Genomic DNA, 57,671 nt, shown 5'->3' on the forward strand with positions numbered 1-57,671 from the left:
CGATCTCGATCCCGCCACCCGGGCGAGGCCAGCGCGTGCGCGCTGTTGTGCGTTCAAACGGAACCGGAGAGCGTGTAACCCGCGAGCCCTCCGATCATCGCCCAGGTGAGTACGTGCCCGTACGCGGCGGCGGCGAGCGCACCGACGGCGAGCAGCAGCAGGGGTACGAGAGGGTCGCCGGCCCGGCGTAGTGCCGCCCGGGCGTGCCCGGGCAGCGTTCGGGTCATACGGCGGCGCCGGTCAGCGTCCGCCAGGAGTTGACCCCGACGACCCCGTCGACCGTGAGCCCGTTCTGCCGCTGGAAGTCGCGCGCCGCGCTGTCCGTCGCCGGGCCGAAGGACCCGTCGACCACCAGCGCGTAGCCGCGCCTGTTCAGCTGGCGCTGCACCGCGCTGACGGCGTGGCCGCTGTTCCCGGAGCGGACCGAGCTCACGAGCTTCGGCCAGGTGGTCGCGTCGACGACACCGGTGGCCCCGAGGCCGGCCGCCGCCTGGAAGCTCTTCACCTTCGCCTCCGTGTCGCCACCGAAGATCCCGTCGATCTCGGTCGCGTACCCACGGGCGGTCAGCAGGTGCTGCACGGTGTAGACGTTCACCCCGGTGTTGCTCCGCTGGGTGGTGGGCCAGCTGGGCGTGCCCAGGCATCCGCACCTGGTGTTCCAGCGGCAGATCGACTTCACCCAGCCCGAGCTGGTCTTCTTGTAGCCGTCGTGGCACCGGCGTTCGACCGAGCAGGCGCAGGCGCCGCACGCCCCGTTGTAGGCCCACAGCCAGCCGTCGTAGGTGCCGCCGTAGCACTGGTTCGGCCGCAGGATCCAGGTGACGCCGTCGTTCTTGTGGAATCCGACGTACGTCCCGCTGGTGTTGCAGGAGTCGGCGAAGATCGTGCTCGGGCCGCACCCCGGTGAGCAGTTGTGGTCGCTGGCGTACGTCGGGCACCCGGCATAGATCGTGTAGCCGTCGGCGTACGCACGGCGGGCCGCCGGGAACACGCTGAGCGCGGCCATACCCACCGCGGTGCCCGCCCGGAGCAGGGTGCGTCGCGACAGCGCCCATCCCGCGCGCCCGCGGCCGCCCGGCTGCACCGGCACCCGCCGGACGGCGGCCCCGGTCCCGGGGTCGTCCCCGCGCAACCAGGGCACCGTGTCGATACCGGTCATGCCCGATCTCCCTGATTCGTGGCGACCGCCGGTGCGGGGCCGCCGGCTGGGCTGTCGACTTCGTCGAGCAGGCGGTGCAGTGCCGCCCGGGAGCCGATCGGCTCGGCGCGGAGCACCCGCCCGGCCGCGTCGACGACGGTGGCGAACGGCGTGGCGAGGGCGTCGTACCGCTCGAACAGTTCCGCCTGCCCGCCGAGCACGGTGATCGGCAGCTCCGCCGCCCGCGCCGGGGGGTCCTCCCGGTAGAGGACCCGGAACTCCAGGCCGGGGCGGGCGTGCTCGCCCGCCTCGGCCAGCACCTCGGTGCACGTCCCGCAGTCGGGCTCCAGGAAGAGCAGCACCAGCGGAACCGTCGGGGCCGCCGGCGCCAGCCGGGCGAATCCGGGGGCCGGTGCGCCGGGCCGCAGCCCGACCGACTCGGGACGGCGCTGGACCGCCCCGCTCGACAGCGCGTGCACCTGGCGTACGAGGCCCGAGACCGTGAAGGCCAGCAGGAGTATCGCGATCCAGCTCAGGATCAGTGCGCTGGTCTGGAAGCTCATCCGGCAAGGCCTCCCTCTGTCGTGCCGATGGACCGGCGGGTCGTGGGCCGCCCGGCTGTCGCCGTCGCCGGCTCGTACATCGCGGCGGGCAGGTGCCACAGCAGCGTGGTGAACGTGGCGGAGGCCAGCAGCACGACGGCGAGTGCGGCGTCGGCCCGGTCCGGCGCGACGATCGAGTCGGACAGGAACAGCGCGAGCAGTGCCAGCCCGGCGAGGATCGCCGCCCGTGCCACCACCCAACCGGTCATCGGCAGTTCCACCCGGGAGCATCCGCACGACCCGGCGCGCCCGGTCGACCGCACGTACAGGCCGTAGCCGGCGTAGAGGGCGAGTAGCGCGCCGCTGCCGACGAGGACGGCGACGAGCAGGCGCTCGCCGGCGGGGTGGAGCAGCGCCGCGATCCCGGCGCCGGCGAGCAGTCCTTCGCCGGCGATGGCGACGACGGCGACCACGACCGGAGCCGGAAGCACCCGGTGCGCGGCCAGGGCCCGGGCGAGCGCCGCTGGCCGTGACAGGTGCTCGGCGGTGCTGACGAGCAGGGTGAACAGAACGGTGTACGTGGCCACGCCGGCCAGCAGCCCGGACATCCCGACCTACCGGACCGTCTGGACGCGGAGCCGGTCGACCAGGGTGGGCACCTGCTCCACGGCCGTGTCGCCGAACGGCACCAGGCTGAGCCAGGCGTCCGCCGCGGCCAGTACGAAGTAGGGCTGCCCGTCGGGCAGGACGTCCCGGAAGAGCTCGCCCGCCCGCGTCTGCAGGCCGCGCCAGGAGGGCAGCTGTCCGGCGCGCTGCTTGGTGAGCGGTGCGATCTCCAGCAGGCCGAGCCCGGGAATCTCCTTGAGGACGGTGGCGGGTTCGGCGAACTCGGCCCCGGTCTTGGAGGTCGGGCGCAGGGCCAGCCCGTCGTCGTGCTCCTCGACGCGCAGGGTCCGCAACGCCCCGAGCAGATCGGTGGTCGACGCGCCGTACATCTCGGTGAAGAAGCAGTGTCGTCTTCCCCGCCAGACCGCCACGAGCCGCTCCTCGGCCAGCTGGATCTGCGGGTCGTAGGACCGGATGCGCGCGGTCGCCAGCGTGCCGCCCTGGTAGGTGAGTTCCTCGTCGAACGTCTCGACGCCGAGCGTGCGGGCCACGTCGTCCGCGAGCCCGACCGCGCCGGCCGTGAACTCGTGCAGTCGGCCGCCGATCGTCACGTCGGCCACGGAGGTGAACGGTGCGCTCAGGTCGAGTGAGCCATCGAGCATGAACCGACCCTGGTCGATCGCCCGATGCGTCACCGGCGCCCCACTGGCTGCCATGCGCCCGCCCTTCGTCCGGGTCCGGAACTTACCAACGGCACGGTATACGGGTCTGTAAATATATGACAAGGTCGATTGCCGTCACGGGATGGTGACAGTCCCGGCCCGGCGCGCCGACGCTGCGGACGCGCGCCGCCCGGCCCGAGCGGTACGGGCCAGGGAAGACGCCGACCGGCCGGTAGGGTTTCCGCGTGGATCTGGACGACACCGCCGCCCGGCTCGGCGTACCCGTCGAGGACATCGACCGCCTGCACCGGCTCGCCGGCGACCGGCCGTCGGCCCCGCTGCCCGCCAGGGCCGACGCGCCCGCGCTCCTCGACCGGCTCGCGGTGCGGCCGGACGATGCCGCCGAGATCATGGCGGGCTGGCCCGATCCCGACTCGCCGCTGTGGACTCCGGAGCTGCGCTGGCTGCTCGACCGGTCGATCGCCCTGGTCCGCGCCGACCTCGGGGGCCACGGCTGGCTGCCGCCCGGTCCGGCGCTGCCGCGCGAGCGGGGCCCCGCCTGGCGGCATCTCTACGTGTACGCGTACCTGGCCCTGGTCGACGTCGTCAGGGGGTACCACCGCGAGCACGGCATCGCCGGCGTCGTCTCGTGGGCGACCCTCGCGGACCTGGGCCGCAACCTCGCGATCGACCGGCGGATGCGCCGCGAGGGCTGGCCGGTCATGCAGAGCTGGCTGACGCTGCACGCCCGCGGCGGCCTCTACGAGCTGGGCCGGCTGCAACACCAGCGCGGCGACACCACCATCGCCCTGCACATCCCCGAGTCGGGGCCGCTGACCCCGGAGTCGGTCACGGCGTCGCTCGACGAGGCCCGGGCGTTCTTCCCGCGCCACTTCCCCGACGAGCGCTACACGGCGTTCTCCTGCGGCTCGTGGCTGCTGGATCCGCAGCTGCTGGAGTACCTGCCCGAGGGCTCCCACATCGCCCGGTTCCAGCGGAGGTTCGCGCTGGAGCCCCACGAGGATCCGGATCCCGAGGGGCTGGACGCCGACGTCGAGGTGCTGCGGCTCGTGTTCCGCACCCTGACCACGCCGCTCGACGAGCTGCCGCGCCGCACCGTGCTCCAGCGCGCGGTCGTCGACCACCTGAAGGCCGGCCGCCACTGGCGGTGGCGCCGCGGCCGCTTCCCGTTCTAGCCACACCTGTCGGCCGGATCGGCGGCCTGAGAACAGCAGCGGGGCCGCCGGTGTCCGGCGGCCCCGCTGCTGTGGCGCCTGTCAGACGATCTCCACTCCGTAGACGCTCAGCGCCTCGGTGACCGGCTGGAAGTAGGTGGTTCCGCCGGAGGAGCAGTTGCCGCTGCCGCCCGAGGTCAGGCCCAGGGCGGTACTTCCGCTGAAGAGCGCGCCGCCGCTGTCGCCCGGCTCGGCGCAGACCGTGGTGCGGATCAGCCCGCTGACGCTGCCCTCGGCGTAGTTCACCGTGGCGTCGGTCGCCTCGACCGCGCCGCCGTGCAGGCCGGTGGTGCTGCCGGAGCGCTGCACCGACTGCCCGACGAAGGCGTCGGCCGCGCCGGTGATGTCGCGGGTGGTGCCGTCGTAGAGGTAGACGCTGCCGTCGGCGGCGGCCGGGTTGGTGTGCTGCACGATGCCGTAGTCGTTACCGGGGAAGCTGCCGGTGCCGCCGGTGCCGAGCAGGTTGCCCTGCCCGGAGTCGGCGTACCAGTTGGCGGTGATGTCGGTGCAGTGCCCGGCGGTGAGGAAGTAGTGGGTGTCGCCACTGCGGACGTTGAAGCCGAGCGAGCAGCGGCCGCCGCCCTCGGCGTAGATGGCCTCGCCACCGGCGGCCCGGGTGCTGAGGGTGCCGGCCTCCCGCTGGATGCGGACGGTGCCGTCGAGCCGCTCCGCGACGGCCTCGACGCGGTCCAGCTTCGCGCCGGTCACCGTGCTGTCGACGGAGACCACGACCTGGTTGGTCGCCGGGTCGGTCCACCAGGCGGTGCCGGGCACCCGCGCGGCGCTGTCCAGCGCGGCGGTGGCCCGGGCGAGGTCCTTCGCACCTCGGGCGACGAGCTTCGGGGTCGCGCCGGCCGCGCGGACCTTGCGGGCAGCGGCGTCGTCGGTCACGGTGACGACCATGGCGCCGTCGGCCCCGGCGTACGCCCCGCCGGAGCGGTCGCCGAGTGCGGCGGCGAGCGCGGTGGCCTGGTCGGGGGAAGCGGGCGTCGCGGGTGCTGCCTGAGCGGGACTGCTGGTCAACGTGCCGACGACCAGCGCGCCGGCCACCGAGAGTGCGGTGACGCGGCGCAGCGAAGACCCGGAGTGTCGCATGTGGTACCTCCATGGAGCTGAGCACGGGCTGCCTGTCAGGTAGCCCCGGGCACCCGATCGGTTGGTGAGGCTCACCCGACCGGAGGCGTTCGATCTATTCATAGGTCTCGTATTGATTGCAAGAGTGATGGTTGGCCTGACTCGGCCGCTTCTCATACCTTGGGTCCGGAGAGCCCGACGAGTGGCGCCTGCGGCGATTAGTCGCTATTCGCCGCGACGTGGCAGGTCAGCAAGCCCGGCCCGCGACCCACCGGTCGGCTCCCGCCACCCACCACGACCGGATGGCGGGACACGGCCGCAACATCGAAAAAACCGGTGCCGGCCCGACGGCCGTCGGGCCGGCACCGCGCGCCGAGCCCACCCCTCAGTTCCACCCGATCGCCACATCGAGTCGATCTGCACCTATCCCTAGACATCGATGTAGTGCTATTAATCGTTCACCAACCGGTGGACCTTGGAGGGGTACATGACCAGATCCCGAACGCTGAGCCTGCTCGCAGGCGTCCTCTCCGCGACACTCGCGGTAGTGGGGCTGGCCAGCCCGGCGCAGGCCGCCGGCCACCACTACGTGGCGCTCGGCGACTCGTACGCCTCAGGTGTCGGCGCCGGCAGCTACACCACGGAGAGCGGCGCCTGCAAGCGCAGCACCAAGGCGTTCTCCGCTCTCTGGGCGACGGCCAACGCGCCGGCCTCCTACAAGTCGGTGGCCTGCGGGGGCGCGAAGACGACCGACGTGATCAACTCCCAGGTCGCCGCGCTCAGCGCACAGACCACCCTGGTCAGCATCACCATCGGCGGCAACGACGCCGGGTTCGGCACCATCATGAGCACCTGCGCCCTCCAGGGCTCCAGCGCCTGCATCGCCGCGGTGGACGCGGCCCAGGTGCAGGCCCGGGCGAACCTCCCCGGCCTGCTCGACCGGGCCTACGCCGCGATCCGCAGCAAGGCCCCGAACGCGAAGGTCGTGGTGCTGAGCTACCCGGTCTTCTACCAGCTCGGCACGGTCTGCCTCGGCATCGGCGAGGCGGCCCGCGCGAAGGTCAACGAAGGCATCAACCTGGCCGACAGCCTGATCGCCGCCGCCGCGGCCCGCGCCGGATTCACCTTCGCGGACGTACGCGGCATCTTCGTCGGACACCAGATCTGCAGCGGCAACAAGTGGATCCACTCCGTCGACATCCTGAACCTGTCGAACTCGTACCACCCGATGGCGACCGGGCAGTCCCTCGGCTACCTCCCGGTGTTCACCCAGGCGGTCGGCCAGTCCGCCACCGCCAAGAAGGCCGCCGCCAAGGCGTAGCCGCGAGGTCTCCGGTTCGGGCCTGTTCCCGCCGAACAGCCCCTACCGGAGACCTCGCCCCATCCCGACGTCCGGATGCCCCCACCTGGCTGGCCTCGTCCTTCGACGTCGGAAGGCAATCCGCTCAGCCGACCCTCGTCAGCCAGCGGTCGAGCCGCAGCAGCACGACGAGGACGGCGGCGCCGAGCACGGCGAGTCCCAGCCCGGCGAGGGTGTCGCGCGGTTCGGGAAAGGTGAGGTCGGCGACCTGCCGCAAGCCGGGCAGCACGGCCACGGCCGCGAAGCAGCCGGCCATCACCGCCAACAGGCCAAGTCGCCACCGGGTGTACGGCCGGGCGATGACGACGAGTGCCGCGAACGCGACGAGGAACAGGGTGAGCGTGGCGGTGGAGCGGTCCGCCCGCAGGCTCGACGCCGTGTTCGACCGCGCGACGGCGTACGCGGCGAACGTCGTGGAAGCGGCTACGGCACCGGCGGGAACGGCGAACCGCAGGACGCGGGGAACGAAACCCGGTCGCGCCCGTCCGCTGTTCGGGGCGAGCGCGAGGAAGAAGCCGGGCACGCCGATCGTCAGGGTCCCGACGAGGGTGATGTGCCGGGGCAGGAACGGAAACGGCACCTGGACGATGCCTACGAGCAGTGCGAGCAGCGCCGCGTACACGGTCTTGGTGAGGAACAGGTTCGCGACATGCTCGATGTTGGCCAGCACCCGGCGTCCCTCGGCGAGCACGTGCGGCAGCGCGGTGAAGTTGTCGCCGAGGAGGACCACCTGGGCGACCGCCCGGGTGGCAGGACTACCGGAGCCCATGGCGACGCCCAGGTCGGAGTCCTTGAGCGCGAGCGCGTCGTTGACCCCGTCGCCCGTCATCGCCACGGTGCGACCCCGCGCGTGCAGGGCGGCCACGAACTCCCGCTTCCGTTGCGGGGTCGCCCGGCCGAAGACGGTGTGGCCGGCGACGGCGTCGGCGAGCGCGTCCGGCTCCTGCGGCAGCGAGCGCGCGTCGGCTGAAGCATCAGCTGACCGGATGCCGACCTGCCGCGCGATCGCGCCCACCGCGGCCGGATCGTCGCCGGAGATCACCTTCACGTCGACGCCCTGCGCGGCGAAGTACCGGATCATGTCCGGGGCGTCGGCCCGTATCCGCTGTTCGAGAATGACGAGGGCGGCGGTCCTGCGGTCGCGGCTGGTCAGCGTGGCCGACCGCACGAGGGCCAGTACCCGTCGACCCGTCGCAGCGAGTTCCTGGGCCTCGCGTCGGGCCGGGTCGTCGTCGGGCAGCAGCACGTCGGGCGCACCGACGAGCCAGGTGCCGTGCTCCGGAAAGGACGCGCCCGAGAACTTGCGTGCCGAGGAGAACGGCACGGTCTCGTCCGCGTGCCAGCCGTCGGCGGAGAGGCTGTCTGCGATGGCCCGCATGGTCTGGTTCGGCTTCGCCTCCGCGCGGGCGAGCGCCGCGAGCGCCGCCCGCGCGACACCGGGGGAAACGCCGTCGTACGGCCGCACCTCGCGCAAGGCCATGCCGGGCTCGGTGAGCGTGCCGGTCTTGTCGATGCAGAGCGTGTCGACGCGGGCCAGCACCTCCACCGCCGGCAGTTCCTGCACGAGGCACCGGCGCCGGCCGAGCCGGATCACTCCCACCGCGAAGGCGACACTCGTCATCAGCACGAGCCCTTCGGGGATCATCGGCACGACCCCCGCGACGCTGCCCACCACGGCGTCGGAGACGCTGGCCCCGCTGGTGAACAGCCGCACGACCAGCAGCCCGCCGATCGGCACGATGATCCAGGTGACCAGCCGGAGCAACCGGTTGATGGCCGTCATGAGTTCGGAGTCCGTCAACTCGAAGCGGCTGGCCTCGGCGGCGAGCCGAGCCGCGTACGCCTTCTCGCCGACCCCGGTCGCCGCGAGCAGGCAGCTGCCCGCGGCCACGAAGGTGCCCGACCGGACCTTGTCGCCGCGCCGCTTCCCGACCGGATCCGCCTCGCCGGTCAACAACGACTCGTCGATCTCGACCCCGTCGGCCTCCCGGACCACCCCGTCCACCGGCACCTTCTCTCCGGGCCCCAGCAGCACGAGGTCGTCGACGACCACCTCACCCGGCCGGATCGAAACCTCACGGCCGTCCCGCAGGACACGCACCGGCGCCTCGGTGAGCAGGGTGAGCCGGTCCAGGGTCCGCTTCGCCCGCAGTTCCTGGATCACACCGACTGCGCTGTTGACCACGATCACCGAGCCGAAGAGCGCGTCGATCGGCTGGCCGAAGACCAGGATCAGACCGCAGAGCACCGCGATGATCGCGTTGAATCGGGTCAGCAGATTGGCGCGCAGGATCTGTCCGAACGTGCGGCTGCTCCGGCGGGCGGTCGTGTTGACCGAGCCCTTCGCGACCCGCTCAGCAACCTGCGCACTCGTCAGCCCCTGGTGCACGTGTCACGCCCCACGTCAGGCCACCATTCCTGTTTCGGCGCATGAGCCGAGGCGTGCGCCCTCGACGACATCCGATGGCACGACCAACGAGCCCGACCCGGATCCGGATACGTGATCGTGCTTTGCGGATCCGCCGACCCGGCATACCATGTCGGACATGTACGGACGATCCGCCCGAGCGATCATGCCCTCGCCTGCCCTCACCGCCGGGTAGCAGTGGCGGAGACGGGCGAGGACCAGGAGCCGCCGGTGTCCTCCGGCGACAGAGCCGACCGGCAGGACATCCGCCTTGCCGTGGTGATGACTGGTGGAGTCAGCCTGGCGGTGTGGATCAGCGGCGTCACCCTCGAGGTCTCCCGCCTGGCCGCGGCACGCACGGACCCGGAGTCGCCGTACGCGTCGCTGCTGGATCTGCTCCGGGCGGACGTTCGCGTCGACGTCATCTCGGGCACCTCGGCGGGCGGTCTCAACGGCGCCTTCCTCGCGCTGGGCCTGGCCAGGGGCGGGGACCTGTCCGTCATGCGGGACCTGTGGCACGAGCACGGCAGCCTGGACCGGTTGTTGCGCGACCCGTTGACGCGCCGTCCGAGGTCCTTGCTGAAGGGGGACGACTACTTCCTTCCGAAGGTGCGGGACGCGCTGGAGAAGGTCATCTCGACCGGAGCGCCGTCGGGCCGGACCGACGATGAACGGGTGCCGATCGAGCTGGTGCTGACCGGGACGCTCTGGCAGGGCAGGTCCACGACGTTCACCGACGACCTGGGTGTCGGGATCACCGAGACCGATCACGACGCCACCTTCCGGTTCGCCGACCTCCGGGCCGGCTACCGTGACGGCCGACCGGTCAGTGGTGACCTCGCCGCCGACGCCGTCCTCGACGAGTTGGCCGCCGCCGCGCGGTGCACGTCGTCGTTCCCGGCTGCGTTCGAGCCGCACTTCGTACGGGTGCGCCCCGGAGATCCCGGCAGCGACCTGCGGTGGGAATCCGCGGCGGGTCGGTCGAACTTCCGCGACGCGCAGCACGTGGTGGACGGCGGAGTGCTGCTCAACAAGCCGATCCGCCCAGCCCTGGAGGCGGTGTACCGGCAGACCGCCGGCTTCCAGGTGCGCCGGGTTCTCGCGTACGTCGCCCCGGATCCGGGCGAGCAGCTCTGCCCCTCCCCCGCGGCCGACTCGCCGGCCGCCCCGCACGCGGACGCCGCCGGAGCGGGGATGCCGCTCCCGTCGGCCCGCGAGGTGCTGCTCGGAGTCCTCACCCGACTACGGGCCACCGACTCCGTCTCCCGGGAACTCACCGAGATCCGCAGCCGCAACACCACCGTGCGGATGCGCCGCCGGGCCCGGGACCGGTTCGCGACGGCGATGATCGGCGTCGCCGAGCAGCTTTCCGACGGGGCGTGGCCGGCGTACCTGGAGGTGCGCGTCGAGAACGCGGCCACCACGATCGCTCCCCTACTGGCGATCGGGCAGCGCGGCCGACCCGCCGAGCAGTGGAGCGGGCACGAACTGCTCGCCGCGCTTCGGCGGCAACGGATGGCGTTCGTCCCCGAGGGCCCCCTCGCGGAAGCGCTCGGGAGAACCGGAGCCGGCTGGGACTGGGGGCAGACCACCGTCCAGCGCCTGGCGGACATGACCGTCGACCTGCTCAAACGATCGGTGTGGCTGGCCCACCTCGGTACGCCGGAGCGAACGAGGATCGTGCGTTGCCGCGAACAGGCAGCCGCCACCCTGGAGGAGATCCACGCAGACCGCAACGACCTCAACCGCTACTGGTCCACCGCACCAACGGGACCGGCGCGGTACGGCATCGATCCGATGCCCAGGCGCCGGGGCTCGCTGAACCGGACGGCCGACAATCTGCCCGACCTCGAACGCTGGCTCGCCGCGGCGTTGGCGGCGTGGGACGCCCTGCCCGTCCCCGGTGACGGCGTGCGCCGAGCCCGACTCCACCGGCAGGCCCTCGAACTGGCCCGGAGCCTTCGCGAGGTCGCCCCCGCCCTGCGGACGGTCAGCGAGGCAGGCAACGACGTGCTCGATCCGGATGGCGAGTGGACGGAGCGGCTCGCCGCGCTCCACCGGTTCCTCGTCCCGATGCGGCCCGCCGACGAGACCGTCCTGCGGAACATGTTGCGGCTTGACGTCGTACAGCTCGCCTTCACCAGCGCCAGTCAGGACCCGGAGCAGGAGGTGGAGCTCGCCAAGGTCTCCTCGCTGCACCCGGACCTGCTGACCGGCATCCAGCTGCACCACTTCGGCGCCTTCTACCGCGGCTCGTGGCGCCTCAACGACTGGTTGCACGGCCGCATGGACGCCGTCGAACAGCTCATCCGGATCCTGCTGGCGCCGGAGCGACTACGGCAGTGTCTGCTGGCACCCGGACCAGCGCCCTGCGCCGGGCCCCGGCCAGCCCAGGCCGAGGCGGTGGACCGGTTGATGGAGGCGTTCGAGCGGTGCGCGGTTCCCGACGGATCGCCGGACCGCGGGTGGCTGGCCGACCAGTGGGCGCGGGACCGCGCGGCGTGCGAACGCGAGGCGCAACAGATCCTCGGCGACCCCGACGCCCGATCGTTGAGCGCCTGCACCAGAGCCATCGCCCGACCGATCCAGACCTCGGTGCTCAGAGAGGACCTACCCGGCCTCGCCGCCGCGGTACGCGCCGAGGGCACCGATCGGGCCAGGACGAGCACCGCCTGGCTGGCGTCCTTCGACGCCGCCGACCGGAAGGCCGGCCGGGAGATGCCGGCCCAGGATCTGTGGCGGCTGTGGAACGAGGCAGCCCAGATCGGCGGCGAACGCATCGATGGTGACATCGGCAGCGACACCTTCGCCCGAACCACGTCGCACACCGCCACCGTCCTCGCCAACGTCGCCGGCGACACGGCGCGCACCAGGCCACTGGCCGTGGTGCTCTCCGCCTTCCGCGGCTACGCACTCGCCGTCTGGGCGATGGTCGCCCTGCTCACCCGCCGCAGCGCGATGGGCACGCGGGCAGTGGAGATCGCCGTCGCGGCCGGCGCCGTGCTGCTGGCCGTATCCCTGCTGGTGCCCGCAGTGCCGATCGCGCTGACCCTGCTCGCGGTCCTCCTGCTACTGGCCGGGTTCTCGGCCGCCGCCCTGCTCTCGCCCCGGACCAGGCCCGTCGGCCTGCGCCTGGTCGCAGCGGCGCTCGTCGCGCTGCTCGCGCTGGGCGGAATGCTCTGGTGGGACTGGTACCGCAACGGCACGGCGTTGATCTGGAGCCTCTCGATCAAGCTCGGGGTCACGCTCCTCATCGTCCTGCTCGGCTGGTGGGTCGCCCGCGCCCAGCCCCGGCGCTCCGACCGCCGCACGCGCAGGTAGGCCGGCGGCCGACGACCGGCTCCCATGCGGTACGCATCAGCACCACCTCCGGCAGCCGGGAAGTCGCCCACCACCGCATCGGTGGACCGGGACCTGCTGCTCGGGATGCCCGGCTTGTCATGTCAGAGGCGTTGGGCATAATCGATGGCTCGCAAGGCACCCGATCGAGAGGAAACGCATGAAGCGTAACGTTGTACGCGTGCTGGCGGTCATGGCCGTCGTCGCCGCGGGATCGGCGACGGTGTCCGCGCCGGCCGCCGCCAGCGACGGCCCTGGTGACATCTGCGTGACCAACCAGGCCACCTGGCTGCGCGACCAGCCCTGGGGCAACACGCTGCGCACCCTGAGCCCCGGGCGAGGCTTCCGCGTGCACTCGATGTACGGCGGCAGTGACATCCAGACCTGGTACTACGGCCACGGGGCCGAGGCGCCGGGGCAGGACGGCTGGATCCCGGCCGCCAACTGCAACTGGTAGACCGGAGCCGCTCCACCACCATGGCGCCGGCTCCGGCCGGCGCCATGGCCACTGCCGGACAGCGCGGCGTGAACGCCCGCGAGATCCAGCGGGTCACGTCGCGGTCTGCCACACGGCGTGCACGAGGTTGCCGGTCACGAGCTGCACGTAGCCGCCGCTGGCCGTCCCCGTCGGCACGTCGAAGAAGAGGCGGCCGTGCGACGCCTGACCGACCGTGGTGAAGTTCACGGACCTCAGTTGGGGCGAGGCGGCCTGATCGCTGACCTGTGCCGGATGCGTCGCCTTGGCGTTGTCCCGGAAGATGAAGTTCTCCGGCCCCCCGGTGACCGGTTTGCCGGCCTTCAGCAGCTTGATGTCCACCGTGACGACCAGGTACTCCCGGCCGGCGGCCCGCGGGGACAGATCCGCCCCGGTCACGGTCACGCTGGCCAGACCGTTCCCGAAGAGGTCGATCGCGGCCTCCTGGCCGAGCCGCAGGACGGGGACCGGCGGGGCGGCCGTCTCCTTCGGGACCGCCGTGGCCTCCGGGGCGCCCTGCGGGGTGGCCGGGTCGACGCACCCGCCGAGTGGGATGAGTGCCACGGCGAGCAGCAGGCGCAGGCAGGTTCTTCTCATGCGGATCGTCCCTCGTGATCGGGGCTCGGCGGGCGCACCGCACTGGTGCGCCCGCCTGACTCTGACGGCTCAGCTCAGCCCACACCGGTCCAGCCCGCGAACGGGGCGCCACCGTAGTGCAGGTTGTGCTTGTACACCTGATTGCTGAAGTTGCCGGACACGACCTTCTGCGTGCCGTTGACCACTCCGACGTAGACACCGACGTGGTCGGAGTCGATGGTCGGGTCACCGGAGGAGTTGTAGGTCACCGCGGCACCGGGGTAGATACCCGACGTGGTACCCGGGTGCCAGGTACCGAAGAACTTCCCGTACCGCGCGGTGGTGCCGGCCTCGGAGTCCAGGTTCTCCCAGGCGTAGACGCCGGCGTTCTTCCAGACGTACTTGACGAAGTCGGCGCACCAGGCCTGGCAACCCTTACCCCAGTGGTTCGAGTAGAAGTTGCAGTTGGAGCCCATCGGGGTCTCGAACTTGTGGTTGCTGTTGAGCTCGTCGTACGCGGCCTGTACGACCCGGTCACCCGTGGCGGTGTTGGCGCCGATTCTCAGAACGTTCTGATCGGCGCCACTCGACTCGTCGTTGACCGCCGGGGCGGCCAGCGCCGCGCTGGCGGGGGCCAGCGCGGTGAGGATCCCCATGGTGACCATGGCCCCCAGGGTCCGCTGTCGCACACTGTCAATCCGCATGTCCTACCTCCCTCTTTCTCTGTTGCCTGCCGGGTCCGAAAAGGAGTCCGTCACCCGCGACGTCCTCGGGATACAGCGCGCAGATGTACTTGTCCCAGAGGCGGCCCGCGTAGTAGTCGTGCTCACGCAGCACCCCCTCCACGTGGAACAGGTGGTTCTGCCCGCTCTGCACCTGTGGCCAGTTGATTCCTGGTATCTCCATGTAGATCTTGCTGAGGGGAAACGTGTGGAAGAGGTGCCGGGCGAACAGCGCCACCGCCTGAGCCGCCAGGCCGGTGCCGGTGACGGCAGGCTGGAACACGGCACCGATGTAGGTGTGTCGCAGACTCAGCTCGTCGCCGTAGGCCACGACCTGCCCGACCGGTTCGTCGTTCTCGATCCGGCGTACCACGAACTGCAGCAGCACCTGGTTCCACAACTCGGCGTTGAAACGCTCTATCGGTGGCACCGATCCCCGGTAGCGCCAGCGGAAACCCGTCTCCGGTCGCACGGCGAGTGCGTACAGGAAACCGACGTCGTCCGGGGTGACCGGCATCAGGCGGAACACCGGTGTCTCCAGGACCGGCACCAACGGGTCGGGCGGGGACGTCCGGGCAACCCGTGTGGGAAGCCCCGACATCCCGCCGCCACCGCCACCGATCTGGACGGAGAACCGGGGCGCCTTGTCCACGAGCGCCAGCAACTCGCCCACCGTCCTGGGCAGTCCCGGCTCGACGGCGATCCGGACGCCCCGGGTCTGCAGCCAGGTGAGCACGCGCATCTGGGCCAGGCTGTCGAGGGCCAACTCGTCGCGGAGCGAGACCCGGTCGGTGAGTGACTCCGCCGGCACGTCCAGCAGTGTCGCGAGTTCCGCGCGGGCGGGTACGACGTTGTCGCCTGTCGTCATCGGGCGCTCCTGTCTGCGAGGGATACGGCGGTCGCGGTGAGGTCGCCGGTCGTGTTGAGTCCACGGGTGTCGGGGTTGTCACCGGCCCAGGTGAGTCGACGGGTCCCGGTGAGATCACCGGCGAGGTAGCGGCGTCGGGTCTCGGCCCGGCGCAACTTTCCCGACGAGGTCCTCGGCAGGCCGCCGGGGCCCAGCGTCACCACCTCGGCCGGGGTCATGCCCACGTGCGCGGTGACGGCGACGGCCACCGACCGGCGGACGTCGGCACTACTGGCGAGCCGCGTCTCGACCGCCACGACGAGACGGTCGCCGTGGCGCGCCGGTACGCCGAACGCGGCGGCGCCGCCGGCCCGTACACCGGTCGCCTGCGCGGCAGCCGCCTCGACGTCCTGCGGATGGATGTTGCGTCCCGCGGCGAACAGCACATCCTTGGCCCGCCCGCAGACGACCACTTCCCCGTCCGCCAGGTAGCCCAGGTCCCCGGTCCGCAGCCAGGGCGACGGCCGGGGCGCCTCACCCCAGTAACCGCTGATCACGGACGGTCCGCACACCTCGATGTGCCCGACGGTCCGCTCGTCGACGGGCGTGCCGGAGGTGCGGTCCACCACCCGGACGGAGGTTCCCGGCACCGCCCGCCCGAGGCGGGTCAGGGTGTAGGCCCCCGGGGCGGGTACCGCTCGACCGTCCCGTTCGAGCAGGTCGCGGTCGACCTCGTCGACCTCGATACCCGTGCCGACGGTGGAGAAGCTGACCGCCAGCGTCGACTCGGCGAGACCGTACGCGGCGATCATCGCGTCCGGGTCGAGACCTCGGCGCGCGGCGGCGGCGAGGAAGCGCCGGGTCGTCACCGGGTCGATCGGTTCGGCGCCCGAGAAGACGTGGCGCAGCGAACCGAGGTCCGCCCCGGTACCCGCCTCAAGCAGTTGGGTCATCAGCCCGAAGGCGAAGTTGGGCGCGCCGGTGCAGGTCGCCCGGTGCCGGCTGATCAGCTCGAGCCAGCTGGCCGGTCGGACCGCGAAGGCCGTCGACGCCTGCAGGACCAGCGGGCACCCCCGTGACATCGGCAGGGCGAGGAAGCCGATGAGACCCATGTCGTGGAAGAGCGGAAGCCAGCTCAGCCATCTGGCGCACGTCGGGTCGAGGGCCTGCCCGCCCATGGCCGCCTCGATGGCGGCCAGGTTGGCGGCAAGATTGCGGTGGGTGATGGGTACGCCCCGCGGGTGGCTGGTCGAGCCGCTGGTGTACTGGAGTACGGCCAGGTCGTCCGGTCCGGGATGGACCACCTCCGCCGGTGGCGTCGCGTCGGCCGCGGTGACCAGCTCGGCCAGGGTCAGCACCTCGGTGCCGGACGGGCCGGCCAGCTCCGAAGGGACTTCGGTGGCTCCGTCGGACACCGCCGAGGGGTCGATGATCACCAGTGCCGGCCGGGCGTCGGCGAGGATCCGGCGCAGCTGGGCGAAGTGCGGCTGCCGCTCGGTACGGCCGGGCAGCGGCAGCACGGTAAAGGCGGCGCCGCGCAGCCACACCGCCCGCAGGGCCGCGACCAGGGCGGCCGTGGTGTCGCCGAGCAGGCTGACCCGGCTACCCGGGCCGATGCCCCGGGTGGCGAGGACGCCGGCCATTCGCCGAGCCTGGTCGTGCAGTTCGGCCCAGGTGTGACAGGTGTCGGACCGGGCGTCGATCCCGGTCACGGTGAGAGTGGCACGCGAGTCGGCGTTACCGACGAGCGCATCGACCACAGTGTTCATGTGTTCAGGATCGCCGGGGGGTTCATCGAAACCGCACGCGTTTCTTCATCGGCGGCTCCCGATCGCCTCGGCCGCCCTCGGCGGCTCCGGCGGGAGCGTGGCCGGGCGGGCACGGTCCGGAGCGACCGCCCGTTTCAGGCACGTCACCAGGGACGCGGGCGGACGTTACCGGCGGGTTCGGCTTGCGGCGATCAAATTGATCAACTTAAACTTCGCTGATCAAGTTGCCAGGCGGCTTGGGGGCAGCATGAGGTACCGCATCCTGGGCCCACTGAAAGTCGTCGATGGCCAGGGCCAGCCCTGTCTACTCGACCGGCGCCAGAGCCGGATCCTCGCCGTCCTGCTGTTGTCGCCCAACCGGATGGTCAGCCGCGACCACCTCGTCGACGCGGTGTGGGACAACTCGCCACCCGCCACCGCCACCCGGCAGCTCCAGAACTGCGTCTCGCAATTGCGTCAACGCCTCGCGGGCAACCGGGACAAGCACCCGATCGTCCCCGAAGCAGCCGGCTACCGCATCCGGCTGGAGGCCGGGCAACTCGACGCGCAGGTGTTCGAGACCAGCGTCGCTGTCGCCACCGACCAGGCCACGGCGGGCCGGGTCGCCGCAGCCGCGTCGGGTCTGCGTGACGCCCTGGCGCTCTGGCGCGGCCCCGCCCTGGCGGGCATCAAGGGCCGCGCCATCGAGGCCGGCAGCAACCGCCTCGACGAACAGCGGCTGGCCGCGCTCGAGACCTGCCTCGAACTCGAACTCGCCCAGGGCCGGCAGAACGAGATCATCGGAGAGCTGATGCATCTCGTGGCGGCCAATCCGCTGCGGGAACGTATGGTCGGGCTGCTCATGCTGGCACTGCACACCTCCGGCCGGCGAAGCGAGGCGCTCCAGGCCTACGACCGGCTCCGCCACCACCTCGGCGAGGAACTGGGACTCGACCCCGGCACCACCCTGCAGGAACTGCACGCCAGCATCCTGCGCAACTCGACCCCCGCCAGCCCGGCCGCCGCACCCCGCAGGACCGCCCCCCGGCAGCTTCCCGTGCCGGCCCGGCACTTCGTCGGCCGCGAACCGATCCTCCGCGAACTCGACACCCTCGCCGAGCAGGCCGACGCCCAGGGCGGTGCCATCGCCGTCCTGCACGGCACTGGCGGCATCGGCAAGACCGCGCTCGCTGTTCGCTGGGCGCACCGCGCCGCCACGCTCTTCCCGGACGGCCAGTTGTTCGTCAACCTGCGCGGCTTCGATCCGCACCGGCATCCACTACCCGCGGCCACCGCGCTGCGCTCGCTGCTCGGTGCCCTCGGCGTCACCGCTGACCAGATCCCCGCCGACGTGGAGGAACGGGCCAGCCTCTACCGGAGCCTGCTCGCCGAGCGCCGGATGCTCATCGTGCTGGACAACGCCCGGAGCGCCGACCAGATCCGGCCGTTGCTGCCCGGCGGCAGCGGCTGCATGGTCGTCGCCACCAGCCGCAACGAACTCACCAGTCTGGTCGCCGTCGAGGGCGCCCGCCCGTTCACCCTCGACCTGCTGTCCGTCGAAGAATCACGGCAACTGCTCACCGGCCGGCTCGGCGCGGAACGGCTGACGACCGATCCACAGGCGGTCAGCGAACTGATCGCCTGCTGCGCCCGGCTGCCCCTGGCGCTGACCATCATCGCGGCCCGGGCCGCCGCGCATCCGACCTTCCCGCTGTCCACCTTCTCCGGCGAGCTGACCGGCACGCAACGTCGACTCGACGCCGTCGACGGCGGGGACCAGTTCACCCAGATGCGCTCGGTCCTCTCCTGGTCCTACCAACGCCTGTCCGCCCCCGTCGCCCAGATGTTCCGGCTGCTGGGCCTGCACGGCGGCACCGACATCACCGTGACGGCCGCCGCGCACCTGGCGGGCCGGCCCACCGTCCACACCCGGCAACTCCTCGCCGACCTCGCCCGGTCCCACATGGTCAACGAACACACCATGGGCCGCTACGCCATGCACGACCTGCTCAGCGCCTATGCGGGCGAGCTGGTGTCCACGCACGAGAGCGAAGCCGAACGGCAACGGGCGATCCGCCAACTACTCACCTACTACCTGTACGCGGCGGCGTCCGCGGACGTACTCGTCACCCCGCACCGACGACGCACTCCCCTGCCCGAACCGGTGTCACCCCTGGACGAACTGCCCCGCTTCGCGGGACACCTGGAAGCCCTCGGCTGGCTGGAGACCGAACGGAACAACCTCACCGCAGCCGTACGCCTCGCGCACGACTCCGGCGAGCACGCCACCGGCTGGCGGCTGGCGAACCTCCTCTGGGGGCTGTTCCATCTGGGAAAATACTGGGACGACTGGATCGCCACCTGTCGCGTCGGCCTGGCCTGTGCTCAGGCATGCGAGGACACCTCGGCCGAGTTCACCATGCACAGCAGTCTCGGCACGGCCTATCGGGAGCTGGGCCGATTCGCCGAGGCCCGGCGGTGCCACCACTCGGCACTGCGGATCAGCCGGCGCACGGCGGACCGCTGGGCCGAGGCCCAGGCGCTGAACGGCCTGGGCGCCGTCTACGGGGAGATGCGCCGGAGCCGTCTCGCCCGACAGTTCCTGCGGCGGTCGCTGCAGATCCGCCGGGAGATCGGCGACCGCTGGGGCGAGGCGATCACCGTGTGCAACCTCGGTGAGGAGGACCTCGTCAACGGCGACCTCGACTCGGCCCGACACCACTTCACCGTCGCCCTGACGATCCGTCGCGACATCGGCGACCGCTGGGGCGAGGCCACGGCGCTCAGCTGCCTGGGCCAGGCATTCGTCGCCGGCAAGCAGTACCGCGAGGCGCTCACGCACCTCAGTGACGCGCTCACCATGCACCGCGAGATGAACGACCTCGCCATGCAGGCGAGCGATTTGCACCATCTCGGCCGTACCGAACGCGAACTCGGTCACGGCGAGCGCGGCGAGCAGCACCTGCGGGAGGCACGGGCCATCTACCAGCGCCTCGGGATGGCGCCTCCCACCTGACCCAGCCCGTCCCGGGAACCGGGCACCGGGCACCGGGTTGGACGAGCCCAGCGCAGGCGGGGGACGAGGGCGGCGGCGTCTCCTAGCTCAGAGGGCAGCCATGGGGCTTCGAGATCATCATGCGGCCGCAGACCGACCAGGGAGCACGCCGATCCACAACGGCACGGTCATGATCTCCGGCATCGGCTGGTTGTGCCCCCACCAGCCCTCTTCACCGAAGGCTTCGCCGTGGTCCGCGCACACGACCACCAGAGCCGGGCGGGGCAGAGCCGAGAACAGCCGCGCCAGCTTCCCATCCACCGCTTCGGCCGCCGCCCGCTGGGCGTCCCACAGCGCTGCCATGTCCGCCAGGGCCTCCGGCTCGTCGGGCACCACGGCGCCGCCGTTCCAGTGGCTACTCCAGGCTCGGACGATGCGCTGCGTCTTGACGTCGGCGAGAGCATCCCCTCGGGTGTAGGGAGCATGGGTCTCCGCTGCATTGACGAAGAGGAAGCCCTTCGACGCCCGGTCGAGCTCCCCCACGAGCTCGTCGACATGGTCCAGCGCGAAATCACCGATCTTCCGCTCGGCGAACTTGTCGACACCATCGTCGCGGGGGCCCCAGTACCGGAAGGAGTCGAAGAGCGTCGGGAAGTGACCGGAGCTGAACCACCGAACTCCGCCCGCACCGATGGCCCGGTAGCCAGCCGCGCGGAACCCGGTCACGATGTCGTCGCCCTGCAGCATCAGGTCGGCTCGCGGCACGGCCTGCTTGCGGGCACGGCCTAGCCGCCACAGCTGACGGCGTTCCCGTGAGTAGAAGTCCCACTGAGGTTCCTCGGTCACGTTGGGCAGGAAGCCGCCAAAGATCGCCGCGTGCGCGGGGAGCGTGAACGACCCGTACGTGCTCGCCCGGCGCATCGGACCCAGGGCGGTGAGCGTGGGCAGAACCGCCGCAGCGGCGACGTCGGCGCGGAGGCTGTCGAGCGTGATGAGAACGACGTCGTGACTATCCAGGCTGGCGATCGCACATGCCAGGGCGGACAGCCGTGCCTCCTCCTCGGTTCCGGGGGTCATCCGGAAACCTCGTTCAGCAGCATGGCCTGCTCCTTGGCCGCGACCTGATCGATGGCGCCCACGCTGACCCGGATGTACCGCGGGCCGTCGGGCTGGTTGAGATGGTCACTGCCGTACGACCGGGTGCTCGTCCAGGGCCAGCCGAAACCAGCCTGGAGCCGTACCGGATGGGCCCCGCCCGCGGTCGCCGCGATCCAGCGATCCACCACGGCGGCGCAGTCGGTGCCCGGATCACGTGCCCGGAGGAAGACCAGGCTGCCGGTGCCCAGCATCGCGGGCAGCCCGGCCCGGCGGATCAACTCCGCGTCCGGCGACAGCAGCGACCAGCGGCTCTTGTCGACGTGATCGGCGAAGGTCCCACCGGTTTCGACGTGGTGCCGGACCCGACGCCCGGCGAGGCGGATATCGGTCGGGCTGAGATATGCCAGCGCGGAACCCTGCAGCAGTTGCCCGGTGCGGCGGGCGAAGACCCGGACGGCCTCCACCATGTCGCGGTCGCCGTAGACGACCCCTCCCGAGACCAGCCCGGAGAGGTACTTCGCCAGGCTCTCCACCACGAGCAGCGGGCGACCGCTGATCCACGTCCGCACCTGCTCGAACGGGAAGGCGTGGCTCCACATCGAGTTGTCGACCACGAAGCGGCCGAGCCCTTCGCCCAGCGTGGCGGGCTCGTTGACATCCAGGGTCGGGCAGTTCGTGATCGGCTCCAGGAAGCCGACCCCCTCCAGAGAGGGATCGACGGCCTGCCCCAGCGGCACGTTCGTGACCAGGTCATGGGTCTCGAAGTAACGCCTGGCGGGCAGTTGGAGCCGCCGCCGGCCATGGTCCGTCGCGCAGACGGCCGCGCAGTAGACGGCCGCCATGCCGCTGTTGACCAGGACCGCGTCGGCGGAGCCGTAGGCCTGTGCCAGGAGGCGTTCCAGGAGGCGTCGGCGGCCGTGGTCGTAGGTGTCCCAGAAGGTCCCCGTGGACTCGCCACGCTCCTGCGCCGCGATATCGGCCCAGAAGGCGCCCATCGTGGGGTACTGGTCCGCCACCAGGCACTGCCGCGACACGACGGCGGCGATCTCCCGTACCGCGTCGTCGTACCGCTCGAAGTCCGCGACGACCGGAGCGTTCAAGCGGCCGGAGGCCGCCACGGCGTCAAGCATGGCGACCGCCCGGGCCGCTTCCGCCTCCACCGCGTCGGCCCGGAGGCCGGCGACCCGGTCGGCGAACCAGCCCGAGGTCACCGGCACGCCTCCCGGTCGACGTCGACCACGAAGATCTCGTACGGGAACGGCATGCCGGTGACCGCGTTCAGCCGTCCGGCGAAGCTGACCGAGCCGTAGCGGCCGAGGAAGTCCAGCCAGCCCTGCACCGTACGGTGCTCGCCGGGACAGTCCACGGCGAAGTCGTTCAGGCTGATGTTGAAGAAGGCGTCCATGAAGTCGTGAAAATCCTTGGACACTCCCTCGTCGACGCAGTTCTCGATGACGACCAGGCGGTCCGGGCGCTGGGTACGCAGGGCCCGTTCCACCAGCGACTCGGGATCCGGTTCGTGGTGCAGCACCGTGGAGAAGAGGATCGTCTGGTAACTGCCGGCGGGCACCGACCACAAGTCGTGCAACGGCCGGGTGACGATCGCCGGCACCTCGGGATATGCCGAAGGCCGCTCGTACGCGTCGATCTCTGCCGCCGTCGCCAGCTCAGCGGTCAGAGTGCCGCTGCCACTGAGTACGTCGGCCACCCGGCCGGTGAACAACGGGAGCACCCGGGGCGCGATCGAGCGGGGGCGGCCCCGGTCGAGCGCCTCGTTCCAGGCCGCGCCGATTCCCGTGGCGGACAGCCAGCTCTTGACCTCGCCGCTGGCGAAGCCCTTGGTGAGCAGCAGGTCCACGAGTTGAACCGCGAGATCGCGCGACTCGCGGCCCCGGCCGCAGTCACGCTCGAAGACTGCCGCGATGGCTCGTTCGGCCTCCGCGCTCGAAGGCAGCCGGGGTTCCTGCCTCAGTACTGCCGTCACTGGGTTCCCCCATTGTCAGTCGTCAAAGAAGGCCATCAGTGTGCTGAGCAAGTGGATCTCGGTGTTGTTCAGATAGAGCCCGTGGCGTGCGAGATCCGCGACAATGTGGTCCGCCCACTCGAGGTCGTAGTCGGGCAGGGAGAGCAGTGCCGACACCGCGCCGGCGTACGTGGGGTTCACCAGTTCGCCCAGGGGGTCGTCCGCACTCGAGAGCTGATCGATGAGGTCACCGAAGCGTTTGCGCTCGTCACCCGGGCAATCGCAGACGTCGGCGGCGAGCCACCCCGTCAGCCGCTGCCGCACGTCCGCCAGAAGTTCCAGGCGCTCGGGCTGCCTCGGCACCCCATCCGCCAGGGTCAGCGCCACGCATCTCAGCAGCGCCTGCGGCACGACGGCGTAGCGGCTCGTCGCCAGGGTCAGCGGCGGCACGGTGCGGCACTGCTGCACGATCTCCCAGGCTTCGTCCGGCGCGTACCGGCGCAGGTTGTCGGCGGTTGCCGTGGCGGGAGGATCGGCGAAGAAGCGATCCGCCGTCATCGCGGCGTCTTCCGCGTCGTCCGGCGTGTGTACGAGCGACAGGCAGCGGTCGGCGAAGCGGGAAGCAGCCCGCAGCGACCCCGGACGTTGCTGCAGGTACGCGCTGGGGCCCTTGACGTCGTGCAGTCGCCGGGTCAGGCTCCCGTGTCCCTCTCCGCGGAGCAAGACCACCAGGCTGCTGTCGAGCTCGAAGAGGCGCCGGGTGAGCAGGCCGCCGAACTGCCTGCCCTTGACCGAGCTCTTCGACCGTGGACGGCCCCGGTAGAACGCCACGGCGTCCGCGGCGTCGAGACGCACGGACCGGACCCGCACCGGCCGCGCGCCGAGCCCGGTGAGGATGCGTCCGATCCCCGGTACGCCGCCGCTGAGCAGCGCATCCGGCAAGACGACGACAACGGCGAGATCGCCGGGCCACTCATCACCGCGCGACAACGGATGCCTGCTCGCTCTGTGCTTCACGCGCCAGCATCGTCCGCCGGGCCTTGATCGGCGGCCCTGGGATCGCCGGCCGGAAGGTGTCGTGCTCGACGGACGCCACGAAGTCGTGCATCGCCTTGATCACAATGTCGTACTCGTCAGCGCCGACGCTCTCCACCACCGCCGACTGGTAGGAGCGGACGAACTCACGGGCTTCTGGTGAGTAGTCGAGGCCGAACTTGCCAGCCGCACCGATCACGGCGAAGTCCTCGGGCGACTCCGACAGCGCCACCCGTGTCGAGTAGTCACAGGCGTGGGTCCAGACCGACTGGCTCCACGGCAGGACCTGCTGGTTGGCGAACATGGCCCGTACCTCGACGCCGTGCATCTGCAGCGCCCCGAGTTGCTCCCGGATAGCGCCGAATTTGTCGTCGAGCAGCCCTTCGCGGGCGATGTGGGTGTCGACCGAGTACTCGAGCATGGAGTGCGCCCAGCCCCGCCGGCTGTCGTTCGGCTCGGGCGTGTCGGTCAGGCCACGCACGTACGCCTCGGCGTAGAACTGCTCGTACCGCCGGGCGATGACACCCATCTTGAGGTACGCCCAACCGCGCCGCTGGGCAGGTTCGCGGAGGTTGTCGCCGAAGTGGATCCACCAGTCGCCGGCGATGTGCGACCGGATCAGCCGGCTGTCCGTGTCGCCGTCCTGTTCCCAGGCGTGGGTGTAGGCGAACGCGTGGGTGTCGGCGAAGTCCGGCAGCATCAGCGCACGCACACCCGCCTCCGCCGCGTAGTCGTGATCCATCGACGACATGGCCCGCGTCAGCAGCAGGTGGCCGAGGATGTACATCTAGCCGAGCCTCCCGACCGTCTCTGCGCGCATGCCCGCCACACGGACCGCGTTGCTCGCGTCCATGAGTCCCGCGGCGATGAGCCGCTCGTCACTCGCCTTGCGCAGCCGGGCCGCCATGTCGCGATCCGGCGCTGCGAGAGCCTCGTCCTCCGGGCGGAACTCCGCCCAGTCCTGGTAGTGCCAGGAGAACGTCGAGACCGGCAGCTCGGGCAGCGACGAGGGCACCTCGCGGCCGAAGTTGCCCGCGATCCGCACGGTCACCCCACGGCGAGCGCCGGTCAGGCAGATGTGTCGCACCGCGTCCAGCACCACCGGATGGTGGTAGTCGTACAGTCCGGTGCCACGGCCGGCACCGAGCAGCAGCCCGGTGAGGTCGTTCATGCCGACGACGAGGTAGCTGACGCCGGCGTCGATGATCTGCTCCAACCGGGAGACGGCGCTGGGAATCTCGATCATCGCGCCGAACGGACCGGCACAACCCTGCGCTCGCAGCGCGCCGATCCAACTGGCGACCTCACGCTCGTCCCGGACGAACGGGGCCACCAGGCCGAGGTCGGGGAGGTCGGACGCCAGTGCCGCCAGGACGCGGATCTCGTCGTCGAGGTCGGAGTGGGGGCCCGCGTTCCGGCGCAGCGCACGGCGGCCGATGATGGGGTTGTCCTCACGCGCGGCCGGGGTTTCCGGCGCGTCCGCCAGCACCGCGACGTCCCGCGCCTCGAGGTCGCAGAAGCGATACCAGAGCGGACGTCCGTCCAACCGCGCGTGCAGTTCGGACACGTGGTCGGCGACGGCACGGCGCGTGGCATCGGCGGCCCAGGAAAGGCCGACGTTCCGGATCAGGTATTCCGATCGGAGCAGCCCGACGCCGCCCGTACGGCCAAGGAACTCTTTGGTCGGCAGCTCGCCACTCAACGTCACGGAGGGAGGGGATTCGCTCTCTTCCGGCACCGGCACTGCACCTCCTCATGGCGAAACGGCCCGGGTGGAGTGCGGCCGACTCGTCGTCCACACTCCACCCGGCATCAAACGAGATCAGGCGTGCGCGCGGAGGACCGCCTTGCGGTCGACGACCTTGACGGTCGACTTGGTGTAGGACTTCATTTTTGCACCCCCTTTCGGCTGCCTGGAACGCTACACATCCGCGCATCGATCTGCATACCCCTGTTCCGCAATTATCGACGGCAACTTTCGTCGCCTTTCCGGTGCATGACAATGGGTGGTCACCCCATCCGGGGGACCACGGCGGAACGCCTATTGGAGGGATGTCCGATTGGGGCGATTCAAGTCACCTACCCATTTCGAGCACCTCTCCGAAATAGCGTGACCGTGTGCGGACCGCCAACGCGACGACCGGCCCCACCGCAGCCGCCGTCGCCACGAACAAGACGGCGAGCAGTATCCAACCGGTGCCCTGCAGGCCGGACACCAATGCCAGAGCCGTGACGGGCGTCAGCGCCCTGCCGATCTGTGACGCCGTCGAGAAGAGACCCAGGTACTGACCGTGAACATGATCCGGGGACAGCCCGGTGGCCGCTCCCCAGGCGCCGCCGGCGAGGGACATCTCCGCGATGACATGGGTGAGCGCGCCGGCCAGGAGCAGCACGTACCCCCACCTCGCGCCGGAACTCCCGGCCGCTCCGAACAGCAGACAGGTCGCGCTGAGGGACACGGCGCACATGCTCAGCGCGCGTCTGGCTCCTCGCACCGTGTCACCGAGACGGGCGAAGCGCGTCTGCAGCAGCACGACGCAGACCGTGTTGACGATCACCAGCACGGAGAAGAAGGACTGCTCGATCGACGTATGGGACACGATCCAGACCGGCAGCACCACGAACATCACCCCCTCATTCATCGCCAGGACGCCGTTGAGCAGCACCAATGCGAGCACCGGCAGATCGCGGTGGCCGACTGCAGCTGGCTTCGAGTGGTCGACGGCGACCGGAACCGGCCGGGGAAAGCGCAAGCAGACCAGGGCACCACCGCACTGGGCCAGACCGGCGGCGAGCAGGCCGACCGCGAAAGTCATGCGGTCAGGATGAAGTAGGACCAACGCCCCCAGCCCGGCACCCACGGTCAGGCCGACATTGTTCGTCGCGCGCATGAGACCACGCGCGCCCGCCCGCGTCGACTTGGGCAGCACCTGGCTGACGAGAGCCCCCCGCGCCGAGGTGGACGCCGCTTCCATGACCGCGACGGCACAGGCCACGACGATGAAGGTGACCGTCGTGGTGGCCAGGATGTAGGAGGCGGTCGCCACACCCTGGGCGATGCCGGCGGCCACCGTGGCCGTCCGGGCGCCGAACCGGTCCGCGAGCACTCCGGTGGGGTACGAGGCCAGCATGGCGAGCACCGCAGCCAGCGTCAGACCGGCGCCGAGTTCGACCATCGGGATGTCGGCGACCGTGACGAAATAGATGGTCGCCACGGAGAGCACCAGGCCGGTGCCGATCGTTCGGACGAGGTTGCTCGCACAGAGGCGGCGGACGTCGGGATCGCGCAGGAGCTGTGCTGTCGTGTAACGCTCGGTCATTCGGCGGCCAATCTTTCCTGAAACCGGTCGACATCCACCGCGCGGAGTTCGGCCAGATATCTGATACACGCCAGGGAATCGCGGGCTACCCGGGTACCAACCGACCGGTCGCCGAAGTCGTGCACGAAGTCCCTGGCCACCGCCGCATCCATTCCGGCGCGCACGAGAAGGTGTTCCTCCAGTGCCTTGTCACGTCCCAGGAAGGCCACGACCATGTCCGGGACGAGTGCCGCCAGGGTGCTCCTCTCACTCGGAACGAGCGAACGCCAGAAGTGCGGCAGAAAAGCGCGGAAATAGGCGTGGTGCCGCCGTTCGTCCTCGCAGTGGTCCGCGACCGCCTCGCGTACGTATCCGGGCAACCGGCCGTCCCGTGGCATCGACATGAGACGCGTCGAGATCAGGGTTTCACTGACGTATGTGACGAGCAGATCGAACGCGGGGCGCAGGGCCGGGGCGAGGGAATCGCGGAGGCGGTCCCTGGTGCGTTGGAACTCGTACGTCGCGGGCAGACTCGGGGCGACCGAGGTCTGGGCGTGGATCCTCCTCACCAGATCGGCCGTGAACTGGCCGTGCCACGCCTCGTCTGTCGTGATGGCCATCGCGTCCCGGCGCATCGCCTCCGGCAGCTCCACGCCCGAGCGGTCGACCCCGATGAGCGCTGTCACGGGAAGCACGATCAGCGCTTCCAGTTGCACGGTGAAGTCGAGGTACGCCTGCATGTTGAGTACCAGGTAACGACGCCAGGCCTCGGGCGTGAGCATGCCGCGCAGCTCTTCGTGACCGGTGATCTGCTCGGGCGGATAGAACGTCGCCGTCTCATCGGTGGTGGGCCGGAGCGGCTTGACCCGTACGCTTGCGCGACTGTCCCAGTTCTCGAACGCACTGCGATAGGGAGCGGAGGTCACCGCTCCCCCCTCGCCTGGACGAAGCCGGTCGCCACCAGGTCGTCGACCACCTCGGCCACGTCCGCGGCCACATCCGAGCCAGCCACGTCGTACTCGTCCGCCACCGCCTCGATCAGGGTTTCAACGGTCGCGCGGTACCCGAGCCGGTGCCAGATGAACTCGGCGACGCCCTCCAGGACGATGTCCTGATCGTCGAGGGCCAGGTACAGGAGCCCGCCGACCCGACGCACGCGGGCCCGGAGATCTCGCTGATACGTCGTCATCGTCACAGCTCGATCGAGGCGGCGATCGTCTGGCACGTGATCAACACCCGCTCGACCCAGGCCTGCGGATCGTCGTGGTAGTCGCGCATCGTCTCCACTGCCCAGTAGTCGTCGACTGTGAACTGCGAGGGCCGGACGTGCTCGATCCGCCGCACCCGCCACTTGCTGGAGAAGCTGAACTCGCCGGCGGTGGCGAGGACCGCGTCCACCGCGAAGCCGTACGCGCGCGAGGCAGCGAGTGTGGCGCTCCGGATGTCGTCGGCCTCCCACTGACCCACGGCGTCGTCGATCGCGTTGTCTGCCAACCGCAGGCACCGTGCCGCCATGATCTGCCGGGCGGCCGATTCGCGCAGCCGGCGTTGCCAGGACGCCACCTCCGGCTCACCACTGATCGCCCTGCCGTGCCACAACCGGCCGAGAAAGTCGACCTCCGCGTTACTCAGTTCTCCGGCCGCCACGCCGCCGTGCAGGCGCTCAAGTGCCATCGCCGCTACCAGGCACTCCACCTGGGTCGCGGACCAGATCTGCGTGTCGACCACACCGTCCGCGGTGACGACCGGCAACCGGTAGGCCCAGCCGGGTGCCTCTCCGCAGGGGACGCGACGGACGTCGGGTGCATGCGGTTCGTGAACGGTGGGAAGGATGGCGTACCAGTCGCGGTCGCTGTGCTTGTTGGCCCATCCCCGCACCGTGGAGCCGCCCTCGAACACAGTCGGGTCCCCGGGCAGGTGGTCATTGAAGAGCGACAGCCGCTGCACCAGATCGGTGTTCATGCCGCGACCGCCACGGTACGCAGCAGACCGGCCCCGAGCATCTCGTCGATCTGCCCCTCGACGTCCTCCCGTGGCGCCGGCCCGCAACTGTCGATCAACTCGCCGATACCCGTGGGGGTGACCGCTTTCTGCAGAGCCTCGACGATCCACCCTTGTCCGGGCTCGACGGCGTACTCGATCTCGCCATCGACGATGACGAGCGTCAGTCCCGCGTCGTCGACCGCGAAGTCGATGCCGGACGCCGTCTCGACGTGGATGTCCGTGCCACCGAGCAGTTCCGTGAAGATCGTGTGCCGCGCGCGGCCCACATCGCCCGTGGCCAGCTTCGGTTCGTCCGCCGGGTAGTCCAGCGGCTCGAGCCGGTAGTCGGAGAAGCCGCTGGAGACGATCTCGTCGAGCAGACCCATGTTGACCACGCGCAGCAGGACGTCGACATCGACGGTACGGTCACCGGCTGCGGCGCGGTCGAGCGCCGAGAAGACGCTGTCCGAATCCAGGTGTTCCTTGCCTCCGGTGCTGTCGAGCGCCCGCTCCAGCAACGCGCCTCCGTCGGCGCTGAGCATGGCGATGGTCTGCCGGCGGACAAGTTCCTCGCCCGTACCGCGGTAGAACGAGATCTTGGGACGATCGGCCAGCCCGGCGGGCAGGACGTCGCGGAACGCCAGCCGCGCGATCGCCTTGTCCCACAGCAGGTCGGCGTGCCGGGCGGCGGGGATCGCGCCGGTCAGCTCGACGATCCGGTGGTCGAGGAAGGGGACGCGCGCCTCCACCCCGTGCATCGCGGCCATCCGGTCCTCGTGCCAGTTGTTGTACTGCTGGATGTCCTCGTACTTGGTGCGCACGAAGTCGGCATAGTTCTCCTCAGCCGTACCGCGACTGACCGAGCGCAGGTATGAGCCTGTCCCGGCATCCCAGGCGCGCAACCGTCCGTCGCGCAGCAGCCGCGTCGACTTGGCCATCTGCTGCAGCGCCTGCTGGAACGCAGGCCAACCGCCGTCGCCCGCGAAGGCCGTCGTGTATCCACCGTTGAACTCGTCGGCGGCCTGGCCGAGAAGCATCGCCTTCAACGCCGGGTTCGTGCGCCTGGCCTCGACGTACAGGTGGTTCTTGTACCACTGCTCTGCGCTGCAGAACGGCGTCTCCGTTCCCGCGAGCAGTTGCAGCCACTCGGCCGGGGTGGCATGCCGGGCCGGCGGCAGCATCACCATCCTGAGATCCATGCCGATGTACTCGGCGACTCGCTGAGCTGCCTCGGCGTCTCCGTTGAGCAACGTGCCGGGCGTCACCGCGGCGAAGCCGGTGACGGCCTTGCCGGCCCGCGCCGCGAGTACGGCCACCGCCGCCGAGTCGAGGCCACCGCTCAGCAGAAGGCCGACGTCGGCGTCGGCCGTGGCGCACTCCTCCACCGAGGTCGCGACCAGGCGGCGGTATTCCGCGACGAAATCGAGGTCCGGATCGGTCGCCGGTCCCGTGCCCGCGAAGTTGGGCAGTTGCCAGTACCGGTGCGCCGTCATCGTCGCACTGGCCAGGTCAAAGACCTCGATGGTCGCTGCCGGCGTGGCGTGCACGCCGGTCACGAACGAGTCGAGTGCGCTGCGGTCGAACGACGGCTCCGCGGTCAGCAGCCGCTTGTGCAGGGCAGCCTCCCAGTCGAAGCGCATCGGCACGCAGCCCGAGCGGCCGAGGGCCTTGAGCTCCGAGGCGAAGACCAGGCGGCCGTCCTGTACGGCGTGGTAGATCGGCTTGATCCCGAAGCGGTCCCGCGCGAAGATCACCCGCCCGCTGCGCCGATCGTGCACGACCAGGGCGAACATCCCCCGGACGTCATCGAGAAAGGCCAGGCCCTTGCGCTCGTAGAGGTGTAGGAGAACCTCGCAGTCGGACTTGGTACGGAGGCGGACGTCCGGCATCGACGCCTCGAGCTCCCGATGGTTGTAGACCTCACCGTTGGCCATGAGCACGACCTGGCCGTCTGCCGAGGTGAACGGCTGATCGCCGTCCTGGGGTGCCACCAGTGCGAGCCGGGTGAATCCAAGGATCGCCGCGTCATCCTGCACCATGCCCCGACCGTCGGGACCGCGGCGGGTGAGCGAAGCCAGCATGGAGTTCACCGCCGCGACGTCGGCCGGGTTGCACCGGTCCACGGTCGACCCCACAACCGCCACTCCAGCTAGACCGCACATGAAGAGCTCTGCCTTTCGCCGTCGGGACCGGTCTTCTGAGCGTCGATCGCCGCACGCGTGCGCCGCTTGACGTCGGCGAGGTGCTGCAGGTCCGGAAGGTGCGCGTAGTCGTCCCCGAGCAGCCGGGGCAGATCGGCGTAGTGCACGACGCAGCTCTCGGCGCCGGCCTTGGCCGCCGCTTCCACCAGAGGTGGGGTCAGATATCCGGCGACGTGCATCTCGCAGCGGTAGCCGTCGCAGACGTCCCGGATGAGATTCAGCGCCCGGACCATCCCGGGGCCCAGCTCGGTGGTGCCGCCGGGCACCCGCGCCCGGGCCGCCAGCAGGCTGCCGAGGTCGTTGGTACCGACGACGAAGTGCTCGGCACCGGCCGTGGCGAGCGTCTCGGCGTCGAGCACGGCGGCGGGCGTCTCCAGCATCGTCCCCACCCGACAATCGCCGACCTCATCGAGCACCCTGTCGCGGAACCAGCGGAACTCGTCGGCCGAAGTGACGAAGGGGGCGATGACCGTGAGGCCGTCGTGCCTCCGGTGGATCTCCCGCAGCACGGCCAGCTCGGCCGACAGGCTGGCGGGATGACGCATGTGTCGGCGGATGCCGCGTAGCCCCATCAGCTGGTTGTCCTCGTGGAGGATCTCTTCGGCCCCTGCCAGGACGTTCGCCTCGGCGACCGTCACCTCCATCGTCCGGTAGACCACCCGGCGGGGCGCCAATCCGAACAGAAGGTCCAGATAGGCGAACAACCCCTCTTGGGCGGCTGATGCGGTGGGATACAGCTGCAGATCCCGGAATATGTATTCGCCGCGCACCAGACCGATTTCCACAAAATCGGCCAGAAGCTCGACGGTCGGCCTTTCTCCGGAAAGTGCAAGCGAAATGTTATCGAACAAGTCTTCCCCGATGGCGTAGCAGAACTCCCTTAATGCAACCACATCCAATTGATCCTTGTGGCGGACGTGAACGTACCGCAGCACTCTCGGGCCAGCAACCCCCGACTTCGCTACGTAAGGGAGTGCGTCGATCTCCGTGTTTGCGCCCGCGGGGCGTTCGTGATGAGGCGGCTGCAGTGGCGAGGAGCGGACCAGCGTGAATCGCCAGGGCCCATCGAGGATGCGTAAGCACGCGGACACCCTCTGTCAAATCTTGCTGATGCGAAACTGCCGCTCTACCGTGTCGTTGCCGAACGGGGACCCCGGATCCACCACGAAGCGCAGGTGGTCGCCGCCTCCCGGCGTACCCCGCCGAGGCCGCCGGTGTCGACGCGGTCGCGCATCCGCCGTGCGAGCGCCGTCATCTCCGGCCGGTCTTCGACGTCTCGTGCTGGTGGCACCTGACCGCGACCAGGGCAGCCTGGCGGAACAGGCCAGTCTGTTTGGCCGGTACCTGAGCCTCGACCCCGGCCCGGCGGTCGGCACGGGCGGTATCGGCCGGGTCTTGGGCGGCCAGCAGACGCTGACCGGCCGCACCCCACCGGGTCGTCCACCCCGCCCGGAGCCGCAACCCGGCGTTGTACCGCCCCAGCTCAACGATCCAGGCCTCCAACCGGGCGAGCCGCTCGAACAGTTCCACCACCAACGCCGACCAGGCACCCCACCATGATCCAGATCGAACAGCACAGGCCAAGGCAATCTGTCGACGGTCACCTGGCCAGCCGCGCGGGCTCTTCGAGATTGGTGGGGGTCGTGGCGTCTCTGCGATCATCCTGAGTGGATGTTTGAGGTGAGGACGCCCACAGCTCGGGATGATCATGCTTTTGTCGACGCGGGATGCTCACAGTAAAAGAGCTGAGTGCCTTGGCCGGGCGGATCGACGCCAGACGTCGTCGTCAACTCGCTGCGCCGGCCAGCGTGATTACCCGAGGATACGAAGTCAGGCGCCTGCCGCCACGAATATTCCGTCGGAAAGAACCGGGACGCCGGGGCACTGATCAATCTCGGCGGCAATTTCCAGATCTTCCGCAAAGCCTTTCTCAATGAGTTCCCGGCCGCTTGCACAAGACCGCAGCACGGCTGGCACGTCCTTCTCGACTGCGGTATAGGCGGCCGCCGCAACCTCCGCTTCCGGCGAGGCGTCCACGAGCCCGGCGGCCTGAAGTGACCGAATGATGGCCCCGGCACCCCACAAATCCTCGACCGCTGGCCGCAGACTGCCGTCGCTCCATCTCTCACCCGCGGCGATGACCGCCACCGTACGACCGCGCGACGCATCGGAATGCGCGATCCAACGCGCGACCGCGGAGAAATTGCGTAATGCCGCACCGACGACCACCGTCCCGCGTGCGCCGGTCAGCAGGGAGATGGTGGACCCGTTCGGCGAGGGCAGCAGAATGCGCGGCACGGACGCGTTCGCACGGATGGTCGCCGGCGACAGGCTGATCTCTCCCGGCCCGGCTGCCAAGCGGCCGACCGCGAGTACGGCTTGCCGCTCGGCGGCATGACGCGCAGCGCTCCCGTCATTCCAGCGATACGGCAGAACCTCCATACCGGCCTCGATAGCGACGCTCAAGGTGGTCGTGAACGAGAGCACGTCGACGACCACCACCACGTCGGCGTCCTCTCCGGTCGCCTGAGCACCGGAGAGACCCCAATCGAAACGAAGGCGATACGGGCGTTGCGTGTGCGCAGGATGCATGATCACATGATGCCTCAAGAGGCATCTGATCCGTGTAGTGGTTGATTCACGTCCGGTTGTGGCGATGGCGGGTTGCTTCGTTGATCGCGTCGTGGGTGTGAGGTGCATTCGCTGCGGGAGATCGTCATGGCGATCCGGTACGTGGCCAGGACGGGGACCGCCTCCGAAGTGGTCCCCGGCCAAGGCCGGTCTTCAGCTCGCGGTAGTCGTGTTCGATCCGGCAGCGGATCTTGCCGGAGCGGACCCGCTCGATGAGTTCATGCGCGGCGACGACACCCCTCGACGGGCACGATCCGACCATCCCGCCGTCCGGGGCGCCAGGGTCAGGCGTCTACGCACCTCCGGCAGGCTGTCGAGGCGCACCTCGTACAGCCGCCCCTCGGCGTGCGCCGGCGTCTGATCCCCGTAATGGGGCGAGAGGGGATTGCCCGAGCTGCCGTGGCGGAGCACGTCGCGGATGCGGGTGCTGCCGGAGGGGCCGAACTCGACGACGAAGCGCCACGGCGCACCCTCGACCACCTGGCCGTCGCGGTCGGGATACATCAGGCAGACGCTCTGCCCGCCGCCGCCCACCGGGGTCGGGGGCGATCCGTACAGCGAACGCAGCGTGTCCGACACCGCGGCCAGGGGATGCTGGTCCGCGATCCGGTTCAACCTGCCGTAGCGCCAGCCGGCGGGGTCGTCGCCGAACCTGTCGGCGAGTCGACGCGCCGCCTCGGTGAGGGCGTCGGCGACGACGACCGGCAGTTCCTCCGTCTCGCCGAGCCGCCGGCGGGCGTCCGCGTCCATGACCAGGTGATCCACCTGGAGGGTGGTGTCGGTCATGGCGTCGGCGACGGCCGCACCGAGCCGGCTGGTGATCCAGCGCTCGGTCAACACCCGGGCCAGCGCCCCGAAGACCAGAGGTGCGGCCTGATCGACGTCGTCCCTGCCGTCCCAGGTGGCCAGCGACTGATGGCCGAACACGGCCAGCGGCGACTCCGGTGGATGCTCGTCGAGCGCCTTCAGCAGGGTGGGCAGGATGCGCTGTGCCCGGCCGTTGCGCAGGTCCATCTGCCACGCGCCGAAGTCGCCCGGGAGGGCCGTCGGCATCGCCGTCAGCAGTTCCTCGATCCGGTCGGCCCGGTACGGTCCGCCCCAGTCGCTGCCCAGGTGCGGGGCGACCCCGTCGGGCAGGATCTGGTGGTTGGCGCTGACCACGAAGCCCGCTGGCGGATCGACGACCTCCGGTAGCTCGTCGAACCCGAGCGTGCTGCTCCAGCGAGCGGCCACCTCGGCCGCGCCGGCCGGGGCGAGGCCCTCCCGACGGTCCCGGCGGGGCACGATTCCGGCCGCCCGCAGCGCGACCGTGCCGTCCCGGGTCGCGACGACGAGGTTGAGCACGGGCACACCGAAACCCCGCAGGGTTTCGCGGAACGCCGGGTAGTCGCGCGCCCGCCACATCCGCTGGCAGCTCTCGGCCTCGGTGGACGGGTGCAGACCACTCCAGTACAGGGCCACCGGCTCCACTTCCGCACCGCCTGGACCCGGCAGGTCGACGTATCCCGTCCCGCCCGAGGCACGCACGGGAATCTCGGTCCCGCCGCGCACCCGGACGACGCCGCTCTGTGACCACCGTGGCTCTCCCGTCGGGTCCGGCCGTTCCCCCACGGCCAGGTCCTGGGTGTCGATGGTGGAGTTGGTCACCCCCCACGCGAGATCCGGGTTGGCGCCGATCACCAGTCCGGGCACGCCCGGCACCGTCACCCCGTACGCGCGTTCGCCGTCGAGGTCCAGTCCCAGCTGGTACCAGAGGCTCGGCTGGGTGAACAGGATGTGCGGGTCGTTGGCCAGCGCGGCGAAGCCGGTGGCGGACCTGGCCGGGGACACCGCCCACGCGTTCGAACCGCTCCCCTGCCGGCCCGCGAAGAGGTCGCCGAGGTGGGCGGCGCCGACCGCGGAGAGCAGCGCGGTGTCGCCGCGTCGTGCCGCCGGCCCCGCCGGGGCGTCGGCCCTGATGGTGATGCTGCCGCCGGGCGGGTACTTCGGCGCCAGGAAGCTGCGGACGAGGTCCGGTCGCTCCGCCAGCAGCCGGCTACGGAAGACCTCCTGCTGCAGGTTGCGGCCCAGGTGGAAACCGAGCTGCTTGACGATGACCAGCGAGTCGCCGACCGACCACGGGCCGGGCCGGTACCTCAGGAGGTGGAATTCGGGCGGGAGCTGCCCGCGGCGCCGCATCCGGCGTACCGCGGTGTCGACCCCGTGGGCGAAGGCCGCGAGGTTGGCGCGGGCAGGCGGTGAGAGCAGGGCCTCGCTCTGGCGGGCGGCCCGCTCGAAGGCGAGGGTACGGGCGAGGACGTCCGAACCGGCGGCACGAGCGCCGAACACCTCCGCCAGTCGCCCGGCCGCCCGCCGGCGCAGGACGTCCATCTGCCACAGCCGGTCGTACGCCATGGCGACCCCGACGCCCACGTAGAGATCGCGCTCGTCGCCCGCACGGATCCACGGGATGCCGCGTTCGTCGCGGTCGATGTCGACGGTCCCGTGCAGGGCCGCCATGGAAAGCACCCGGGTTCTCCGGAGCGCACGACTGCTCGGCCAGGCGGCCAGGCGCAGGAGGCCCGCCGCGGCTCTCATGACGCCTTTTCGGTCTCCGCCTCCGGGAGGGAGTCATGGCGGCTCAGGTCGGGGATGCGCCGGCCGACCAGCAGGTAGAGCACGACGCTCACCAACGCCAGGGAGCCGATGGCGAGGAACATGACCGGCCCGCCGAAGGACGCGAGGACGAGACTGCCGAGGAACGGTCCGGTGAAGCCGCCGACCTGCGCGAAGGTCTGTGCGCCGAAGTAGGCCCCGCGCCGTTCCTCGGGCGCGATGCGGTCGACGAGCGCGAACTCCGACGGCACGATCAGGGTCTCGGCCACGGTGAACACCACCATCGCCACGATGTAGTGCCACATCTGCTCGGAGATCGCGAAGCCGGCCATCCCGACGAAGGTGAGGATCCCACCGAGGGTGATGGCGTTCAGCGGGTTGTAGCGCTGCACGTAGCCGGCGGCGAAGAGCTGGAGAACGATCACCGCCACCGCGTTGGTGGTCATGACCGCGGCGAGCACCCGGGCGCTCTCGGCGAAGTCGATGACGAAGTTCTGGGCGAGCAGCACCGAGATCCTGCTGTGCACCGTCTCCAACAGGATCGCGCCGATGAGCAGGAGGAGCAGGCGGCGGTCCGACATCACCGCCCGGGCCGACTCGCCCAGTCCCCGGACGATGGCGCCCGTGCTGCGGCCGAGCGTCGTCAGCCCGCTGTCTCTCATGGACGGTCGGGGCAGTTGCCGCGTGGCCGCCCAGAGGACGGCGAGGTAGACCAGGTACACGACGGCGGCGGCGGGGAAGGAGATCCGGGCGCCGGTGAACCCGAGGGCCAGGCCGATCAGCGGGCCGACGGCGTAGCCGGCGTTGATCGCGAGGTACTGGTAGGAGAACCACTTCACCCGCAGCGCGACGGGAAGCAGGTCGCTGATGAGGACCTTCGCGACCGGGCTGAAGGCACTGGTGGCGAACGCCATGGACGCGTTGAAGACGAACGCCGTCACGGCGTCGCGGGCGAAGTAGAACCCGACGAAGCTGCCGATCACCACCAGCAGGCAGGAGAGCAGGACCCGGCGGCGTCCCACGATGTCGGAGAGCGCGCCGCCGAGGAACCCGCCGGAGATGCCGAACAGGACGGAGGAGCCGATGACCAGGCCGACCGTCGAGACGGACAGGCCGAGTTCGTTGCGGAGGTAGATGGCGAGGAAGGGAATCGTCACGCCGTTGGCCAGGCTCATCACGCCGGAACCGCCGACGAGGATCCGGGCCAGTCGCGGTGGGCGGAACGCTGCGCTCGCAGCCGGTTCCCGGGTCAACTCGGGTTTCCTTCCGTCTTGTCCTGCTGGCGCTGGAATTCGGTCATTGCCTCGGCGACGGTAGCCGTTCCGGGGTCACGCAACATGCCCTCGTGGCTGGTGGCCACCACCGTCCGGGTCAGGTTCGGCAGCACCAGGTGCCAGCCCCCGGTGTGCCCGTCGTCGTCGGTGGACCTCTCCAGGCCCGCCACCAGCAGCAGTGCGGGCACGGCCAGTGCAGGCGCCGGCTCTGCCATGATCCGTCCCATCGTCCGGTAGTCCTCGAAGGCGTGGGCGAGCCCGCCGATCGTGGCAGCCAGTGCGGGTGCCGCGGTGGAGGCGGCCCACCGCAGCAGTTCCGTGTCGGCCAACCCGGCGGCGGACTGCGGGGAGAGCTCGCGCCACCGGCGGGTGTGCTCGGGAAACGCGAGGGCCACGTCGGAGAGGAAGGCGACCAGCTGGGTCCGGTCATCCTCGGAGAGGCGCTGGTGGAGACAGCGCGGGCTCGGCGCGTCGAGCAGGGTGATGCTCCGCACCTGGCGGCCGGCGGCCCGCATCGCGTGGGCGAGGTGCAGCGCTATCGCCCCACCCAGGGAATGTCCGACGAGATGGATCCCGGGATCGGCGACGGGCAGCAGCTCGGTCAGGCACGCCTGCGCGGCGGCGGCGGAGGAGGGCGTGCCGTCCTGGGCCCGGAGGAGGTCCCGGGTGTGCAGGGCGTAGAACGGGCGGCCCCGGACGTGCGTCGACAGCCGCGCCATCGAGGCTGCGATCCCGAAGACGCCGGGCAGCGCCACCACGGGCGCCCGGCCCGCCGCGGAGTCTCCGAGCGGCAACAGGTCGACCGGGCGGCGGGACGCCGCACCCGGTCCGGCCGGCCGGGCCCGGCGGACCGCGCCCGCCACCGCTCGTACCGTCGGCGCCCTCAGGAAGTCGCGCAGCGGGACGACGACACCGAACTGCCGGCGTACGGCGGCCAGCAGGCGGGTCGCCAGCAGGGAGTTCCCGCCCTGCCGGAAGAAGTCGGTGTCCGGGTCGACCTCGGTGCCGGGCAGCAGTTCGGCCAGGATCGCCAGCAGGGACCGCGTGACGTCGTCGACGCCCGCGGGCACGTGTGGCGTCAGGACAGGACCTGGGTCGGGCAGGGCTGCCCGGTCGAGTTTGCCGTTGGCGGTTCGCGGCAGCGTGTCGACGAAAATGAACGCGGACGGAACGGCGTACCCCGGAAGTCGACCCTCCATCCAGGAGCGTAGCTCTGCCGGGCCGGCGTCACCGTCACCGACGACGTACGCCACCAGCCGCGTTCCCGTGCCGGGTGCGGTGTGCGGCACCACCGCGGCCTGCCGCACACCGGGCCGGGCGAGCAGGGCGGCGTGCACCTCCCCCAGCTCCAGGCGGTAGCCGCGGATCTTGACCTGGTCGTCGTTGCGCCCGTGGTACTCGTACTCGCCGGAGGGCGTCCGCCGGGCGAGGTCCCCGGAGCGGTATCCCCGCACGGGCCGGCCCTGCGCGTCGGTGACGGTGACGAACCGCTGCGCGGTGAGTTCCGGCTGCCCCAGGTAGCCGAGGGCCACGCCCGCGCCCGTGACGACGATCTGCCCGACCTCACCGTCGGCGACCGGCCGGTCGTCCTCGTCCCACAGCACGAAGTCGAGGTCGGGAAGTGGCGCGCCGATCAGGCTGGTCGTGCTGGCGAGGTCGGAGGCGAGGATCCGGCGGTACGACGCGTGGACGGTGGTCTCGGTGATCCCGTACATGTTGACCAGTTCGGGCGCGGCGTCGCCGTACTTGGCGACCCATGACCGCAGATCTGCGAACCGGAGCGCCTCACCGCCGAAGACCACCCACCGCAGCGGCAGCCGGTCGTCGTACTCGTCCTCCTGGGCCGCCAGCGAACTGAAGGCGGTGGGCGTCTGGCTGAGCATCGTGACCCGCTCCGCCCGCAGCAGGCGCCGCAGGGCGACCGGGTCCCGCATGACCTCGCCCTCGACGACGACCACACACCCGCCGGTGAGCAGCGCCCCCCACATCTCCCACACGGAGAAGTCGAAGGCGAACGAGTGCGCCATGGTCCACACGTCTGCGGGCCCGAACCCGAACAGTGGCTGCGTGGTGCCGATCAGGCGCAGGACGTTGGCGTGGGAGACCTCGATTCCCTTGGGACGGCCGGTCGTGCCCGAGGTGTGGATGACGTACGCCCGGTCGGTGGGCGCGATCGGGCGGCCCGGCGCGGCGGGCGGGTCCGGCTGCTCCTCGCCGCCGTCCGGCGCGTCGAGCAGGAGAGCCGCGACCGTCGCGGGCAGGGAGCCGGCCAGCGTACCCGTGGTGATCACCAGGGACGGCGCCGCGTCACCGACGATCGTGCCGGTGCGGGCGGCGGGCGCCTCCGGGTCGAGCGGCAGGTACGCGGCACCCGTGCGGAGCACCGCCAGCGCCGCCACGATCATCCGCGCCGAGCGCGGCAGCAGCACGCCGACGGGCCGGTCGGGCGGCGCGACCGGCGCGATCCGGCCGGCCAGGGCCCGGGAGGCGGTGGCCAGCTCCCGGTACGTCAGGGCCTGCCGGTCGCAGCGGACGGCGACCCGGTCGGGGTGCCGGTCGGCGACCTCGTCGAAGGCGGCGACCAGGTTGTCGGCGGTGACCGGTGCGGTGGCGGCCGGGCCGACCTCCGGTGTGGACACGTCGCGGCGTCCGGCGAGCCGCCGACGCAGCCGTTGCGCGCAATCGGTCGACGTCATGAGCTTCTCTCCCCAGGTCTCGTCCCGCCGGTCCTCACAGGGCGAGCACCAGCGGGACGATCAGCCCTGCCGCTTCGACCCGCGACACGTACGCGTCCCAGTGCGGGGAGTCGATGAGTGCCGCCGTCGCGCGGTGGTCGATCTCCAGCGACTGGCCGCTCACCTCCCGCCAGATCTCCCCGAGCGCCCCGCGGTCCTCGTCGTCGACGAGCGTCGCCTCCTCCACCGGCCGGTCCGGGCTGCCCAGGAAGAACCTCAGCAGCCGGTCGGCCGCCCCGGCCAGCCGGTCGACGGCCTCCGGGGTGAACAGCGACCGGTCGTACTCGATGGTCAGCCCGATCCGGTCCTCGTCGGTGAAGTGCAGCAACAGGTCGAAGCGACTCGTCTGCGCGCCCAGCGGGGTCACGCTCGTGTCCAGGCCCGGCAGCGCGGCGACACCGTGCATCGACCGGGCGACGGAGACCACGACCTGCACCAGTGGGTTGACCCCGGGGCGACGCGGTGCTCCCACGAGGTCCACGATCTTCTGCAACGGCAGGCTCTGGTGGTCCAGGGCGTTCAGGGCGCTGTCCCGGACCGATGCGATGACGGCCCGCGCGCCGTGCTCCGCGTCGACCTGGTAGCGGAACGGCACGGTGTTGGCGAAGAAGCCGACGAGGTCCCTCGTCTCCGCCGGGTGCCGGCCGGCGACGGCCGCGCCGATCACCACGTCCGACTGCTGGGCGAGCTTGGCCATCAGCACCGCGCTGACGGCGTGCACGACCATGAAGAGGGTGACGTTGTGCTGCTGCGCGAACGCCCGCACCTCGGCGGAGAAGGTCTCGTCCCACTCCCGGCGGTGCCGGCCCGCGGTGCGCGTACGGTCCTCGGTCCGCTCCAGGTCGGTCGCGAGGGCGAGTTCCCCGTCGTAGCCCTTCAGGTAGGACCGCCAGAAGTCGCCGTCACGTCGGGCCGGCGCCGATTCGAGGTAGTCCTGCTGCCAGCGGGAGTAGTCGCCGTACTGGATCGGCAGCGGGGCCAGGTCCGCCTCCCGTCCCGCCCGGTGGGCCGCGTACGACTCGGCGATCTCCCGCAGGATCAGCTCGTTGGACCAGCCGTCGGTGACCACGTGGTGGCTCGTCCATTCGAGCACGTGGTCCCGGTCGGCGAAGCGGTACAGGGTGGCCCGGGTCAGCACGCCACCGAGGTCGATGCGCCGCGTCGCCCGCTGCCGGACGTACTCCAGCATCGCCTCGGTGTCCCCCTCCGCGACCACCGCGTCGGTGGCCTCCCGGACCCGCAGGCGCGGTTTCGCATCGGGATCCACGACCAGCAGCGGCACGCCGTCGCGTTCGACGATCCGGCTGGACAGCACCTCGTGGCGCGCGACGAGCCGGTCGACGGCCGCCCGCAGCGCCGTCACGTCGAGGTCACCACGCAGATGCAGGAGGTACCCGTCGGTGTAGGCGCCGTCGGAGTCGAGCTGGTCGAGGTACCAGAGGCTCGACTGCGCCATGGACAGCGGGAACTCCCGCAGGCCGGCGGGCCTCGCCGGGATCGGCACCTCCGACTCCCGGTCGTCGGTCAGCGCCGCCTCGACCCGGGCGGCGAAACCCCGCAGCGTCGGGTTCTCGAACAGCTCCCGGATCGGCAGGCGGACCCCGAGGCGGTCCCCCAGCCGGGCGAGGACCTGCGTCGCGTGCAGGGAGTGGCCGCCCAGATCGAAGAAGCTGACCTGGGGCCCGGGCCGGCGGCCGGAGAGCACGGAGGCCCAGATCTCGGCGACGGCCTCCTCCGTCGAGGTCATCGGGGCGGAGCTCTCCCCGGTCGGTTCGTCGACCGGGGACAGGGCCGTCGCCGCCAGCGCGCGGGTGTCGACCTTGCCGTGGCTCGTCCGCGGCAACTCATCGATGCGGACGAGGAAGTCCGGGATGGCGTTGCGGGGCAGGACCTGGCTGAGCCCGGAGCGCACCTCCTCGGGCCGCAGGTCCCGGCGGACCAGGGAGCCCTCGGTCGCACCGCCGCCGGAGACCACCTCCGGTACGAAGAACCCGGCGAGTTGCTTGCCGCCGTCGGCGGACCGCCGGACGATCACGACGCTCTCCTGGACGCCCTCGACGCCGGCGAGGGCGCGACCGACCTCGTCGAGTTCGACCCGGTTCCCTCGGATCTTGAGCTGGTTGTCGGTCCGGCCGAGGAACTCCAGCGAGCCGTCCGCCAGCCGGCGGCCGCGGTCACCGGTGCGGTACATGACGCCGTCCCCGTCGCCCGCGAAGGGGTCGCTGACGAAGACCGCGGCGGTCCGGTCGGGGTCGTTGACGTAGCCGCCGCCGACGCAGACGCCGCCGGCGTACAGCTCGCCCGGCGTGCCGGTGGGCACCGGCTCCCGGGCGCCGTCCAGCACGTACAGGGCGGTGTTGCGCGCGGGCCGGCCGAGGGGGACGGAGGCGTCCCGCTCGTCGACGTCCGCCGCGACGAGGTGGTGCAGGACGTCGTCGGACGTCTCGGTCGCCCCCCACATGTTCAGCAGCCCCACCCCGGGCAGCAGCCGGCGGAACGTGTTGGCGGACTGCGGGGTCAGCGTCTCCGCCTGCGAGGCGACCCAGCGCAGGCGGAACGGGGGGAACGCGTCGACGCCGTAGAACGCGAGTTCGGCGCACATGATGTTGAGCACGGAGGGCGTCACCTCCAGCACGGTGACCCCGTCCTCGGCCACGGCCCGCAGCAGCGACGCCGCGTCCTGACCGATCTCGTCCGGGTAGATCACGGTCGTGGCGCCGACGGCGAGTGGCGCGAGGAGCTGCCAGACGGAGATGTCGAAGGTGGCGGCGGCGTCCTGGGCCAGCCGGTCGCCGGGCCGCAGGTCCAGTTGCTGGATCTTGGCGTCGATGTGGTTGAGCATGCCGTCGTGCCGGATCAGGGCGCCCTTGGGGTCGCCCGTGGATCCCGAGGTGAAGAGGATGTACGCGCTGTCCCGGCCGTCCGGTGCGGGGCCGAGCGCGGCCGGCGTGCCGGCGGCGGCGAGGACGTCCGCCAGATCGACCAGCTCGATCTCATCGATCGCGGCCAGCGCGGCGCGGTGCGTCTCGTCGCACACCACCAGCCTCGCCTCCGCCCGTTGGACCATTCGGGCGACGCGTGCGGCCGGGACCTGCGGCAGCGGCAGGTACACCGCGCCGAGGCGGAGGATGGCGAGGGTGACGACGAGGTAGTCGATGTTCCGGCCGCTGGCCAGGCCGACCACGGTGCCGTGGCCCACCTGCCGGTCGCGCAACCATCCGGCCGCCCGCTCGACGTGCGCGGCGAGCTCCCGGTAGGTGATCTCGCGGCCGTGGCAGACGGCGGCCACCTCGTCGGGGAACGTCTCCACCGAATGGGCCATCCGTTCGAGGAAGCCCGTCGCCGTCGCCGGCTCGACCGGCCCGCGTGAGATCTCGACCAACGCCCGGTACCGCTGCTCACCGAGCAGCGCGACCTGGGTCGGCTCGTCGTCGGGCTGGTCGACGACGCTGGTCAGCGCCCGCAGGAAGATGTCCGCCACCTCGTGGAGCTGGTCCTCCGAGATCCGCTCCATGTTCGCTTCGAGGTCGAGCGTGAGCAGTCGACTGAACGGGTCCTTGTTGAACTCGGCCCGCAGGGTGAAGTTCGTCTGGATGTAGCCGAAGCCGTCGACCACCTCGATGCCCGTGGCGTGGGCGAGCCGTTCGTAGCCGTGGAAGTGGGTGTAGTTGAACATGATGTCGGTCAGCTCGGGTACGCCGGCGAGCCGGAGCATCTCGGCGTGCGGGAAGCGCCGCACCGGCAGCAGTTCCCGCTCCTTGTCGCTGGTCGCCGCGATCAGGTCGCGCCAGGTGCGACCCCGCGGCCGGAACCGGAAGGGTACGAGGTTGAGGTGCAGGCCGATGACCTCGGTGCCGCCCTCCTCCTCGATCCGCCCGTTGGCGGCGACGCCCAGCACGACGTCGTCGCGTCCCGTGAGCGCCATCACCACCCGCGCCTGGACGGCCATCACCACGTGTTTGACCGACACCCCGCAGGCGGCGGCGAGCTGGTGCAGGCGGTCGGAGAGTTCCGCCGGGAGGTCCACGCTGAGGAAGCCCATCCGCCCCTCGTGGACGGCGCCGGAGCCCCGGGCGAGGCGGGGCAGCAGGCTCGGCTCGACGTCGGCCAGTTCCTGCCGCCAGAACTCCCGGACCGTCTCGTCGCGGAGCACGGCCTGTTCCTCGGCGATGAAGTCGGCGTACCGGCGGACGGGCAGGGCACGGTCGTGCGACGCGATGCCCTGCAGGTCCTGCCAGTAGTCGACGAGGATCTCCGCGAGCAGTGACGTCTCGCTCCACCCGTCGAACATCGTGTCGTGGAAGCTCATGGAGAACATGAACTCGTCCGGGCCGAGCAGGTGCGCCGTGAACCGGACCAGTGGCGGCTGCGCCCAGTCGTACGGGTTGCTCATCTCCCGGCGTTGCCAGGCCTCGAACTCGGCCAGCTGCCGATCCTCGTCGAGGCGGCTCAGGTCCGTCACGTTCAGCGGGGTCCGGGCCCGCGCGTGGACGACCTGGAGCGGTTGCGAGAAGCCGGACAGGTGGAACGACGTCCGCAGGATCTCGTGGCGCTCGGTCACCCGCGCGAGCGCACGGCTCATGGCGTCGTGGTCGAACCTGGCGCGCAACCGGAACATGAAGATGTCGCAGTACATGTTGACGCCCTCGGCGTACGCGCTGTGGAACAGCACGCCGGCCTGGAGGGTGGCCAACGGGTAGGCGTCCACCGCGTCGGCCGGCAGGTGCGCCCGGTCCGCCGGGTCGACGAGGCTGAACGGCTCGACCGGCGGGTCGACCGACTCGTCCGTGGTGACCGCGTACGCGGCCAGCGCACGGGGCGTCTTCAGCTCGTAGATGTCGGCCAGGTCCAGCGTCATCCCGCGGTTCGCCGCCGCCGCACGCAGCTGCACCGCGATGATGGAGTCCCCGCCGATGCCGAAGAAGGAGTCGTCGGGTCCCACCCCCTCGACGCCGAGCACCTCCTCGAAGAGCGCGCAGATCGCCCGCTGCACCGTCGCCGTCGATGCGTCGGCGACCGCCTCCGTGGCCATCGGCGCCCGGAGCTGGTTGGCCGGGGTCGGTGCGGGCAGGAGCGTGAAGTCGACCTTCCCGTTGGCGTTCACGGGGATCTCCGGCACCGGGACGACGAACGCCGGAAGCATGTACGACGGCAGGCTCGCCCGCAGCAGTTCCGGGATCTCGCCCAGCTCGCAGCCGGGGTCGTGGGTCACGTACGCGACGATCTGCGTCCGGTCGTTGCCGGCGCCCGACGCCGGCTGCCCGGCGCGGACGAGACTGCGGACCGAGGAGATCCGCCCGGACACCGCCTCCTGCTTCACCACCGGATTGCGCTGCGGGCGGGCCCGACGGACGGTCACCGCGACCTGCCCGACGCCGGGCACCGCGGTCAGCGCCGCGTGGATCTCCCCGAGCTCGACCCGGTGGCCACGGATCTTGACCTGGTCGTCGGCCCGCCCCAGGTACTCGTACTCGCCGTCGGGAGTCAGCCGCGCGAGGTCACCGGACCGGTATCCCCGCACGGGCCTGCCGTCGACGGTCAGGTCGAGGAACCGCTCAGCGGTCGCTCCGGGCCGGCCCAGGTATCCGATCGCCACCCCTGGTCCGGTCACGATGATCTCGCCGGTCTGGCCCGGGGCCACCGGCCGGCCCTGCTCGTCCCCGAGCAGGAAGTCGAGGTCCGCCAGCGGACGACCGATGAGGCTGGCCGTGCTCGTCAGGTCGGCCGCCAGGAGCCTGCGGTACGAGGAGTGGACCGTCGTCTCCGTGATGCCGTACATGTTGACCAGCTGCGGCTGCTGGTCGCCGTACCTGCTTACCCAGGGCCGGAGGTCGCCGAAGCGCAGCGCCTCACCGCCGAAGACCACCCACTTCAGCGGCAGCCTGTCGGGCTGGGAGACCTCGTGCGCCATCAGACTGTTGAAGGCGGTGGGCGTCTGGCTGAGCATCGTCACCTGTTCGCCGGCGAGCAACGCCCGGAAGGCCACCGGGTCCCGTGCGACGTCCTGTCCCACGACGACCAGCCGGCCACCGGACAGCAGCGCGCCCCACATCTCCCAGACGGAGAAGTCGAAGGCGAACGAGTGGAACATCGTCCAGACGTCCCCGGCGCCGAAGCCGAACTGCGGCTGGGTGGCCCGGATCAGGCGCAGCACGTTGCCGTGGCTGACCTCCACGCCCTTCGGCCGCCCGGTGGTGCCCGAGGTGTAGATCACGTAGGCGCGGGTGTCCCACCCGGCAGGGCACCGCCCGCCGGTGTCGTCGCCGCGGTCCTCCGCGACGTCCTGCGGCCCCATCACCGGGGTGTCCGGCGACAGCAGCTCCGCCAGCTCGGGAGTCGTCAACACCACCGAGGGCGCCGCGTCCGCCACGATCAGCCTCAGCCGGGCGGCGGGGGTGGACGGATCGACCGGCACGTACGCCGCGCCCACCCGCAGCACGGCCAGGCTCGCGACCACCATGTCCACCGAACGCGGCAGGAACAGCAGCACCGGACGCGACGGGTCGTCGACCCGCGCCCTGATCGCCGCGGCGAGCGCCGTCGAGCGGGCGGCCACCTCGGCGTACGACATCCGCCGGTCTCCGCAGCACACCGCGATGCTGTCCGGGTCACGTCGGACGACCTCGTCGAACGACTCCACCAGATTACCGACGGCACCATCGGAAGCAGTCATCATCTCCGCCTTAGCTGAGTCGAACCGGGTCGTGAGCGAGTGGTGTGGACGGCCGTCGGACCAGCCGGGCGAGGTTCTCGGAGACCCGCCGACACACCTCGGCTGCCGTCTCCGCGGACACGAGGTTGCGTTGGTGGACGAGGCGGAACGCGAGTCCGCCCGCGTCGAGGGCGCCGTAGAGGCTCGTCGCGAAGGCGACGTCCACGGGCGGCACGTCGACCGTCTCGACGTCGTGGGACCCGATCCGTCGCCGCCGTCGGCTCCAGGGCACGGACAGTCCGACGTCGCCGCCGTCCACCGGCTGCTGGAGCGTCAACGTCGCCTGGAAGAGCGGATTCTGGCCGTGCCGATCCGCGGCGAGTGCCCGGACCAGGTCGCTGAAGGGAACGTCCGCCGTCGACAGTGCCGCCCGCAGTTCCCGCCACAGGCGTTCCTCGAGTGCCGGCGGTTCGGGCCGGTCGGTCAGGTCGCCGAGGATGGGCACCATGTTGACCAGGTAGCCGACGGTGCCGGCGAAGCGCTGGTCGGTGCGCCCGTGATGCGGTGCGCCGATCACGATCCTGGGCTCGCCGGTCACCTCGTGCAGGGCTTGGACGTAGGCGGCCAGCAGGGAGACGAAGGGGGTGAAGCCGCGCCGCGCCGCGTGCCGGTGGAGCATCCGTACGACGTCCGGGTCGGCCTCGAAGTCGATCCAGCCGGCCCGGTGCCGGTCCGGGGCCGGCCGTCGTCGTGGCGACCCGGCGCCAGCAGGTCGTTGCGGAAAGAGGACGAGGTCACGCAGTGGCCGCCACTTCTCTGCCAGGGCCGTGACCCGGTCGCGCCGGTCGGGATCGAGTCGCGCCTGCTGCTGTAGCCGGGCCCAGTCGGTGGCGTCCGCCGCGCCCGGTCCCGCCGTGGCCGGCGGGGCGTCGCCGCCCGTGATCCGGGGCAGGATCTCGGCGAGCAGGAGCTGGAGCGACCAGTGGTCGACGACCGCGTGATGACACGCCACGAGGAGCACCGTGCCGTCGGGCGGGTACGCCACCCCCACCCGCACCAACGGGCCCTTCACCAGGTCGAAGGGGCGGTAGGCCCGGTCGTGCAGGTAGGCGCGTACCGCCTCGTCGGGGCCGTCCGGGAAGGCCCGGCACTCCCAGTCGACCGTGCCCTGCTCGTGCACGGTCTGGACGCCGGAGCCGAGCGGTCCGAGGGTCGTGCGCAGCGCGGGGTGCCGAGCGACTGCCTCGTCGATCGCGGCACGCAGCAGGTCCTCCTCGACGCGGCCGGAGACGCGCAGGGCGATCGCCAGGTTGTTCGCCCGGTTGCCGCGGGACACCTCGTCGTAGAAGTGCAGCTCGACCTGGCCGGCCGAGGCGGGGCTCACCGCGCCGGTCTCCGTCGGCAGCGGCACGGCGGCCGGGCCGGGGCTCGCGGCGGCGGCGACCAGCTCGGCCACCGACCGGTCGCCGAAGAACAGCTCGGCGTCCAGGGTGCCGTTCACCAGCCGCTCGACCGCCGCCTTGAGTTCGATCAGTCGCAGCGAACCGAGTCCCAGCGCCGCCAGCGGCAGCGACGGGTCCCACTCGGACCCTTCGAGGTTCGCGTACCGCCGGACGAGCTGTTCCACCGCGGTGGACCGGTCGCCGGGGTGGGTGTCGGCGGCGGCCCGCTCGGGCGCCACGGACGGGACCGCCGGCACGACGAGCTTGAGCCGCCCATCGACGAACTGCTCCCTGGTGGCACGCCGGCGGACCTTCCCGCTGGAGGTCTTCGGTATCGCGCCGGGCATGACGACGACCACGTCGTCGAGGTCCAACCCGCACTCGGTGGCCACCCGACGCCGCAGCCCGCCGGTCAACGACGTGAGCAGCGCGGGGTCCGCGAGCAGCCGCGCCAGCCCGCTGCGGGAGGCCTCGACCACCAGCGCCACCCGCTGGTCACCGGTCTCCGGTTGGAACGCCGCGGCGCCGCCCTGGCGCAGGTGCTCGTCGCCCGCGGTGGCGACGGCCTCGATGTCGTGCGGGTGGTAGTTGCGGCCCGCGCGGATGATCAGATCCTTCTGGCGCCCCGCGACGTAGAGTTCGCCGTCGTACATCGCGCCGAGGTCCCCGGTGCGCAGGAACGTCCCCTGCTTGCCGCCGACGGTGGCGGCGAACGTCGCGGCGGAGTCGGACCTGCCCCAGTACCCGGCGGCCACCCCGCCGGAGCTCACGCAGATCTCGCCGACCTCGCCCGCCGCGCAGGGTGCGCCGTCCGCGCGGCGCACGGCGACCGTCGTACCCGGTGGCGGGGTGCCGCAGGAGACCAGCGTGACCGGGTCCGTCCCCGCTGTTCCGGTCGCCCCGGTCAGCCGGCCCGTCTCGAGAGCGTGCCGGTCGAAGGTGCCGGCGCGGTAGCCGGTCGACGCCTCGGGGCCGCTGACGAAGAGCGTCGCCTCCGCCAGGCCGTAGCACGGATAGAACGCCCGGCGGTCGAACCCGAGCGGCGCGTACGCGGCGGAGAACGCGTCCATCGTCCGCCTGTCCACCGGCTCCGCGCCGTTGAAGGCGACCCGCCACGAGCTGAGGTCGATCCCGTCGAGCAGCCCGGCGTCGAAGCGGTCCGCCAGGAGCTGATAGGCGAAGTTCGGTCCACCGGAGAGGGTCGCCTTGAAGCGGGACACCTCCGCCGGCCACCGCAGCGGATTCCGGACGAACGCGAACGTGTCGAGCAGGATCGCCGGTACGCCCATGAACAGCGGCAGCAACGTGGTGCCGATGAGTCCCATGTCGTGGTACATCGGCAGCCAGCTGAGCACCACGTCGTCGGTGTTGATCCCGAAGCCGGCAGCGATGGCCCGGTGGTTGTCGGTGAGGTTGCCGTGGCCGACCATGACCCCCTTGGGATCGCCCGTCGATCCGGAGGTGTACTGGAGGAAGGCGAGGTCGTCCGGCGCCGGCCGGTGGGGGCCCACCGGAGCGGCGTGCGCCCGCACCGCCTCGATCGGGTGCACCGCCGGTCCGCCCGGCTCGGTCGCCAGCCCCGACAGCGCTTCGACCAGCTTCGCGGTGGTCAGCGCGTGGGTGGCCCCGCAGTCGCGCACGACGGTGGTGACGCGGTCGAGGCGCGCGTGGGGGCCCGGCGGGTAGAGCGGCACCGCGACCACGTTGGCGTAGAGGCAGCCGAGGAAGGCCGTGACGTAGTCGAGGCCGGGTGGGAAGAGCAGCAGCGCCCGGTCGCCGGGTTCGGCGATCGACCGCAGGTGGCCGGCCACGGTACGAGCGCCCGAGTCGAGCTGCCCGTACGTGGTGGTGGTCGCCGCCCCGGCACTGTCGACGAAGGTCAGCGCCTGGTCGTCGGCTCGGGTGTCCGCCCAGGCTGACAGGGCCGCGATGAGCGAGGTGTGCGTCATGGTCGTCCCTCAGTGGGCCGGGGCCAGGGACGCTTCGTCGCTGACGGCGTCCGGGCTGTCCTCGTCGACCAGCAGCTGGACCTGGTCCACGGCGGTACGGATCCGGCGGACGGCCTCCGCTCTGCTGGAGCCCGTGGCGATGACGTGCCCCAGGCGGTCGTAGCCGTTCCGTGGTGGTCGCACGGACGTGCCGGGGGACGCCGTCACGGTCACCTGTTCGACGCCGTCGAGGCGCTCGATCTCCGCCCCGCCCGCGGTACCCCGGAGCGTCCCCGGTCGGGCAGCCACCAGGAACTCGATCGCGGCGTACCCGTGCGTGGTCGAGGAGAGCCGGGTCGGTTCCCCGACGGCCGCGGCCAGCTGCGCGGCGAGCAGGTCGGAGCCGGTGGCGAGGCGGTAGAGCTCGGGGATCATCCCGCCGGCCGGGCGGGGATTGATCTCGATGATGGCCGGGCCGGACGGCGTGAGGCGTACCTCGGTGTGGGTGGCCCCGTGTGACATCCCGACCGTGGCGAGCGCCCGCAGAACGGTATCCACCATCTCGGTCGCCTGATCCGCCGGCAGGTCCGCGGGAAAGACGTGACCGAGCTCCACGAAGTACGGCCCACCGGTCACCCGCTTCTCGGTGATCCCGAGACAGCGGTTCCCGGTGCTCTCGCCGAACACCTCGACGCTGAACTCGGCACCCCGCACGTACTCCTCGACCAGTGCGCAGCGGGCGGTCGGCATGCCCCGGACGTTGACGCGCACACCCAGGACCGCCTCCACGTGCGCCGTCGCCTCCTCGACGGTGGCGCAGAGCAGCACGGCGTTCGATCCGGAGTCGTCCGCGGGCTTCACCACGCACGGCAGTCCGACCTCGCGCACCGCGGCAGCGGCCCGTGCCGGGTCCGTCACCGCGACGAAGCGGGGTTGCCGGATCCCGCTGTCGCGCAGCGCCTCCCGCAGCAGGGCCTTGTTCCGACAGGCGGCCACGGCTGCCGGCGGGTTGCCCGGCAGTCCCAGCCAGCCGGCCAGCTCGGCGGCGAGCACGGTGTAGAAGTCGCTCGTCGTCGTCACCCCGGCGAGCTCTTCACGACGGAACCTGCCCTGGATGAGCGAGCGCAGGGCCGGCAGGTCGTGAGTCTCGCAGACGAGAACCTCGCAGTCGGTGTCGGCGAGCCCCGGGTAGCGGTCGGGGCGGTCGGTGAGCAGCACCGGACGCAGCCCCATCCGTCGTGCGACGCTCAGGGCGAGCACGCCGGTGCCGCTCGTGTTCGACTCCAGAAACAACAGGTACCGCTCGCCGTCCGTGCCCGGGACGTCGTCCGTACGCGACCAGCTCACGGCGACCTCGCCGGGGCTGATCGGACGCGGCCGGTCCGCCGCGTCCATCTCGTGCAGGCGGTCGGCGGCCCATCCGTCGTCGTAGACGGTCTGCGCGTACCGGTCGCCGCGATCGGGGAAGATGCCGACGATCCGGGTCCCCGGCTCCGCCCGGCGAGCCACGTCCTTCAACACCTGGTAGACCGATCCCGACGTGTTGCCGCCGAAGATCTGCTGCTCGCGGGCCAGGGCACGGGTGGCGTCGAACGCCTCCCGGTCGTTGAGCCAGTGCACCTCGTCGATCTGGCGACGGTCCAGGTTGGCGGGCTCGAGGCTGTTGCCGAGCCCGCCCTGCAGCCTGGTGGGCACGTCCGGCTGACCGAACAGCACGCTGCCCACGCAGTCCACCCCCACCACTCGCAGCTCGGGCAGCGCGCGTCGCAGCGCACGGGCCGAGCCGCACAGCGATCCACCGGTGCCGACCGCCCCGACCAGGACGTCAAAGGAGGTGAGGTCCCCCAGCAGCTCCCCGGCCAGGGACCGGTACGCACCCGGGTTGTCCGGATTCCGGTACTGCTCGGGAAAGAACGCACCCGGCAGGGCTTCGAGGAGCTCGTGCAGCCGTTCGAGGCGGGCACCCTGCCAGCCCTGGCTGGACATCCGGTCGACGACGTGCACCTGGCAGCCCAGGGCGCGCAGCTTGGCGAGGGTCACGGGGTCGATCCGGGGGTCGGTGACGACGTGCACCGGATGGCCCAGGGCGGTGCCGACGAGGGCGACTCCCAGCGCCATCGTGCCGGAGGAACTCTCGACGATCGGCGCACCCGGTCGGAGCACGCCCAGCCGTCTGGCCTCGAGGATCACGTGGCGGGCGACCCGGTCCTTCATCGCGAACAGGTTCTGGAGCTCGAGTTTGGCGTACACCTCGACACGCGGGTCGACATCCAGCCTCAGCCTGATCAACGGCGTGTGCCCGATGGCGTCGACGACGTTCTGGAAGATCACGCGCTGGCCCCCGATCGTCCGTAGGTGCCGACGTCGCTCGCGCCCACCCGGGCTGCTCCGCTCAAGATCGTCATCTTTCCCCCGATTCGACGCTCATCGGCGCCCGAGCAGTGCCCGAGCGGAACCTCGCCGTTCACGACGGTCGTCCCACTGCTGCCGGAGGAGCCGGAAATCGTCCGCCTGGCTGGCGAGCAGGTCGGCCAACGCCTCGGGATTGACCGAGCCCGCCGACCGCTTTCCACGAATTGCGTTCTCGATGTCGAAGGCGTCGGCGAGCACGCGTGCGGCGTCGGAGACCTGGTATCCGTACCGGCCGGCGACCTCGACCAACAGCCCGGGGTCTCCGGGATGGGGCGGGATGTCGGCGGAAATGGCGGCGGCAATGTACTGCCCGACGACGATCTGGGCGTCGCGCCAGGAGATCCCGTCGTTGAGGGTCAGGTCGTTCGCCAGTGCGAACGCGCCCAGATACTCCCGCCGGCAGGCCTCCCGCATCCGGTCGGACCGGAAACGCAGGTTGTCGACGACGGTCGAGAAGAGCCGCAGAGCCGTCCGCGTGGTGGAGACGGAGACATGGAGGTTCGCGGTCGCCTCCTTGGACACCTCCACCATGTTGGAATAGGGCGTCGAGCGTTGGGCGAGGACGATGTCCACACCGAAGGCGCCGAGGTGCGCCAGCTTTCCGCGGATCCGCTCCAGGATCGGGAAGTTCTTCTTCTGCGGCATCGCCGCCGAGATGCCGGAAAGCTCGTCAGGCAGGTCGATGAAGGCGTACTCGTTACTGCCCCAGGTCATGAGATCGGTGACGAAGCGGCTCAGTTCGGCACCCAGAATGGAGAATTCCGCCATCATCTCCAAGGCCAGCGACCGGGACGCCACGGCGGTGAGGGCGTGCGGAACCGGTCCCGCGAAGCCGAGCAGGTGCGCCATGCGGTGCCGGTCCCAGGCCAACTGCTGGCCGGCCATCGACCCCGCGCCGAGCGGTGAGAGGTCGTTGCCGTCGTAGGTGGCGAGCCAGCGGCGCAGGTTGTGCAGGATCTGCTGGGAGAGGGCTGCCAGGTAGAAGCCGGGAGTGATCACCTGGGCCGCCTGGAGGTGGGTGTATCCCGGCATCAGCAGGTCGGTCGTGCCGTTGGCGAGTCGATGGACAGCCTCACCGAGGCCCAGCAGGTCCTCCGCCGCCCCACCGAACCACTCGCGTGCCGCGAGAGCGTGTGCGGTCGCCTGAGAATCGTTACGACTGCGGTCGACGTGCCAGGCCGGGACCGGCTCGGTCAACTGACCATGCACCCACTGCTCGATGGCCATCGACGTGTCGGACATGTTGGTGGCGGGGTCGGCGCTGAGCGTGGACTCGTCGATCCTGCCAAGCTTGTCCGCGATGTCTCGTCGCTGGTCGCCGGTGATGACTCCCATCCGCTCGTACTCGAACAGGAGAACCACTTCCACAGCGAGATAGTGCGGAAGCAGGTGAGTCATGTCGAAGTCGAACTGCGGTCGGAGGATTTCGTCATGCACCTGACGGGACGGACCGCTGGACAACCGTCCTGACATCAGGGCGGAGCCCTCGGGTACGAGCTGCAACTGAAGACCCCCGTTACGGAGTTGCACGGCCGGACTGCAACCCGAATCCGCGCCCTGGGGCGCGTGACATCGCCTGCGGATCGGACCGCCTCGAATGAAGGACAGTCACCTGAGGTGGGTGCGACGATTCACAAGGAAGGCGCGATCGGCAACGCTGGACGAATTCGATGCTTGCCGTCAGCAGACATGAGCCCAACTCCCCCGTGGAGCGACTACGAACTCGTGCAAGCAACGGAGCATGAATCGGCAGTTCGTGCCAATGCGCGGTCTTCGATGGGGCGAGAGTAGCCGCGCGCCTCAGGCCTCGCAAGGGACTGCATTTCGCGCGCTATGTCTGGTACAGGTCGCATTTGTTCTTCCCGGCATCCGGCTCCGAAGCACCCGCCTGGGCACCCTGACGATGGTGGGATTTTTCCCCCGGCCGGGGCCGCCCACGGCTATTGATACTGCTGGCAGGCGGACGGCCAGGACAGACGAGTGTCATTGGCGCGGGGAAACTCGGAACCTGTCCGAGGATTTGGTCGGCCCCGCCCCCTCGTCAGCCGACACGGGACAGCGCCTGCCTGCACATGGCCCCTTCAAGCGGAATTCCAGGCTCCGTCGATGGCCCTAACTGCGAGCATCTCCGCGACTACCGACCGTCCGGGCGCTCATGGCGTTCCAAACTCCCGGACGGCGAGGACTTCCCCGCCACTGCCCGTGCCGGCGTCGCGGCTCATCGAGCCGGTCTTGGCGACTGAGACAGTGTGGACGGTGGTGAGGCGCGGTGGGCGTACCCTTCCTGGCCGCCAGCCATCCCGCCTGGTCGTACGCCTCATGGTCCCCAAAGCCTTGTGCGGTCCGTCAGCGTCGCGCCTGTGACCCCATGGTCTGCCCGGAGTCCCACCTTCGTATCCGTGCCAGCGAGGGCTGATCGGCTGCGAGAAATCCGCATCAGCCGCAATGGAGCGACCCAACAGCAGCAGGTACGTTCTCGTTCGTTTCGCGACCTGGGGCTGGTGCAAGCCGGTCAGGGGGTCACACATGCGTAGCTGGTGGGTGCTGGCGTTCATCCTGCTGTTCGTCACGGTGTCCGGCGTCGCGGAGCGGGCCTACCTCACCCGCCGCCGCGACCAGCTCGCCGGCCGAGTCGCCACGTGGAGCCAGCCCATCCCGGCACCGTTCGCGGCCAGATCAGGGTCCATGATCATGACTATGCCGATCACGGCGAGTGCGGAGGCTTGGCCTTCTGCGGGTAGATCGTCTCGTGACGGGCCAGCATGGCAACGAACTCGTTGATCTTCCGCTCGCGGGTCTGCGCCCGTTTGACCCCATTGACGCGGTGGATGAGAGCGAACCGGTTGGTCTTGGTGAGTACGTCGAACATGGCCTGGGCGGCGGGGTCGGCAGCGATAGCCGCGAGGAGGTCGTCGGGCACCTCGGCTTCCGACGGCGGGGCGTAGGCGGCCGCCCACCGCCCGTCCGCCTTCGCGGCTTCCACTGCGGCACGGCCGGAGGGCAGCATCCGCCCCTGCGCCTCCAGCCGCGCCACGTGGGCGACGTTGCGCTGCGACCAGGAACTGCGGGGCCTGCGCGGGGTGAACCGGATCCAGGAGGTCTCCTGATCCCGTTTACGGGCCTGCCCGTCGATCCAGCCGAAACACAGGGCCTCGTCGACCGCCTGCTGCCAGGTCAGCGTCGTGACCGTGCCGCCCTTCCTGGTCAGGGCGAGCCAGACACCGGGCGACGTGGCATGGTTGGTCGACAGCCACGCGCGCAGCGCCTCGGCGTCCACGACGATCAACTCATCCAATTCGGCGCTCACCATGACGGCAGGCTATCGCTGCACTGTGACCGCGGCCTCTGCCTGTGGGTGAGCCCGGCTCGTCGGGCTGAAGGCGCGATGCCGTCGGCGGACGCCGGCGGCAGCCGCTGTACGAGGACACGTCGTGAATTCGCTCGACGGCATTCAGTGCACACCGAAGTCATCGGCGAGGGGTCCTGGTCGGTCGTCGAGGTTGCGGTGCCAGATCCGTTGCCAGCGGTCCTCCGCCGGGGAGTCATGCCAACGCGCGGCGGGGCCGTCCGGGTGGACGCCACAGGTCGGGCATGCGTGCACGGTAAATATCGGCAGCCGGCTGACCGTTGCCGCAGTGAAAGGGCTTCGCGGATCGTCACCGCGTTCCTCCTGGAAGCGCCGAAGGCGTTGGGCCGCAGCTTCTCCACGGGCGGCGGTAGAAGCCCTGAGTAGTCGCTTCGTCGGAGGTCGCCGGCCTCAACCTGGGTGGTTGCGGGCCAAGCGGAAGCCGACATCGTCGAGGCTGAGGGTGGGATGGCTGCGGCGCCGGACCGGGGCGCGGCAGCTCCACTTCTCGTCGAACCAGCCGCCGACGGCGTGAGCCCGTTCGCCGGAGTTGCCGCGATACCAGGCGATCTCGTCGAGCGGCCCGTATCGAGGGCCTGAGGATCCTGCGCGGCAGGCATGCTCCCACTCCGCCTCGGTCGGCAGCCGGTAGCCGTCCGCGTCACGGTCCCAGGTGATGCCGGGATCCGCGACCTGCCGGTCCGGCGGGAGCGGGGCGTTGCGGACGACCAATCCAGCCGGAGACGGCGACGGATCTGGAACGACGGCGTGGACGCGGTAGGCGGGAGTGAGGCCGTGGAGCGAGGAGAGGCCGTTGCAGAAGCGAATCGCCTCCCACCAGGAGATGCTTGCCGCCGGCAGGTTAGCGCCGCTCGGGCTGCCGCCAGCCATGGCGTAAGCGGCTCGGGTGACGGGTGCTAAGGCGAGTCGGAAAGCCGCGACCGGCACGGTCCAGCGGCGCTCGGTGCGCCGATCGGTGAGGGTCACCTCGCCCCCCGGAACGGGGATCAGGTCGAGACTTAAGTCCACGGAAAAGCGATCCTACTGCTTCGCGGTTTATCGATCACCGACGCGCCGCCGTCTTGGGCCCACCGTCGCGACTTCGATACACGGCCTAGAGATCGCGAGCCGCGCGGATCGCGGCGGAACCGGATACGGATGTCGAGTTGGCGGGGCAACGTCGGTTCGGGTCCGGCACGATGGGCTGGGCGGTACCGGTGTCCCGCTGCTGATCGGCGTACATCTGATCCTCACGGCCGTAACCGGACGCGACGGTGACCACCGGCACGACATTCACCAGACTCGGAGCCGACGGCGGCGGCCCCTCGCCGGGGCAGCCGGGAGGAGGACG

38 protein-coding genes and 1 pseudogene are annotated in these 57,671 nt (G+C 70.8%); 5 read left to right on the forward strand and 34 right to left on the reverse strand.

The genetic code is table 11. The features are described 5' to 3' along the window. Positions 1-53: 53 nt before the first annotated feature. From ACPXCB_RS07195 to ACPXCB_RS07215, 5 genes are read right to left on the reverse strand one after another with little or no spacing between them, the layout of a single operon-like run. Positions 54-227: a hypothetical protein gene (locus ACPXCB_RS07195; protein WP_311412517.1), complete on the reverse strand. Its 174-nt coding sequence runs from the start codon at positions 225-227 to the stop codon at positions 54-56. Then, on the reverse strand, positions 224-1,159 hold the full coding sequence (locus ACPXCB_RS07200; protein ID WP_425873314.1) for a peptidoglycan-binding domain-containing protein: 936 nt from the start codon (positions 1,157-1,159) through the stop codon (positions 224-226). Before ACPXCB_RS07200 ends, ACPXCB_RS07195 begins: the two co-directional genes overlap by 4 nt. Next, complete coding sequence (locus ACPXCB_RS07205) at positions 1,156-1,701, reverse strand: hypothetical protein (protein WP_425873316.1); 546 nt, start codon at positions 1,699-1,701, stop codon at positions 1,156-1,158. Before ACPXCB_RS07205 ends, ACPXCB_RS07200 begins: the two co-directional genes overlap by 4 nt. Then, positions 1,698-2,288: a MauE/DoxX family redox-associated membrane protein gene (locus tag ACPXCB_RS07210; RefSeq protein ID WP_425873318.1), complete on the reverse strand. Its 591-nt coding sequence runs from the start codon at positions 2,286-2,288 to the stop codon at positions 1,698-1,700. Before ACPXCB_RS07210 ends, ACPXCB_RS07205 begins: the two co-directional genes overlap by 4 nt. A gap of 6 nt (positions 2,289-2,294) precedes the next feature. Continuing rightward, a complete protein-coding gene (locus ACPXCB_RS07215) occupies positions 2,295-2,948 on the reverse strand; it encodes a hypothetical protein (RefSeq protein WP_425873320.1) in 654 nt (217 codons plus the stop codon). 245 nt (positions 2,949-3,193) lie between these two features. On the opposite strand from ACPXCB_RS07215, the gene ACPXCB_RS07220 reads away from it, so the two are divergent. Beyond that, positions 3,194-4,144, forward strand: coding sequence for an acyltransferase domain-containing protein (locus tag ACPXCB_RS07220; RefSeq protein ID WP_425873322.1), 951 nt, complete (start codon positions 3,194-3,196; stop codon positions 4,142-4,144). An 81-nt stretch (positions 4,145-4,225) separates the two neighbouring features. Here ACPXCB_RS07220 and ACPXCB_RS07225 read toward each other — a convergent pair whose 3' ends face one another. Then, complete coding sequence (locus ACPXCB_RS07225; protein ID WP_425873324.1) at positions 4,226-5,278, reverse strand: S1 family peptidase; 1,053 nt, start codon at positions 5,276-5,278, stop codon at positions 4,226-4,228. Positions 5,279-5,744: 466 nt separating this feature from the next. Between ACPXCB_RS07225 and ACPXCB_RS07230 the strand changes: the two genes are divergently transcribed. Continuing rightward, on the forward strand, positions 5,745-6,578 hold the full coding sequence (locus ACPXCB_RS07230) for an SGNH/GDSL hydrolase family protein (protein WP_425873326.1): 834 nt from the start codon (positions 5,745-5,747) through the stop codon (positions 6,576-6,578). Between the two features lie 124 nt (positions 6,579-6,702). On the opposite strand, the gene ACPXCB_RS07235 is transcribed toward ACPXCB_RS07230, so the two are convergent. Beyond that, a complete protein-coding gene (locus ACPXCB_RS07235; RefSeq protein ID WP_425873328.1) occupies positions 6,703-9,006 on the reverse strand; it encodes an HAD-IC family P-type ATPase in 2,304 nt (767 codons plus the stop codon). Positions 9,007-9,255: 249 nt separating this feature from the next. Here ACPXCB_RS07235 and ACPXCB_RS07240 point away from each other — a divergent pair, with 249 nt between their 5' ends. Both ACPXCB_RS07240 and ACPXCB_RS07245 read left to right on the forward strand, forming a co-directional pair. Then, positions 9,256-12,345 (forward strand): patatin-like protein, encoded by a 3,090-nt coding sequence (locus ACPXCB_RS07240; protein ID WP_425873330.1) that lies wholly within the window; start codon positions 9,256-9,258, stop codon positions 12,343-12,345. A 178-nt stretch (positions 12,346-12,523) separates the two neighbouring features. Then, positions 12,524-12,820 carry a hypothetical protein gene (locus ACPXCB_RS07245; RefSeq protein WP_425873331.1) on the forward strand — a complete coding sequence of 99 codons (297 nt, stop codon included), beginning with the start codon at positions 12,524-12,526 and terminating at the stop codon, positions 12,818-12,820. A 93-nt stretch (positions 12,821-12,913) separates the two neighbouring features. Here ACPXCB_RS07245 and ACPXCB_RS07250 read toward each other — a convergent pair whose 3' ends face one another. From ACPXCB_RS07250 to ACPXCB_RS07265, 4 genes are all read right to left on the reverse strand, one after another. Then, complete coding sequence (locus ACPXCB_RS07250) at positions 12,914-13,435, reverse strand: hypothetical protein (RefSeq protein ID WP_425873333.1); 522 nt, start codon at positions 13,433-13,435, stop codon at positions 12,914-12,916. A 74-nt stretch (positions 13,436-13,509) separates the two neighbouring features. Next, the gene (locus tag ACPXCB_RS07255) at positions 13,510-14,118 is read right to left on the reverse strand and encodes a hypothetical protein (RefSeq protein ID WP_425873335.1); all 609 of its coding nucleotides are present in this window, start codon (positions 14,116-14,118) and stop codon (positions 13,510-13,512) included. Further along, entirely contained in the window at positions 14,108-15,004 is an 897-nt protein-coding gene (locus ACPXCB_RS07260) for a GNAT family N-acetyltransferase (protein ID WP_425873337.1), read from the reverse strand. The genes ACPXCB_RS07255 and ACPXCB_RS07260 overlap by 11 nt, the downstream gene beginning before the upstream one ends. Next, on the reverse strand, positions 15,001-16,752 hold the full coding sequence (locus tag ACPXCB_RS07265) for an AMP-binding protein (RefSeq protein WP_425873338.1): 1,752 nt from the start codon (positions 16,750-16,752) through the stop codon (positions 15,001-15,003). The genes ACPXCB_RS07260 and ACPXCB_RS07265 overlap by 4 nt, the downstream gene beginning before the upstream one ends. Before the next feature lie 247 nt (positions 16,753-16,999). Between ACPXCB_RS07265 and ACPXCB_RS07270 the strand changes: the two genes are divergently transcribed. Beyond that, complete coding sequence (locus ACPXCB_RS07270; protein ID WP_425873340.1) at positions 17,000-19,747, forward strand: AfsR/SARP family transcriptional regulator; 2,748 nt, start codon at positions 17,000-17,002, stop codon at positions 19,745-19,747. A 117-nt stretch (positions 19,748-19,864) separates the two neighbouring features. Here the strand turns inward: ACPXCB_RS07270 and ACPXCB_RS07275 are convergent, their stop codons facing one another. The 23 genes and pseudogenes from ACPXCB_RS07275 to ACPXCB_RS07385 all read right to left on the reverse strand — a co-directional run bounded on the left by ACPXCB_RS07275 (position 19,865) and on the right by ACPXCB_RS07385 (position 57,349). Next, complete coding sequence (locus tag ACPXCB_RS07275) at positions 19,865-20,803, reverse strand: sulfatase-like hydrolase/transferase (protein ID WP_425873342.1); 939 nt, start codon at positions 20,801-20,803, stop codon at positions 19,865-19,867. Then, positions 20,800-22,035: a hypothetical protein gene (locus tag ACPXCB_RS07280; RefSeq protein ID WP_425873344.1), complete on the reverse strand. Its 1,236-nt coding sequence runs from the start codon at positions 22,033-22,035 to the stop codon at positions 20,800-20,802. The genes ACPXCB_RS07275 and ACPXCB_RS07280 overlap by 4 nt, the downstream gene beginning before the upstream one ends. Next, positions 22,032-22,682, reverse strand: coding sequence for a methyltransferase domain-containing protein (locus ACPXCB_RS07285; RefSeq protein WP_425873346.1), 651 nt, complete (start codon positions 22,680-22,682; stop codon positions 22,032-22,034). Before ACPXCB_RS07285 ends, ACPXCB_RS07280 begins: the two co-directional genes overlap by 4 nt. A 141-nt stretch (positions 22,683-22,823) precedes the next feature. Next, positions 22,824-23,804, reverse strand: a complete 981-nt coding sequence (locus ACPXCB_RS07290) for a hypothetical protein (RefSeq protein WP_425873348.1) — start codon at positions 23,802-23,804, stop codon at positions 22,824-22,826. Further along, the gene (locus tag ACPXCB_RS07295) at positions 23,764-24,609 is read right to left on the reverse strand and encodes a hypothetical protein (RefSeq protein WP_425873350.1); all 846 of its coding nucleotides are present in this window, start codon (positions 24,607-24,609) and stop codon (positions 23,764-23,766) included. The genes ACPXCB_RS07290 and ACPXCB_RS07295 overlap by 41 nt, the downstream gene beginning before the upstream one ends. Beyond that, on the reverse strand, positions 24,610-25,560 hold the full coding sequence (locus ACPXCB_RS07300) for a putative PEP-binding protein (protein WP_425873352.1): 951 nt from the start codon (positions 25,558-25,560) through the stop codon (positions 24,610-24,612). A 337-nt stretch (positions 25,561-25,897) separates the two neighbouring features. Beyond that, the gene (locus ACPXCB_RS07305; RefSeq protein WP_425873354.1) at positions 25,898-27,142 is read right to left on the reverse strand and encodes an MFS transporter; all 1,245 of its coding nucleotides are present in this window, start codon (positions 27,140-27,142) and stop codon (positions 25,898-25,900) included. Continuing rightward, positions 27,139-28,047 (reverse strand): diiron oxygenase, encoded by a 909-nt coding sequence (locus ACPXCB_RS07310; RefSeq protein ID WP_425873356.1) that lies wholly within the window; start codon positions 28,045-28,047, stop codon positions 27,139-27,141. Before ACPXCB_RS07310 ends, ACPXCB_RS07305 begins: the two co-directional genes overlap by 4 nt. After that, positions 28,044-28,310: a PqqD family protein gene (locus ACPXCB_RS07315; RefSeq protein WP_425873358.1), complete on the reverse strand. Its 267-nt coding sequence runs from the start codon at positions 28,308-28,310 to the stop codon at positions 28,044-28,046. The genes ACPXCB_RS07310 and ACPXCB_RS07315 overlap by 4 nt, the downstream gene beginning before the upstream one ends. 2 nt (positions 28,311-28,312) lie before the next feature. Further along, complete coding sequence (locus ACPXCB_RS07320; RefSeq protein ID WP_425873360.1) at positions 28,313-29,068, reverse strand: hypothetical protein; 756 nt, start codon at positions 29,066-29,068, stop codon at positions 28,313-28,315. Positions 29,069-29,079: 11 nt separating this feature from the next. Then, positions 29,080-31,266, reverse strand: a complete 2,187-nt coding sequence (gene asnB / locus ACPXCB_RS07325; protein ID WP_425873362.1) for an asparagine synthase (glutamine-hydrolyzing) — start codon at positions 31,264-31,266, stop codon at positions 29,080-29,082. Further along, positions 31,254-32,240 carry a putative PEP-binding protein gene (locus ACPXCB_RS07330; RefSeq protein WP_425873364.1) on the reverse strand — a complete coding sequence of 329 codons (987 nt, stop codon included), beginning with the start codon at positions 32,238-32,240 and terminating at the stop codon, positions 31,254-31,256. The genes asnB and ACPXCB_RS07330 overlap by 13 nt, the downstream gene beginning before the upstream one ends. A gap of 316 nt (positions 32,241-32,556) precedes the next feature. After that, positions 32,557-32,835, reverse strand: a complete 279-nt coding sequence (locus ACPXCB_RS07335; protein WP_425873366.1) for a hypothetical protein — start codon at positions 32,833-32,835, stop codon at positions 32,557-32,559. A gap of 300 nt (positions 32,836-33,135) precedes the next feature. Then, a complete protein-coding gene (locus ACPXCB_RS07340; protein WP_425873368.1) occupies positions 33,136-33,897 on the reverse strand; it encodes a 2-phosphosulfolactate phosphatase in 762 nt (253 codons plus the stop codon). A gap of 363 nt (positions 33,898-34,260) precedes the next feature. After that, positions 34,261-36,513: pseudogene (locus ACPXCB_RS07345) on the reverse strand (penicillin acylase family protein); the annotation flags it as partial. Continuing rightward, positions 36,510-37,784, reverse strand: coding sequence for an MFS transporter (locus ACPXCB_RS07350; protein WP_425873370.1), 1,275 nt, complete (start codon positions 37,782-37,784; stop codon positions 36,510-36,512). The gene ACPXCB_RS07350 and the pseudogene ACPXCB_RS07345, both read right to left, overlap by 4 nt. Then, positions 37,781-40,501, reverse strand: coding sequence for an amino acid adenylation domain-containing protein (locus tag ACPXCB_RS07355; RefSeq protein ID WP_425873372.1), 2,721 nt, complete (start codon positions 40,499-40,501; stop codon positions 37,781-37,783). Before ACPXCB_RS07355 ends, ACPXCB_RS07350 begins: the two co-directional genes overlap by 4 nt. A 34-nt stretch (positions 40,502-40,535) precedes the next feature. Further along, positions 40,536-47,213, reverse strand: coding sequence for an amino acid adenylation domain-containing protein (locus ACPXCB_RS07360; RefSeq protein WP_425873374.1), 6,678 nt, complete (start codon positions 47,211-47,213; stop codon positions 40,536-40,538). 10 nt (positions 47,214-47,223) lie between these two features. Beyond that, positions 47,224-50,583 (reverse strand): AMP-binding protein, encoded by a 3,360-nt coding sequence (locus tag ACPXCB_RS07365; RefSeq protein ID WP_425873376.1) that lies wholly within the window; start codon positions 50,581-50,583, stop codon positions 47,224-47,226. Positions 50,584-50,592: 9 nt separating this feature from the next. Continuing rightward, a complete protein-coding gene (locus tag ACPXCB_RS07370) occupies positions 50,593-52,893 on the reverse strand; it encodes a pyridoxal-phosphate dependent enzyme (protein WP_425873378.1) in 2,301 nt (766 codons plus the stop codon). 93 nt (positions 52,894-52,986) lie between these two features. Beyond that, the gene (locus ACPXCB_RS07375; RefSeq protein WP_425873379.1) at positions 52,987-54,411 is read right to left on the reverse strand and encodes an argininosuccinate lyase; all 1,425 of its coding nucleotides are present in this window, start codon (positions 54,409-54,411) and stop codon (positions 52,987-52,989) included. A gap of 1,267 nt (positions 54,412-55,678) precedes the next feature. Then, on the reverse strand, positions 55,679-56,284 hold the full coding sequence (locus tag ACPXCB_RS07380; protein WP_425873381.1) for a YdeI/OmpD-associated family protein: 606 nt from the start codon (positions 56,282-56,284) through the stop codon (positions 55,679-55,681). Positions 56,285-56,731: 447 nt separating this feature from the next. After that, positions 56,732-57,349, reverse strand: coding sequence for a formylglycine-generating enzyme family protein (locus ACPXCB_RS07385; RefSeq protein WP_425873383.1), 618 nt, complete (start codon positions 57,347-57,349; stop codon positions 56,732-56,734). Positions 57,350-57,671 lie beyond the last annotated feature (322 nt).

The organism is Micromonospora sp. DT62, from assembly GCF_049847285.1.
Lineage (GTDB): Bacteria > Actinomycetota > Actinomycetes > Mycobacteriales > Micromonosporaceae > Micromonospora > Micromonospora reichwaldensis.

Coding starts and splice junctions, on each gene's coding strand:
- ACPXCB_RS07295 (WP_425873350.1), bottom strand. CDS start 24,609: ATGTACATCCTCGGCCACCTGCTGCTGACGCGGGCCATGTCGTCGATG.
- ACPXCB_RS07195 (WP_311412517.1), bottom strand. CDS start 227: ATGACCCGAACGCTGCCCGGGCACGCCCGGGCGGCACTACGCCGGGCC.
- ACPXCB_RS07250 (WP_425873333.1), bottom strand. CDS start 13,435: ATGAGAAGAACCTGCCTGCGCCTGCTGCTCGCCGTGGCACTCATCCCA.
- ACPXCB_RS07340 (WP_425873368.1), bottom strand. CDS start 33,897: ATGCATCCTGCGCACACGCAACGCCCGTATCGCCTTCGTTTCGATTGG.
- ACPXCB_RS07255 (WP_425873335.1), bottom strand. CDS start 14,118: ATGCGGATTGACAGTGTGCGACAGCGGACCCTGGGGGCCATGGTCACC.
- asnB (WP_425873362.1), bottom strand. CDS start 31,266: ATGTGCGGTCTAGCTGGAGTGGCGGTTGTGGGGTCGACCGTGGACCGG.
- ACPXCB_RS07210 (WP_425873318.1), bottom strand. CDS start 2,288: ATGTCCGGGCTGCTGGCCGGCGTGGCCACGTACACCGTTCTGTTCACC.
- ACPXCB_RS07305 (WP_425873354.1), bottom strand. CDS start 27,142: ATGACCGAGCGTTACACGACAGCACAGCTCCTGCGCGATCCCGACGTC.
- ACPXCB_RS07200 (WP_425873314.1), bottom strand. CDS start 1,159: ATGACCGGTATCGACACGGTGCCCTGGTTGCGCGGGGACGACCCCGGG.
- ACPXCB_RS07215 (WP_425873320.1), bottom strand. CDS start 2,948: ATGCTCGATGGCTCACTCGACCTGAGCGCACCGTTCACCTCCGTGGCC.
- ACPXCB_RS07245 (WP_425873331.1), top strand. CDS start 12,524: ATGAAGCGTAACGTTGTACGCGTGCTGGCGGTCATGGCCGTCGTCGCC.
- ACPXCB_RS07365 (WP_425873376.1), bottom strand. CDS start 50,583: ATGACGCACACCTCGCTCATCGCGGCCCTGTCAGCCTGGGCGGACACC.
- ACPXCB_RS07205 (WP_425873316.1), bottom strand. CDS start 1,701: ATGAGCTTCCAGACCAGCGCACTGATCCTGAGCTGGATCGCGATACTC.
- ACPXCB_RS07315 (WP_425873358.1), bottom strand. CDS start 28,310: ATGACGACGTATCAGCGAGATCTCCGGGCCCGCGTGCGTCGGGTCGGC.
- ACPXCB_RS07265 (WP_425873338.1), bottom strand. CDS start 16,752: ATGAACACTGTGGTCGATGCGCTCGTCGGTAACGCCGACTCGCGTGCC.
- ACPXCB_RS07260 (WP_425873337.1), bottom strand. CDS start 15,004: ATGACGACAGGCGACAACGTCGTACCCGCCCGCGCGGAACTCGCGACA.
- ACPXCB_RS07360 (WP_425873374.1), bottom strand. CDS start 47,213: ATGACTGCTTCCGATGGTGCCGTCGGTAATCTGGTGGAGTCGTTCGAC.
- ACPXCB_RS07225 (WP_425873324.1), bottom strand. CDS start 5,278: ATGCGACACTCCGGGTCTTCGCTGCGCCGCGTCACCGCACTCTCGGTG.
- ACPXCB_RS07230 (WP_425873326.1), top strand. CDS start 5,745: ATGACCAGATCCCGAACGCTGAGCCTGCTCGCAGGCGTCCTCTCCGCG.
- ACPXCB_RS07355 (WP_425873372.1), bottom strand. CDS start 40,501: ATGACGTCGACCGATTGCGCGCAACGGCTGCGTCGGCGGCTCGCCGGA.
- ACPXCB_RS07380 (WP_425873381.1), bottom strand. CDS start 56,284: ATGGTGAGCGCCGAATTGGATGAGTTGATCGTCGTGGACGCCGAGGCG.
- ACPXCB_RS07270 (WP_425873340.1), top strand. CDS start 17,000: ATGAGGTACCGCATCCTGGGCCCACTGAAAGTCGTCGATGGCCAGGGC.
- ACPXCB_RS07275 (WP_425873342.1), bottom strand. CDS start 20,803: ATGACCCCCGGAACCGAGGAGGAGGCACGGCTGTCCGCCCTGGCATGT.